The 56285-nt window shown below is 72.7% G+C and carries 50 protein-coding genes and 3 pseudogenes (1 of these 53 cut by a window edge); 29 read left to right on the forward strand and 24 right to left on the reverse strand.

Features of this window, described 5'->3' with window-relative positions:
• Positions 1 to 619 precede the first annotated feature (619 nt).
• Entirely contained in the window at positions 620 to 1501 is an 882-nt protein-coding gene (locus IE185_RS10300) for an SGNH/GDSL hydrolase family protein (protein ID WP_138894794.1), read from the forward strand.
• A gap of 34 nt (positions 1502 to 1535) precedes the next feature.
• Here the strand turns inward: IE185_RS10300 and IE185_RS10305 are convergent, their stop codons facing one another.
• Positions 1536 to 1979 (reverse strand): MarR family winged helix-turn-helix transcriptional regulator, encoded by a 444-nt coding sequence (locus tag IE185_RS10305; RefSeq protein WP_138894793.1) that lies wholly within the window; start codon positions 1977 to 1979, stop codon positions 1536 to 1538.
• Positions 1980 to 2088: 109 nt separating this feature from the next.
• On the opposite strand from IE185_RS10305, the gene IE185_RS10310 reads away from it, so the two are divergent.
• From IE185_RS10310 to IE185_RS10350, 9 genes and pseudogenes are all read left to right on the forward strand, one after another.
• The gene (locus tag IE185_RS10310; protein WP_138894792.1) at positions 2089 to 2649 is read left to right on the forward strand and encodes a quercetin 2,3-dioxygenase; all 561 of its coding nucleotides are present in this window, start codon (positions 2089 to 2091) and stop codon (positions 2647 to 2649) included.
• Between the two features lie 2 nt (positions 2650 to 2651).
• Positions 2652 to 2798: a DUF1427 family protein gene (locus IE185_RS10315; protein ID WP_208766450.1), complete on the forward strand. Its 147-nt coding sequence runs from the start codon at positions 2652 to 2654 to the stop codon at positions 2796 to 2798.
• Positions 2799 to 2845: 47 nt separating this feature from the next.
• The gene (locus tag IE185_RS10320) at positions 2846 to 3067 is read left to right on the forward strand and encodes a XapX domain-containing protein (RefSeq protein ID WP_189715016.1); all 222 of its coding nucleotides are present in this window, start codon (positions 2846 to 2848) and stop codon (positions 3065 to 3067) included.
• 16 nt (positions 3068 to 3083) lie between these two features.
• Positions 3084 to 3995, forward strand: a complete 912-nt coding sequence (locus IE185_RS10325; RefSeq protein WP_189715018.1) for an alpha/beta hydrolase — start codon at positions 3084 to 3086, stop codon at positions 3993 to 3995.
• A gap of 166 nt (positions 3996 to 4161) precedes the next feature.
• Positions 4162 to 4554 (forward strand): annotated as a pseudogene (locus tag IE185_RS10330) (carbohydrate ABC transporter permease); the annotation flags it as partial.
• Between the two features lie 32 nt (positions 4555 to 4586).
• Positions 4587 to 5615: a LacI family DNA-binding transcriptional regulator gene (locus tag IE185_RS10335; RefSeq protein WP_138894959.1), complete on the forward strand. Its 1029-nt coding sequence runs from the start codon at positions 4587 to 4589 to the stop codon at positions 5613 to 5615.
• 61 nt (positions 5616 to 5676) lie between these two features.
• On the forward strand, positions 5677 to 6150 hold the full coding sequence (locus IE185_RS10340; protein WP_138894960.1) for a MarR family winged helix-turn-helix transcriptional regulator: 474 nt from the start codon (positions 5677 to 5679) through the stop codon (positions 6148 to 6150).
• A gap of 72 nt (positions 6151 to 6222) precedes the next feature.
• Positions 6223 to 7812 carry an MFS transporter gene (locus tag IE185_RS10345; RefSeq protein WP_138894961.1) on the forward strand — a complete coding sequence of 530 codons (1590 nt, stop codon included), beginning with the start codon at positions 6223 to 6225 and terminating at the stop codon, positions 7810 to 7812.
• A gap of 187 nt (positions 7813 to 7999) precedes the next feature.
• A complete protein-coding gene (locus IE185_RS10350; RefSeq protein ID WP_138894962.1) occupies positions 8000 to 8482 on the forward strand; it encodes a hypothetical protein in 483 nt (160 codons plus the stop codon).
• Positions 8483 to 8645: 163 nt separating this feature from the next.
• On the opposite strand, the gene IE185_RS10355 is transcribed toward IE185_RS10350, so the two are convergent.
• Positions 8646 to 9176 (reverse strand): SigE family RNA polymerase sigma factor, encoded by a 531-nt coding sequence (locus tag IE185_RS10355; protein ID WP_138894963.1) that lies wholly within the window; start codon positions 9174 to 9176, stop codon positions 8646 to 8648.
• Between the two features lie 268 nt (positions 9177 to 9444).
• On the opposite strand from IE185_RS10355, the gene IE185_RS10360 reads away from it, so the two are divergent.
• Positions 9445 to 10251 carry a pectate lyase gene (locus IE185_RS10360; protein WP_138894964.1) on the forward strand — a complete coding sequence of 269 codons (807 nt, stop codon included), beginning with the start codon at positions 9445 to 9447 and terminating at the stop codon, positions 10249 to 10251.
• A 94-nt stretch (positions 10252 to 10345) separates the two neighbouring features.
• Here IE185_RS10360 and IE185_RS10365 read toward each other — a convergent pair whose 3' ends face one another.
• A complete protein-coding gene (locus IE185_RS10365; protein ID WP_229843436.1) occupies positions 10346 to 11422 on the reverse strand; it encodes a glycoside hydrolase family 43 protein in 1077 nt (358 codons plus the stop codon).
• A gap of 283 nt (positions 11423 to 11705) precedes the next feature.
• Between IE185_RS10365 and IE185_RS10370 the strand changes: the two genes are divergently transcribed.
• From IE185_RS10370 to IE185_RS10425, 12 genes are all read left to right on the forward strand, one after another.
• Positions 11706 to 12350, forward strand: coding sequence for a GntR family transcriptional regulator (locus IE185_RS10370; protein ID WP_138894966.1), 645 nt, complete (start codon positions 11706 to 11708; stop codon positions 12348 to 12350).
• Positions 12347 to 13258, forward strand: a complete 912-nt coding sequence (locus IE185_RS10375; RefSeq protein WP_138894967.1) for a dihydrodipicolinate synthase family protein — start codon at positions 12347 to 12349, stop codon at positions 13256 to 13258. Before IE185_RS10370 ends, IE185_RS10375 begins: the two co-directional genes overlap by 4 nt.
• On the forward strand, positions 13246 to 14973 hold the full coding sequence (araD, locus tag IE185_RS10380) for an L-arabinonate dehydratase (RefSeq protein WP_138894968.1): 1728 nt from the start codon (positions 13246 to 13248) through the stop codon (positions 14971 to 14973). The genes IE185_RS10375 and araD overlap by 13 nt, the downstream gene beginning before the upstream one ends.
• A gap of 114 nt (positions 14974 to 15087) precedes the next feature.
• Positions 15088 to 16014, forward strand: coding sequence for a carbohydrate ABC transporter permease (locus IE185_RS10385; protein WP_138894969.1), 927 nt, complete (start codon positions 15088 to 15090; stop codon positions 16012 to 16014).
• The gene (locus tag IE185_RS10390; RefSeq protein WP_138894970.1) at positions 16011 to 16934 is read left to right on the forward strand and encodes a carbohydrate ABC transporter permease; all 924 of its coding nucleotides are present in this window, start codon (positions 16011 to 16013) and stop codon (positions 16932 to 16934) included. Before IE185_RS10385 ends, IE185_RS10390 begins: the two co-directional genes overlap by 4 nt.
• On the forward strand, positions 16931 to 18082 hold the full coding sequence (locus tag IE185_RS10395) for a Gfo/Idh/MocA family protein (protein ID WP_138894971.1): 1152 nt from the start codon (positions 16931 to 16933) through the stop codon (positions 18080 to 18082). Before IE185_RS10390 ends, IE185_RS10395 begins: the two co-directional genes overlap by 4 nt.
• Entirely contained in the window at positions 18079 to 18927 is an 849-nt protein-coding gene (locus IE185_RS10400; protein WP_138894972.1) for a DUF6807 domain-containing protein, read from the forward strand. Before IE185_RS10395 ends, IE185_RS10400 begins: the two co-directional genes overlap by 4 nt.
• The gene (locus IE185_RS10405; RefSeq protein WP_138894973.1) at positions 18924 to 20456 is read left to right on the forward strand and encodes a glycoside hydrolase family 43 protein; all 1533 of its coding nucleotides are present in this window, start codon (positions 18924 to 18926) and stop codon (positions 20454 to 20456) included. Before IE185_RS10400 ends, IE185_RS10405 begins: the two co-directional genes overlap by 4 nt.
• A 68-nt stretch (positions 20457 to 20524) precedes the next feature.
• Entirely contained in the window at positions 20525 to 21862 is a 1338-nt protein-coding gene (locus tag IE185_RS10410; protein ID WP_138894976.1) for an ABC transporter substrate-binding protein, read from the forward strand.
• Positions 21859 to 22713, forward strand: coding sequence for a rhamnogalacturonan acetylesterase (locus tag IE185_RS10415; RefSeq protein WP_138894974.1), 855 nt, complete (start codon positions 21859 to 21861; stop codon positions 22711 to 22713). The genes IE185_RS10410 and IE185_RS10415 overlap by 4 nt, the downstream gene beginning before the upstream one ends.
• A 1-nt stretch (position 22714) precedes the next feature.
• On the forward strand, positions 22715 to 24010 hold the full coding sequence (locus tag IE185_RS10420; protein WP_189715022.1) for a pectate lyase family protein: 1296 nt from the start codon (positions 22715 to 22717) through the stop codon (positions 24008 to 24010).
• A 186-nt stretch (positions 24011 to 24196) separates the two neighbouring features.
• A complete protein-coding gene (locus IE185_RS10425; RefSeq protein WP_189715024.1) occupies positions 24197 to 25321 on the forward strand; it encodes a pectinesterase family protein in 1125 nt (374 codons plus the stop codon).
• A 40-nt stretch (positions 25322 to 25361) separates the two neighbouring features.
• Here IE185_RS10425 and IE185_RS10430 read toward each other — a convergent pair whose 3' ends face one another.
• A complete protein-coding gene (locus IE185_RS10430; RefSeq protein ID WP_138896689.1) occupies positions 25362 to 26273 on the reverse strand; it encodes an NADP-dependent oxidoreductase in 912 nt (303 codons plus the stop codon).
• Positions 26274 to 26415: 142 nt separating this feature from the next.
• Here IE185_RS10430 and IE185_RS10435 point away from each other — a divergent pair, with 142 nt between their 5' ends.
• Complete coding sequence (locus tag IE185_RS10435) at positions 26416 to 27750, forward strand: helix-turn-helix transcriptional regulator (RefSeq protein ID WP_138896688.1); 1335 nt, start codon at positions 26416 to 26418, stop codon at positions 27748 to 27750.
• A 99-nt stretch (positions 27751 to 27849) separates the two neighbouring features.
• Here the strand turns inward: IE185_RS10435 and IE185_RS10440 are convergent, their stop codons facing one another.
• Positions 27850 to 28749 (reverse strand): S1 family peptidase, encoded by a 900-nt coding sequence (locus IE185_RS10440; RefSeq protein ID WP_138896687.1) that lies wholly within the window; start codon positions 28747 to 28749, stop codon positions 27850 to 27852.
• A gap of 381 nt (positions 28750 to 29130) precedes the next feature.
• Between IE185_RS10440 and IE185_RS10445 the strand changes: the two genes are divergently transcribed.
• Positions 29131 to 31836 carry a SpoIIE family protein phosphatase gene (locus tag IE185_RS10445; protein WP_138896686.1) on the forward strand — a complete coding sequence of 902 codons (2706 nt, stop codon included), beginning with the start codon at positions 29131 to 29133 and terminating at the stop codon, positions 31834 to 31836.
• A 27-nt stretch (positions 31837 to 31863) separates the two neighbouring features.
• Here the strand turns inward: IE185_RS10445 and IE185_RS10450 are convergent, their stop codons facing one another.
• From IE185_RS10450 to IE185_RS10520, 15 genes are all read right to left on the reverse strand, one after another.
• A complete protein-coding gene (locus IE185_RS10450) occupies positions 31864 to 33441 on the reverse strand; it encodes a hypothetical protein (RefSeq protein WP_138896685.1) in 1578 nt (525 codons plus the stop codon).
• A gap of 129 nt (positions 33442 to 33570) precedes the next feature.
• A complete protein-coding gene (locus tag IE185_RS10455) occupies positions 33571 to 33765 on the reverse strand; it encodes a hypothetical protein (RefSeq protein ID WP_138896684.1) in 195 nt (64 codons plus the stop codon).
• Between the two features lie 120 nt (positions 33766 to 33885).
• Positions 33886 to 34755, reverse strand: coding sequence for a phosphatidylinositol-specific phospholipase C/glycerophosphodiester phosphodiesterase family protein (locus IE185_RS10460; protein WP_138905875.1), 870 nt, complete (start codon positions 34753 to 34755; stop codon positions 33886 to 33888).
• 165 nt (positions 34756 to 34920) lie between these two features.
• Entirely contained in the window at positions 34921 to 35580 is a 660-nt protein-coding gene (locus IE185_RS10465) for an ABC transporter ATP-binding protein (RefSeq protein ID WP_138895920.1), read from the reverse strand.
• Positions 35573 to 36478, reverse strand: a complete 906-nt coding sequence (locus IE185_RS10470; RefSeq protein ID WP_138895923.1) for an ABC transporter ATP-binding protein — start codon at positions 36476 to 36478, stop codon at positions 35573 to 35575. The genes IE185_RS10465 and IE185_RS10470 overlap by 8 nt, the downstream gene beginning before the upstream one ends.
• Before the next feature lie 233 nt (positions 36479 to 36711).
• Positions 36712 to 37593 (reverse strand): ABC transporter permease, encoded by an 882-nt coding sequence (locus tag IE185_RS10475; protein WP_138895919.1) that lies wholly within the window; start codon positions 37591 to 37593, stop codon positions 36712 to 36714.
• Entirely contained in the window at positions 37586 to 38551 is a 966-nt protein-coding gene (locus IE185_RS10480; RefSeq protein ID WP_138895922.1) for an ABC transporter permease, read from the reverse strand. Before IE185_RS10480 ends, IE185_RS10475 begins: the two co-directional genes overlap by 8 nt.
• Positions 38552 to 38583: 32 nt before the next feature.
• Positions 38584 to 40179: an ABC transporter substrate-binding protein gene (locus IE185_RS10485; protein WP_138895918.1), complete on the reverse strand. Its 1596-nt coding sequence runs from the start codon at positions 40177 to 40179 to the stop codon at positions 38584 to 38586.
• A gap of 109 nt (positions 40180 to 40288) precedes the next feature.
• Positions 40289 to 41410, reverse strand: a complete 1122-nt coding sequence (locus IE185_RS10490) for an acyl-CoA dehydrogenase family protein (RefSeq protein WP_138895917.1) — start codon at positions 41408 to 41410, stop codon at positions 40289 to 40291.
• Positions 41407 to 42588: an acyl-CoA dehydrogenase family protein gene (locus IE185_RS10495; RefSeq protein WP_138895916.1), complete on the reverse strand. Its 1182-nt coding sequence runs from the start codon at positions 42586 to 42588 to the stop codon at positions 41407 to 41409. The genes IE185_RS10490 and IE185_RS10495 overlap by 4 nt, the downstream gene beginning before the upstream one ends.
• On the reverse strand, positions 42585 to 43553 hold the full coding sequence (locus tag IE185_RS10500; protein WP_138895915.1) for an NADPH:quinone oxidoreductase family protein: 969 nt from the start codon (positions 43551 to 43553) through the stop codon (positions 42585 to 42587). The genes IE185_RS10495 and IE185_RS10500 overlap by 4 nt, the downstream gene beginning before the upstream one ends.
• Before the next feature lie 88 nt (positions 43554 to 43641).
• The gene (locus IE185_RS10505) at positions 43642 to 44226 is read right to left on the reverse strand and encodes a helix-turn-helix domain-containing protein (protein WP_138895914.1); all 585 of its coding nucleotides are present in this window, start codon (positions 44224 to 44226) and stop codon (positions 43642 to 43644) included.
• Positions 44227 to 44274: 48 nt separating this feature from the next.
• Entirely contained in the window at positions 44275 to 45309 is a 1035-nt protein-coding gene (locus IE185_RS10510) for a hemolysin family protein (protein WP_138895913.1), read from the reverse strand.
• Positions 45306 to 46676: a hemolysin family protein gene (locus tag IE185_RS10515; protein WP_138895912.1), complete on the reverse strand. Its 1371-nt coding sequence runs from the start codon at positions 46674 to 46676 to the stop codon at positions 45306 to 45308. The genes IE185_RS10510 and IE185_RS10515 overlap by 4 nt, the downstream gene beginning before the upstream one ends.
• A gap of 255 nt (positions 46677 to 46931) precedes the next feature.
• Positions 46932 to 49589, reverse strand: a complete 2658-nt coding sequence (locus tag IE185_RS10520; protein WP_189715051.1) for a glycoside hydrolase family 84 protein — start codon at positions 49587 to 49589, stop codon at positions 46932 to 46934.
• Between the two features lie 286 nt (positions 49590 to 49875).
• Here IE185_RS10520 and IE185_RS10525 point away from each other — a divergent pair, with 286 nt between their 5' ends.
• A complete protein-coding gene (locus IE185_RS10525; RefSeq protein WP_138898061.1) occupies positions 49876 to 50778 on the forward strand; it encodes an RNA polymerase sigma factor SigF in 903 nt (300 codons plus the stop codon).
• 85 nt (positions 50779 to 50863) lie between these two features.
• Here the strand turns inward: IE185_RS10525 and IE185_RS10530 are convergent, their stop codons facing one another.
• Both IE185_RS10530 and IE185_RS33075 read right to left on the reverse strand, forming a co-directional pair.
• Positions 50864 to 51616, reverse strand: a complete 753-nt coding sequence (locus tag IE185_RS10530; RefSeq protein ID WP_138898062.1) for a PIG-L deacetylase family protein — start codon at positions 51614 to 51616, stop codon at positions 50864 to 50866.
• Between the two features lie 68 nt (positions 51617 to 51684).
• Positions 51685 to 51952: pseudogene (locus IE185_RS33075) on the reverse strand (ABC transporter permease family protein); the annotation flags it as partial.
• A 72-nt stretch (positions 51953 to 52024) separates the two neighbouring features.
• Between IE185_RS33075 and IE185_RS10535 the strand changes: the two are divergent.
• Positions 52025 to 52456: pseudogene (locus IE185_RS10535) on the forward strand (alginate lyase family protein); the annotation flags it as partial.
• A gap of 137 nt (positions 52457 to 52593) precedes the next feature.
• On the forward strand, positions 52594 to 53541 hold the full coding sequence (locus IE185_RS10540) for an SGNH/GDSL hydrolase family protein (protein ID WP_189718869.1): 948 nt from the start codon (positions 52594 to 52596) through the stop codon (positions 53539 to 53541).
• A 37-nt stretch (positions 53542 to 53578) separates the two neighbouring features.
• Here IE185_RS10540 and IE185_RS10545 read toward each other — a convergent pair whose 3' ends face one another.
• Both IE185_RS10545 and IE185_RS10550 read right to left on the reverse strand, forming a co-directional pair.
• Positions 53579 to 55306 (reverse strand): acyl-CoA dehydrogenase family protein, encoded by a 1728-nt coding sequence (locus IE185_RS10545; RefSeq protein ID WP_138899143.1) that lies wholly within the window; start codon positions 55304 to 55306, stop codon positions 53579 to 53581.
• A 60-nt stretch (positions 55307 to 55366) separates the two neighbouring features.
• Positions 55367 to 55924 carry a PadR family transcriptional regulator gene (locus IE185_RS10550; RefSeq protein WP_138898871.1) on the reverse strand — a complete coding sequence of 186 codons (558 nt, stop codon included), beginning with the start codon at positions 55922 to 55924 and terminating at the stop codon, positions 55367 to 55369.
• Positions 55925 to 56106: 182 nt separating this feature from the next.
• Between IE185_RS10550 and IE185_RS10555 the strand changes: the two genes are divergently transcribed.
• Positions 56107 to 56285, forward strand: the 5' end (the start) of a protein-coding gene (locus IE185_RS10555) for a SpoIIE family protein phosphatase (RefSeq protein WP_189715028.1). The gene runs 2536 nt beyond the window's last position; the window shows 179 of its 2715 coding nt (coding positions 1-179); it begins with the start codon at positions 56107 to 56109; its stop codon lies beyond the right edge, outside the window.

The following is a 56285-nucleotide window of genomic DNA, read 5'->3' on the forward strand; positions in this document are numbered from 1 at the left end:
CCCGATGGCGGCCAGGCCCGGCGGTTCGGGCGGGCGGAGAACGCGCCGGCGTTGAAGGAGGCGCCGGGGTCGTCGGTGAGGGCTCCGGACTGCCGGACGCACCGGGCGCCTGACCGCCGTGACGCGCCGGCCACGCCCTGACCTCGTCGTCGCTCTCGGGGCTCCTTGAGCAACACCGCTCGGCGCCCCTTCGCCGTACACGGCTTCCCTCGGCACGGCCGCCGGTGCAGGCGTTCCCCGGCAGCGGCGAACCCCGGGGCCACCTGACGCACCCCGACGCGGCGAACCGTGCCCCGTGGCGTACGCGGCGTGACGTACGCGTCAACTCGGGCTCCAGAGATGCCATTTGGCGTGCCCCTGGCCACCCCCCGCCGGCCCCCCAGCCGAGCAAGGCGCCGATGGGCGCCCGGAACTATTTAACGCCCAACATCTTGACGCCCCGTCAGGCCGGCCACATATTACGAGCCAGTACAACCGACCAGTAACACTGCGCGCAGTGCCCTCGCCCATCCCGGCGGCAGGCGGACGGGACCGCCTGCCGCCGGTCCGGTGCGCCAACCGGCCCTCCCCGGCGGCCGGAAGGTGCCCGATCCCCGCACCCCACACGAGAGGCACCGTCATGCGATCAGTTCCAACGAGCCGTCGCGCGCGTACCGCCGCCGCCGTCACCGCCGTCACCGCCGCCCTGGCCACGGCAGCCGGACTCGGGGCCGGCCCCGCCGCCGCCGCCGACGCCACGGCCGGCCGCTACGTCGCGCTCGGTGATTCGTACGCCTCGGGAGCCGGCGTGCCGGCCCAGGTCGACTCCGCCTGCATGCGGTCCGACGTCAACTACCCCGCTCTGGTGAACGCCGCGCTCAGCCCCGCCGCCCACAAGGACGTCACCTGCGGAGGGGCCACCACGGTGCACATGACGTCGGCCCAGAACACGTCCGCGCCACCGCAGTTCGACGCGCTCAGCGCCGACACCGACCTGGTCACGCTCACCATCGGCGGGAACGACGTCGGCTTCGCCAACATCATCCTGCGCTGCGTGACCCTCGGAGCGTTCAACCTCGGCGGCTCGCCCTGCAAGAGCAGTTACACCTGGACGGGCACCGACCAGCTCGCCGCCACCGTCGACGCCACCGCCCCCAAGATCGCCGCCGCGATCGACGGCATCCGCCAGCGCGCTCCCAAGGCCAGGATCCTCGTCACCGGTTATCCGGCGATCCTTCCCGACAACGGCACCAACTGCCCCTGGGTCGTCACCATCGCCAAGGGCGACGCCCCGTGGCTGCGAGACACCCACAAGCGTCTCAACACCATGATCGCCACCCAGGCCGCCGCGCGCGGAGCCGTCTACGTCGACACGTACACCAAGTCCGTCGGCCGCGACATCTGCAAGCCGGCCGGGACGCGCTGGATGGAACCGCTCGTCACCAACGCGGCGGCGCCGTTCCACCCCAACGCGGCCGGTGAGCGGGCCATGGCCGACGCAGTCCTCGCGGCCGCCCGCTGACCGGAACGCACCGCACGGCACAGGGCCGCGCCGGTCAGGGAGCCTCCACCAACGGGGGCTCCCCCAGCGGGAGGGTCAGTGCCTCGCGCAGGGCGTCGACGGCCGCGGCGCCGATCCGTTCGGCCAGGACGCCCTCGATGACGACGAGGGTGTCCTGGGCCCGCCGGTGGACGCGGGCGCCCTCGGCGGTGGGGCGGATCAGGCGGCTGCGGGCAGAGGCCGGATCGGGCGCCTGCTCCAGCAGCCCCATGCCGATGAGGCCGTGCACGGCCTGGTGAGCGGTCTGCCGGGTGACGCCCGTCCGGCGGGCGAGCTCGGAGACCGTGGTGCCCTCCTCGTCGAGGGCGGCGAACACAGCCGCCTGCCCCACGGTGACCGGCTGTTCGCCCGCGGCCCGCATGCTGGCCAGCAACGCGTCGTCGAACCACCGCTTGGCGTCGCCGAGCAGTCGGGGCAGGTTGCGCGCGGGGCTCGTCATGGCTCCTCGGAGGTACGGGGCTTCGAGCATAGCGACAGCACGGGGGCTGCCCCCGCCGCCAATGTCAGGTACCCTGACATTGATCGCTTCGTCGTGCCGGAGGTTTGCCATGACCATGGAGTTCGCCCGTCCGCACCGCCCGGGGTCGCACATCCCCGCCGAGCCGGGAAGGCCCTACTTCATCGAGAAGGGCCTGGGCGACCGCGCCCACCTGTTCACCGACCTGGTCACCGTCTACGCGGGCGGTGAGCAGACCGAGAACGCCTTCAACTTCTTCACCGTCGAGGGCCCCAGGGGCGACGTCATCCCGGCCCACCTCCACCGCGACACCTACGAGGTCTTCTACATCACCGACGGCGCGGTGCGGCTGTTCGTCGAGGACCTGGAGGGCGAGCAGCACGAGAAGCTGCTGACCGCCGGCGACTTCGGTTTCGTACCGAAGAACTGCCCGCACGCCTACCGCGTCGAGCGCCACCACAGCCGGGTCGTCGGCGTCGCGGCCGGGCCCGGCGGCACCTTCGAGCGGTTCTTCGAGAACCTCGGCACCCCGACCGGAGAACTGGGCCTGCCCCGGGAGCCGTACGTACCGGAGCCGCACGCGTTCGCCACCGTGCCCCAGCGGTACGACGTGCGCTTCCTGCCCGACCACCAGTGGCGCACCGGGAGCTGACCGTGGCGTACGCGCGCATGCTGCTGACCGGGACACTGGTCGGCGTGCTCTACGCGGCGCTGCGGGTGAGGGCCCCCGCTCCCCCGCCCGTCGCGCTGTTCGGCCTGCTCGGGATGATCGTCGGACAGACCGCCCTGAGCGCGCTGTGAAGGCCGTACGCCGCACCCGCCCGCCCCGGTGCGCGCGCCCTGCCGCGGTGTCGTTCGCCGCAGGGGTGGCGATGGGCGGCGTGTGCTGGGCCGTGGGGCTCACCGCGCCCGCACCGACCCTGCTCGGCCTGGCCGGACTGCTGGGCGTCGGCCTCGGCGAGCGCGCGGCCACGGCGCTCGGCGCCCGGCTCTCCCGCCGCCGCGCGCGTCCCCGCCACCCGCTGCCCGCACGCCCGCTGCCCGACCGCCCCCGGAAACCGGCTCCCTAGAAGGAAAGAGGCACCCATGCCGTTGACGCCCGAACTCGCCGCGTTCCTCGCCCCGCCCCCTCCCGCCCGGCTGCCGCTTCCGCCCGCCGCGCACCCCGTCGCCGGTGTGCGGCTGCTGCGCGGTGTCCCGTACGCCGTCCGCACGGGCGTCCGGCCCCTCGAACTCGACCTGTGGCTGCCCGACGGGTCGCCGGGTCCGCTGCCGGTCGTCGTCTACCTCCACGGCGGTGGCTGGCGCGCCGGCACACGTACGGAGATGGGGCCGCGCTTCCGCGGCCGGCGCCCCGACCCCTTCGCCCGTCTCGCGCGGGCCGGTTTCGCCGTCGCCAGCGTCGACTACCGGCTCAGCGGCGAGGCCCGCTATCCGGCGCAGCTCGACGACGCGACAGCGGCTGTGGCCTGGCTCGACGCCCGGGCCGGTGAACTCGGCCTGGACACGCGCCGCACCGTGGCCTGGGGCGAGTCCGCCGGCGGTCACCTCGCCGCCCTGCTCGCCCTCACCGCCCCGGTGAGCGGCTGCGTCGTCTGGTACGGGCCCACCGACCTGACCACCCTGCCGGACCAGTCCGGCCCCGGCGCGTACGACGCCGCCGACCCCACCACCCGGGAGGCCCAGCTGATCGGGGCGGCGATCGCCGACGCACCCGCCCTGGCCCGCGCCGCCAGCCCGGTCACGCACGTCACCGCCGACGCGCCGCCGTTCCTCGTCCTGCACGGCACCGACGACACACTCATTCCGCTCGCCCAGGGCGAACAACTGGCGGCGACGCTGCGCGCGGCGGGCGCCGCCGTCGACTTCCGGGCCGTCCGGGGCGCCGATCACGGCTGGGCGGGGCTGCCCGACGAGGAGGTCGAACGCTGCTTCGCCGCCTCGGTCGACTTCGCCCGCGCCCGCACCGCGGCCCAGCCGCCACCCGCGCGCCCGTGACCCGCGCGCCCGCACGCGTCGGCGGGCCGGAGCCTCGCACCGGCCCGGGGACGGCAGCGGTCAGCGGTGCCGGAACCAGCTCGCGGCGGGGAGCAGTCTGTTGTCGTAGTCGAACAGGGCCTGGTTCTCCCAGCCGTTGCCCGAGGAGGGGTCGGCCGGGTCCCAGCCGTACGGCGTCTACCTCGGCCGGATCTACGCCGAGGCCGCCATTCCCACCGAACTCGTCGAGGCGGGCCGGGTGGACGGCGCGGGCGAGTGGCGCATCTTCCTGCGGATCGCCGTCCCGATGATGTCCCCGGGCCTGGTGACGATCTTCCTCTTCCAGTTCGTGGCGATCTGGAACAACTTCCTGCTGCCGTACATCATGCTCGGCGACGACGAGAAGTTCCCGATGACGGTGGGCCTGTTCACCCTGCTCGCGCAAGGGTCCAACACGCCCGCCCTCTATACGCTGGTGATCACCGGAGCGCTGCTGGCGATCGTCCCGCTCGTCGCCCTGTTCCTCGTCATCCAGCGGTTCTGGAGTCTCGACCTGCTCTCCGGAGCCGTAAAGTCCTGAGCGCCCCAGGACGGGGAAGAGGGGAACAGAACATGAAGCGCGGCACAGAGGGCAAGCGCCGGCCGGTGACGATCCACGACGTGGCGCGCGAGGCGGGAGTCTCGCGCGGCACCGTCTCGCGCGTCCTCAACGGCGGCCACTACGTCAGCCCGGCGGCCCAGACGGCCGTCAACAGCGCGATCCGCAGGACGGGTTACGTCGTCAACCGGCACGCCCGTTCGGTGATCACGGGCAGATCCGACTCGGTGGCGTTCCTGCTGACCGAGCCGCAGGAGCGCTTCTTCGAGGACCCCAACTTCAATGTGCTGCTGCGCTCGTGCACCCAGGCGCTGGCCGCCCAGGACATCCCGCTGCTGCTGATGATCGCGGGCAGCGAGGCCGAACGGCGGCGCAACCTGCGGTACATCGCGGCCGGACACGTGGACGGGGTCCTGCTGGTCTCCAGCCACTCCGGTGATCCCGTGGTCAGCGACCTCCAGGCGGCCGGTGTGCCCGTGGTCGCCTGCGGGAAGCCGCTGGGGCAACGTACGAGGGTCAGTTACGTCGCGGCCGACGACCGGGACGGGGCGCGGGAGATGGTGCGCTACCTGTACGCGTCGGGCCGCCGCAGGATCGCCACGGTGACCGGCCCCGCCGACACCCCCGGTGGCGTCGAGCGTCTCGCCGGGTACCGCGAGACGCTCGCCGAGTGCGGCCTGCCCGCCGACGACGCGCTGATCGCGGCGGGCGACTACAGCCGGGACAGCGGGGAGGCGGCGGCCGAGCTGCTGCTGCGCCGGTCGCCGGACCTGGACGCCGTGTTCGTGGCGTCGGACCTGATGGCGCAGGGGGTGCTCGACGCGCTGGCGCGCGCGGGGCGGCGGGTGCCCGAGGACGTGGCCGTCGGCGGCTTCGACGACTCGCCCGCCGCGCTGTCGACCCGTCCACCACTCACGACGATCCGTCAGCCCTGGGACCGGATCAGCACCGAGATGGTACGGATGCTGCTGGCCATGATCCGGGGGGAGGAGTCGGCGGCCGTGATCCTGCCGACCGAGCTGGTACGGCGCGAGTCGGCCTGAGAGCGGCCGACGAGCAGTAGGTATGTTGACATAGGTATCTGGCCATACTTATATTGCACGTATGGCCACCCCCAGCGCGTCCGAGCAGGACCCCCGCCGCATCGCCTCCGGGCTCGCGGCGGTCCTGCCCGCGCTGCACCGGGCCCTCGACCGCCGCGTCGCCCAGGACTTCCCGTACCCCAAGCCGCCCGAGGGCCACCTGGCCCTCCTGCGGCTCGTCGGGGATCGCGACGGCGTCACGGTGCGCGAGGCCGCCGACGTCCTGCTGATGAAGCCGAACAACGTGAGCGCCCTGGTCACCCAGCTGGCCGGCCAGGGACAGTTGGAGCGCCGGCAGGATCCGGCCGACAAGCGGGTGGCGCACCTGCATCTGACGGCCGAGGCACGGCGCCGGCTGACAGCGGTCGACACCCTCATGGCCGGGTACGTCGCCGAGGCGCTCCACGCGCTCACCGACGGGGATCTCGACGCCATCGGGTCCGCCCTGGGCGCCCTCCAGGGGCTGGCGCGGCACATTCACCCCGCCGCCGGCTGACGGACCCGCGCTCCCGCGCGGAGGTCCGCCGCCGCACACCCCCGTCTCTCCAAACAAGCAAGGCACTCCCCCATGCCCTCCACCGTCGTGGACCACTCCGCCCTGCCCGCACACGCCCCGTCGGCCGCACCGGCCGGACGGCGCGCCAACCCCTGGCTGACGCTCGTCGCCGTCGCCTTCGGCCTGTTCATGGTCGGTCTCGACGGCTCGGTCGTCTCGATCGCCAACCCCGAGATCGGCCGGGACCTGCACGCGTCCACCGCCGATCTGCAATGGGTCACCAACTCCTACCTGCTCGCCCTGGCGGCCGCCCTGATCCTCGGCGGAAAGCTGGGCGACCGTTTCGGCCGGCGCACGTACTACATGATCGGCGTCCTGGGCTTCACCCTCGCGTCCGTCGCCATCGGCCTCGCCGGCTCGATCGAGGGCGTCATCGCCTTCCGCGCCGTGCAGGGCCTGTTCGGCGCGCTGCTGATGCCCAACACACTGGGACTGCTGCGCGCGGTCTTCCCGCCGAAGAAGTTCGGCATGGCGGTGGGCATCTGGGCGATGGTGTCGTCGGTGTCGACCGCGCTCGGCCCCATCGTCGGCGGGCTGCTCGTCGAGCACGTCACCTGGGAGTCGGTCTTCTACATCAACGCCCCGATCGGGATCGTCGCGCTCGTCTTCAGCGCGCTGGTGCTGCCGCAGAGCAGGAACGCCACCGGCCACCACCGTTTCGACGTGCCCGGTGTCGCGCTGCTCGCGCTCGGGCTGCTGGTCGTGGTCTTCGGCGTCGTCAAGGGCGAGACGTGGGGCTGGAGTTCGGGACCGACACTGGGCGCGCTCGCCGCCGGCGTCGTGATCCTGCTGGTCTTCGGCTGGTACGAGACGCGCGTCGAGCACCCGCTGCTGCCCATGCGCCTGTTCCGCAGCCCCGCGCTGACCATCGGCACCATCGTCACGGCGGTCAACTTCTTCGTCCTGCTCGGCGTGATCTTCTTCGTGATGCTCTACCTCCAGAACGTCCGCGGGTTCACCCCCGTCGAGGCCGGTGTGCGCACCCTGCCGCTGAGCCTGGCCTCCGTCGTCGCCTCGCCGCTGGGCGCGAAGCTCACGGAGCGGTTCGGGGCGCGGCTGTCCATGCCGCTCGGCATGGTGCTGCAGGCCGGCGCCGCCTTCGGGATGCTGGCGTGGGGCGTGCACTCGTCGTACGCCGCGATGTGGCCGCCGTTCATCGCACTGGGTCTGGGTGTCGGCATGGTGATGGCCGCGTCCTCCGATGCCATCGTGGGCAGTTCCCCGGTCGGGGACGCGGGCGTGGCGGGCGGCCTGCAGGCCACCGCGCTCCAGGTCGGCGGGGCGCTGGGCACCTCGGTCCTGGTCTCGCTGATCAGCAGCCGGGTCGGCTCGACCCTGACGGGCGAGCTCACCGGCGCCGGGGTGCCGGCGCCCCTGGCCGAGCACCTGCGTGAGGCCGAGGACGCAGTGGCGATGGGGGTCTCCCCCGTCTCCGGCGACATGCCGGCGCAGCTGAGGGCCGCGGTGGTCGAGGGCAGCGGCCAGGCGTTCATCAACGGCGTGCACACGGCCGCGCTCGTCACCGGCGTGCTGTGCGTGGCCGGCGCCGTCGTCGCCGCGCTCGGCGTACGGCGCGCCCCGCAGGCCCCCGCCGACCGCTGAGGGCACCGGACACGGCCCGGCGGAACGCCCGTCCCGCACACCGGACGGGGAGGTTCCGCCGGGCCGCCGGCCTGCGCCGGGGCGGTCACGCGCCCGCGCGGCGGGCCGGTCGGCGGAGCGTTGACCCGCTCTCGGGCGGGCCGTACTGTGAGGGAGCCAACACCGCTAATCGCTCATTGGGCGCATTATGGTCGCTACCTTCCCCACCCGCCGCCGGGCCGCCGTCTTCGCCAGTACGGTGCTGCTGATCACCAGCCTGCCGTTCACGCTGTCGGCGTGCGGCTCCGGTGATCCTCCGACGACACGGCAGGCCGCCGCCGAGCCGGCGCTCGTGCCCCTGGCCTTCGGCTCCTCGCTCACCGACGCGGTGGCGGACCAGGCCACGGCGCAGGACGCGGCGGCCCGCAAGGCCGCCGCCCGCGACGCGGCGTCCGAGCCTCCCGGGTCCGGCGACCGCCGGGTGTGCACCACCGATCCGGCCGACCGCGCGGCCTGTCGCAACCCGGGCGGGACCGTCGACCCCGACGGGGGCGATCTGGACGGCGACGGCGTCTTCGAGCCGCACGAGCCGGTCGGTCCCGGCTACAAGGACCCGCGCGCGTACGACGGCGGCAAGACCTCCGGGGAAACCCAGTGCGAGTGGCTGCGCTCGCAGGGCATCGCCTGCTGAGGCGGCGCGAAGCCGCCGCGCGGGGTTGCCCTCCGGGCGGCGGACGCCGCCGCGGCCGGGCCCGCTGACGCCGCAGCCGTGCAAGCGTCACCGCCCGTGTTCCGCCCGCGGTCGGGCCCGTGCGCGCCCGCCGCTTCGCGCGGCCGCACGCGAAGGCCGCCCCTCAGCGCCTGGCTCCCACGAGTTCCTCGGCGGTGGCCGGGCCCAGCAGCTTCTCCAGTTGCGCCACGCCTTTCGACGTCTGGCTCTTCACCGTGCCGACCGACGTCCCGAGCACCAGGGCGGTGTTCCGCTCGGAGAGGTCGAAGGCGTGGCGCAGCACCACACAGGCGCGTTTGCGGAACGGCAGGGTGCGCAGCGCCTGTTGCACGTCGACGACCGCCGGCACGTCCGGGCCCCGCGTGTGCTCCGCGCGATGCGGCCAGAAGAGCGCGATCCGGCGGCGTTCGCGTACGGCGCCGCGTATCCGGCTGCGCGCGAGGTTGGCGACGACGCCCCGCGCGTACGCCGCGGGGTGTTCGGCGGCCCGTACCCGGTCCCAGCGGTCCCAGACGGCGGCCATCGCCTCGGCGGCCAGGTCGTCGGCGGCGTCCGCGTCACCGGTGAGCAGGTGGGCGAGGCGGGCGAGCCCGGCGTGGTGGCGCTCGAAGAAGTCATGGAACTCCGCAGCGGGATCAGGCGCGCCTGTGTCCACGGGTGGCCTCCCCTCCTGCGCGTCGAACCCCGGTCGAAAGGGCGGCAGTCGGCCGGCCCCGGTGTGTTCGGATGCCCACTTCGTCACGATGGGGTTTCCCGCGCCCGGGGGCCGGAGCCGGCGTTCGGAGATCTCCGCGCGGGCGGCAACCTTCCCGCGACCGGCGGCGACTGACAGGGCACACCGCCCGGGACCGGCGGGACGGCCCCCTCATCCGGCGCCGGCCTTCGACACTCCCGGGGACCCCCACCGAAAGGACGCACCCCCTATGAGTCACCAGCACAGGAACAGCAGGACGCGCGGGCGCGCGCTCGCGGGCGGCGGCGCCGCCCTCGCGCTGACCGCGGGCCTGCTCGGCTTCAGCTCGCTGGCCTCCACCGCCTCCGCCGCGACCTGGCCGACGCCGAACGGCAGCAGGCCGGTGACCGCCACCATCCCCGTCTCCGGCACCGTGGACGGCGCGTACACGAAGTACTACGGCGCGGGCGACCTCGCCGGCGACGGTCAGGACGAGGGCCAGGACCCGATATTCGAACTGGCCGACGGCGCGACCCTCAAGAACGTCGTCATCGGCGCACCCGGCGCGGACGGCATCCACTGCAAGGGCAGTTGCACCCTGCAGAACGTCTGGTGGGAGGACGTCGGCGAGGACGCCGCCACCTTCAAGGGCGGCAGCTCCGCCGTCTACACCGTGACGGGCGGCGGCGCGAAGAAGGCGACGGACAAGGTCTTCCAGCACAACGGCGGCGGCAGGCTGAACGTCTCGAACTTCGCGGTCCAGGACTTCAAGACGCTCTACCGCTCCTGCGGGAACTGCTCGAAGCAGTACAAGCGCACCTCCTCGTTCAGCAATGTCGAGGTGACAGCCCCCGGTTCGCGGCTCGTCGGCATCAACACCAACTACGGCGACAGCGCCTCGCTGCGCAACGTCACCGTCATCGGTGACAGCGGCAGGAAGATCGTGCCGTGCCAGAAGTACATCGGGAACACCACGGGGGCCGAACCCCCGACGAACGGAGCGGGTCCGGACGGCGTCCACTGCCTCTACACCTCCTCGGACATCCTCTACAAGTGACCTGGGCCGACGCGGCGGCGGGACCGGCCGGCAGCCGGTTCCGCCGCCCTTTCGGGGTGAGCGGGCCCGCTCGGCGGCGGGCCCGCTCGGCGCGTCAGTGACGCCCCGCGCCGAGGAGCCGTACCGGACCGTCGGCCACCGGCACGCCGAAGTCCGGCGTGCCGTCGGCCTTCCAGCCCAAGCGCTGGACGCGGGTGTGGCGGTTGGGGTCGTGCAGCGGGTCGCCGGTGATGTCCCGGTACTGGCGGGCGTGGTACACGAGGACGTCGGTGCGCCCGTCCTCGGCGACGGTGAAGGAGTTGTGGCCCGGCCCGTACTGACCGGTCGCCTCGCTGCTGGTGAAGACGGGCCGCGGTGACTTCCGCCAGGTCCCGGGAGCGAGCAGGTCGGCGTCCTCGTCGGCGGTGAGGAGGCCGAGGCAGTAGTTCGCGTCGGTCGCGCTCGCGGAGTACGTCATGAAGAGCCGGCCGTTGCGCCGGACGACCGAAGGTCCCTCGTTGACCTTGAATCCGACGCGCTCCCAGTCGTACTCCGGTGTGGTGAGCCGGATCTGGGGGCCGGTGAGGGTCCACGGGTTCGCCATCCGCGACAGGAAGACGGCGGTGTTGTTGTCCATGCCGGGTTCGTGCTGCGCCCACGCGAGGTAGCGGTCCGAGCGGTGGGTGAAGGTGGTGGCGTCGAGGGAGAAGGTGTCCCAGGCGGTGGTGAGCCGGCCCTTCTCGGTCCAGGTGCCGCGGAAGGGGTCGGCGCTCTTGTTCTCCAGCACCCAGATGCGGATCTGCCACACGTCGTGGGCGGGGGCGGCGGCGAAGTAGACGTACCAGGCGCCGTCGACGTGGTGGATCTCGGGCGCCCAGATGTGTGCGGCCATGTCGCCGGTGGTGTGCCTGCGCCAGATGACGGCCTCGTCGGCGGATCCGAGGCCGGCGAGGGTGCGGGAGCGGCGCAGGATGATCCGGTCGTACTCGGGCGCGGTGGCGGTGAAGTAGTAGCGCCGGTCGGTGTGACGGTGGATGTGGGGGTCGGCGCGCTGCCGGACGAGCGGGTTGGCGAGGGCGACGGAGCCGGTGGGACCGGCCGCGTGGGCGGGTGGCGCGGCGGCCGCGGCGGCGCCGAGGGCCAGGGCGCCCTTGAGCAGGGTCCGGCGGGCGGGTGTCTGACGATGGTTCACCGAGCTCCTCCGATGCAGTGGTTCGACATGCCGAACGGCGTACGGGACTCTGTGCAGCCGAGACGGTAACCGGGCTCCGCCGCACACACCACCCCTGGGACGGTACGGGTCGATTTCCGCGTCCGGCACCTCGAACAGCCGCCCCGCGGCGCTCAACTCGGCGACGGACGACTGAAGTTGTCGTGTCGCAGGCATTGACGCCGCAGGGGCGCGGACTTAGCTTCATCGCGTCGTACTTCGTACGTCATATATGAGACGTGATACGCGAGATATGTGAGTCCCCATGGCTTTCGCTCCGAGTCCGATCCCCTCCCGCACGCAGTACGTGCTGGAAGCGATCAAGCACGCCATCCTCACCGGCGGCCTCAGCCCGGGGCAGCCCCTGGTCGAGACGGAACTCGCCGCCCGGTTCGGCGTGTCCAAGACTCCGGTGCGCGAGGCGCTCAAGACCCTCGCGGGGACCGGCCTGGTCGTGATGAACCAGTACAAGGGCGTCACGGTACGGACGGTCGACGCCGCCATGGCCCGCGAGGTCTACGACGTACGGCTGCTGCTCGAACCGGAGGCCCTGCGCCGCACCATCGCCTCACGGGCCTCCCTCGACGGCGCCCGCGAGGCCCTGATCCGGGCCGAGGAGGCCACCGACCAGGCCGAACGGTCGCTGGCGAACCGGGCGTTCCACCGCGCGCTGTACCTGCCGTGTGGCAATCCGCTGCTCGCCAGGATGCTGGACGAGGTACGCGACCAGGCGGCCCTGGTCTCCACCGTGGCCTGGGCCGCCGTCCCCTCCTGGCAGCGGGAGGCGGCCGAGCACCTCGTGATCCTGCGGCTCGCGCTCGACGGCGACGCGGACGGAGCCGCCCGCGCCCTGCACGCCCACATCGCCGACTTCGTCCAGCGCGCCTTCCCGGAAGGGGACCCCGTATGACCAGCGCCGACTTCTCCGGTCAGCGCCACGCCCTCGCCGACGTCGTGGCGATCCCGGTGACGCCGTTCGCCGCCGACGGCTCGCTCGACACCGCCGCCCACCGCGCCCTGCTCCGCCGGCTGCTGGACGGCGGCGTACGGACCCTGACGCCGAACGGGAACACCGGCGAGTTCTACGCGCTGACCCCCGAGGAGCGCCGCGCGGTCACCGAGCTGACTGTCGAGGAGGCCTCCGGCCGCGCCACTGTCGTCGTCGGCGTGGGGCACGACGTGCCGACGGCCGTCGCCGACGCGGAGCACGCCCGCGACGCGGGGGCCCAGATGCTGATGGTGCATCAGCCGGTGCATCCGTACGTCTCACAGGACGGCTGGGCCGACTACCATCGCGCCGTCGCCGGCGCCGTCCCCGGTCTCGGCGTCGTACCGTACGTCCGCGATCCGCTGCTGAGCGCGCGGAGCCTGGCGGCGCTGGGCGAGTCCTGCCCGAACGTGATCGGGGTGAAGTACGCCGTCCCGGACGCGGCACGCTTCGCCGCCTTCGCCCGGGACGCGGGCCTGGACCGGTTCGTGTGGGTCGCCGGGCTGGCCGAGCTGTACGCACCCGCGTACTTCGCGGTCGGTGCCACCGGCTTCACCTCGGGGCTGGTCAACGTCTCGCCGTCCGTCTCGCTGGGGATGCTCGACGCGCTGCGCGCCGGGGACTACCCCGCCGCCATGAAGACCTGGGAACAGATCCGCGCCTTCGAGGAGTTGCGGGCGGCCCACCGGTCGGCCGACAACGTCTCGGTGGTGAAGGAGGCGCTGGCCTCCCTCGGCCTGTGCCGCCGCGACGTCCGCGCCCCGAGCCGTGTGCTGCCCGGGGAGCGGCGCGGCGCGATCGCGGCGCTGACAGCCGGGTGGTCGGCGTGAGGGACCCCGGGAGTCTGCGCAGCCACCAGTGGTACGGGACCGACGGCCTGAGGTCGTTCAGCCACCGCGCCCGCACCCGCCAGCTCGGGTACCTCCCCGAGGAGCACCTGGGCAAGCCCGTCATCGCGGTTCTCAACACCTGGTCGGACATCAATCCGTGCCATGTCCACCTGCGGGAGCGCGCGCAGGCGGTGAAGCGCGGGGTGTGGCAGGCCGGGGGCTTCCCGCTCGAATTCCCGGTCTCCACCCTCTCCGAGACGTTCCAGAAGCCCACTCCGATGCTCTACCGGAACATGCTGGCCATGGAGACGGAGGAGCTGCTGCGCTCCTACCCCGTCGACGGGGCCGTGCTGCTCGGGGGCTGCGACAAGTCGACGCCCGCCCTGCTGATGGGCGCCGCGTCCGTCGACCTGCCGGCCGTTTTCGTGCCCGCGGGGCCGATGCTGCCGGGCCACTGGCGCGACCAGGTGCTGGGCTCCGGCACGGACATGTGGAAGTACTGGGACGACCGGCGGGCGGGCCTGATCGGCGACGCCGAACTCGCCGAGCTGGAGAACGGCCTCGCCCGCTCCCCCGGCACCTGCATGACCATGGGCACGGCCTCGACCCTGACCGCCGCGGCCGAGGCCCTGGGGGTGACCATGCCGGGGGCCTCCTCGATCCCGGCCGTGGACTCCGGGCACGACCGGATGGCCGCGGCCTCGGGGCGCCGGATCGTCGGCCTCGTCCACCGCGACCTCAGGCTTTCGCGGATCCTGACCCGGCCCGCGTACGAGGATGCTGTCGCTACCGTGCTGGCGCTCGGCGGTTCGACCAACGCCGTGATCCACCTGATCGCGATGGCGGGGCGCTCGGGCGTACCGCTGGCCCTCGACGACTTCGACCGGATCGCGCGCACGGTTCCGGTGCTGGCCGACCTGCGGCCCGGCGGCCAGTACCTGATGGAGGACTTCCACTTCGCGGGCGGGCTTCCGGCGTTCCTGTCGCGGCTGACGGACGTGCTGCATCTGGACCGGCCCACCGTGGCGCACGACTCGCTGCGCGAGCAGCTCGCCGGGGCGCGGGTGCACAACACCGAGGTCATCAGACCGCGTTCGCGGCCGCTCGCGGACGAGGGCGGGGTCGCGGTCCTGCGCGGCAACCTCTGCCCGGACGGGGCGGTGATCAAGCACATCGCCGCCGAGCCGCACCTGCTCCGGCACACCGGGCCCGCCGTCGTGTTCGACGACTACCGGACCATGCAGCGCACCATCAACGACCCCGGTCTCGGCATCACCGCCGACACGGTGCTCGTCCTGCGCAACGCGGGCCCCAAGGGCGGCCCCGGGATGCCCGAGTACGGGATGCTGCCGATCCCCGACCACCTGCTCAAGGAGGGCGTGCGGGACATGGTGCGGATCTCCGACGCCCGGATGAGCGGCACCAGTTACGGCACCTGCGTGCTGCACGTGGCGCCCGAGTCGTACGTCGGCGGGCCGCTCGCCCTCGTACGGACCGGGGACACGATCAGTCTCGACGTGCCCGCCCGGTCCCTGCGCCTCGACGTGCCGGACGACGAGCTGGAGCGCCGCCGGGCCGCGTGGTCACCGCCGCCGGCGAAGTACGAGCGGGGCTACGGCGCGCTGTACGGCGAGCAGATCACGCAGGCCGACACCGGGTGCGACTTCGCGTTCCTGTCACGGCCGGGCGCAGTGCCCGACCCCTACGCGGGCTGACCGGCCCTCGCCTCTTCACCTCCTTCCCCCTGTCCGAGATCCCGAACACCGTCTGGAAAGCGCTTCACTTCCGTACGGCACCGCACGAGCACGCACGAGAACGGAGAAGCAGTCATGGCCTCAGCCGTGGCCAGAGCGCCCAGGGCGCCGGGTCGCCGCGCGGGAGCACCGCCGCGCCGCCTCCCGTACCTGCTCATCGCCCCCGCCGGCCTGCTGATGCTGGGTTTCATCGCCTATCCGGTCATCAGCGTCTTCTACTACAGCCTGCGGAACTACAACGTCACCAAGCCGTGGCGCGACGGCTTCGCCGGCTTCGACAACTTCGTACGGATCTTCACCGACGACCCGCAGTTCTGGACCACCCTCGGCTTCAGCGCCCGCTGGGTCGTCGTCCAGGTGAGCCTGCAACTCGCCCTCGGGCTTGTCCTGGCGCTGCTGGTCAACCAGACCTTCGTCGGGCGCGGCGTGGCGCGGGCGATGGTCTTCTCGCCGTGGGCCGTGTCCGGGGTGCTGACCACCACCATCTGGATGCTGCTCTACAACCCGTCCACCGGCATCAGCCGCTATCTGGCCGACGCGGGCATCGGCTCGTACGGCACCTCGGTCCTCTCCGACACCGGCACCGTCTTCTGGGCCGCGGTGCTGGCCGAGCTCTGGCGCGGTGTCCCCTTCTTCGCGATCCTCATCCTCGCCGATCTGCAGTCCGTTCCGAAGGAGCTGTACGAGGCCGCCTCCGTCGACGGGGCCGGCCGGGCACGGCAGTTCCTCCACATCACGCTGCCGCACCTGCGGGACGCGATCGTCCTGGCCACGCTGCTGCGCGGGGTGTGGGAGTTCAACAACGTCGACCTGCTCTACACCCTCACGGGCGGCGGACCGGCCGGTGTCACGACCACGCTGCCCCTGTACGTCGCCAACACCGGCATCGAGGGCCACGACTTCGGCTACGCCTCCGCGCTGACCACGGTCGCCTTCGTGATCCTCCTCTTCTGCTCGATCCTCTATCTGCGCCTGAGCAAGTTCGGAGGCGACTCCAAGTGACCGCAGCACTCGCGGAGAAGGACTCCGTCGCCGCGCCGCCGCCCGCTACCGGCGCCCCCGCCCCGCCGGGCCGGGGAACTCGGACCCGCCGCTTCCGGCGGGAGCGGGCCTTCGACGACGTACCCCGCTGGCAGATCTACCTGCCCCTGACCCTCTACCTGCTCTTCACGCTCGTCCCGTTCTACTGGATGCTGCTCTTCGCGCTGCGGCCCGCCGGGTCCACCGCGCTGGTGCCCTGGCCGCTGACAGGCGAGCACTTCGGGAAGGTCTGGCACGAGCGCAGCTTCGGGATGTTCTTCCAGAACAGCATGACCGTCGGCGTCGCGACGCTGGTGATGACGACCGGGATCGCCCTGGCGGGCGGTTACGCGCTGGCGCGGTTCGAGTTCCGGATCAAGAACGCCTTCATGCTGGCCCTGCTGTGCTCGCAGTTCATCCCGGGCGCGCTGATGCTCGTACCGCTCTTCGAGATCTTCAGGAACCTCCAGCTGATCAACTCGCTGGGCAGCGTGATCATCGCGGAGACCGTCTTCCAGCTCCCGCTGTCCATCATCCTGATCAGCGGTTTCATCAAGAACGTGCCGGTCTCCCTCGAAGAGGCCGCCTGGGTGGACGGCTGCTCGCGCTTCCGGGCGTTCTGCGCCGTGGTGCTGCCGCTGCTGCGGCCGGGCCTGATCGCCGTCGGCTCCTTCGCGTTCGTGCACAGCTGGAACCACTTCCTGTTCGCCCTGATGTTCCTCAGCGAGCAGGACAAACAGACGATCCCGGTCGGGCTCAACACGCTGATCGGCGCGGACAGTGTCGACCTGGGGGCGCTGGCCGCCGGCGGGGTCATCGCCGCCGTACCGGTCGTGATCGTCTTCGCCTTCATCCAGAAGTGGCTGATCACCGGCTTCAGCGCGGGGGCGGTGAAGGGATGACCCTGCCCGTCGTACTGGCCGGCGCGCGCGGACACGGCCGCTCCCATCTGCACAACGTCCGGCGTCTCGAACAGCTGGGGCTCGCCCGGCTCGCCGGGATCTGCGAACTGCGGCCGTTGGACGCCGAAGAGCTGGAAGGTTTCGGCCGGCCGCCGCAGTCGGCGGACTTCGGCGCCCTGCTGGACGCCACGGGCGCCCGCGTCGCGATCATCTGCACGCCGATCCACACGCACACCGACCTGGCGCTGACGGCCGCCGCGCGCGGGGTGCACCTGCTGCTGGAGAAGCCGCCCGCGCCGTCGTTCGCTCAGTTCGAGCGGCTGACGGAAGGGGTACGGGCGGCCGGCGCCGTCTGCCAGGTCGGCTTCCAGTCCCTCGGCTCGCACGCCCTCCCCGCGATCCGCGCCCTGATCGCCGAGGGCGCCATCGGCGACCTGCGCGGCGTCGGCGCCGCCGGGGGCTGGGTGCGGGACAGCGCGTACTTCGCCCGTGCCCCCTGGTCGGGCCGCCGCCGCATCGGGGCGGTCGACGTGGTGGACGGGGCGCTGACCAACCCCCTGGCGCACGCGGTCGCCACCGCCCTCGCCGTGGTGGGCGGTTCGCGGGCCGGTGACGTGGCGGGCATCGAGACGGAGCTGTTCCGCGCCCATGACATCGAGTCCGACGACACCTCCTGTGTACGGATCACGACGGCCGGCGGTGTCCCCGTCACCGTCGCCGCGACTCTCTGCGCCGAGCGGACCGCCGAGCCGTACGTCGTCGCCCACGGCGCGTTGGGGCGGATCACCTTCTGGTACCGGCAGGACCGGGTGCTGGTGCAGCGCTCCGGCCACGGTCCGCGCGAGGAGGTGCACGGCAGGACGGATCTGCTGGAGAACCTGATCCGCCACCTGTCCGGGCACAGCCCGCTCCTGGTGCCGCCGGAACTCACCGGCGCGTTCATGCGGGTCGTCGAAGCGGTCCGGCTCGCTCCCGACCCGGTGGCGCTCCCCGAATCCGCCTGGCGCGCCGCGCCCGGGGACGCGCAGGCGCCGCGCCGGATCGTGTCCGGCGTGGACGACGTGGTCGCCGCGAGCGCCGAGACCTTGACCCTCTTCTCCGAACTGGGCGTCCCCTGGGCGCCCGCCACCGAGGTGAGTACCCCGTGAACTCCACACTGACCCTGCGCTGTTCGGGACGTTCCGTCGGCCGCTACACCTTCGCTCCGGCCCTCGGCGCCGGACTCCCGGCGCGCCCGTACCTGCATCCCGTCTCGACGCTCGGCGGCGTGCCGGTCACCGAGGAGATGCCCGCCGACCACCTCCATCACCTGGGGGCGGGGATCGCCGTGCCCGACGTGGCGGGCGCCAACTTCTGGGGCGGGCGGACCTACGTACGCGACCGGGGGCCCGTGGAGCTCGACAACCACGGCGTCCAGGCGCACCGGGGGTGGAAGCTGCGCGACCCGGACGGCTTCGTGGAGGAGCTGAGCTGGCGGGCCGGCCCGGACGGCGCGGCCGAACTGCTGCGCGAGCACCGCACGGTCGCCGCCGTCGCGCTGGACACCACCGCCTGGGCACTGGACTTCACGTTCTCGCTCACCAACACCTCGGGCGGAGACCTGTCGATCGGCAGCCCGGCCACCAACGGCCGGGCGGGCGCGGGGTACGGCGGCTTCTTCTGGCGGGCTCCCCGGCAGGCCACGGCGCCGCTCGCGTTCACCGCTGCGGAGAGGGGCGAGGCGGCGGTGCACGGCCGTACGGCCGACTGGCTCGGCCTGACCGGCGACGGCTGGACGCTGGTCTTCGCCGGGGCGACCGCGCGGACCCGGTGCGACCCCTGGTTCGTACGGACCGGAGCGTATCCGGGGGTGGGCTCGGCGCTCGCCTGGGAGCGGCGGCTGCCCCTCGCGGCCGGGGAGACGGTCGTACGGCGCCTGGTGACGGTCGTCGCCGACGGCGCCCTGGGCCGGGGCGCGGCGGCGGCGTACGTGCGCAGGGCGGTGGGCGCGTGAGCCGGGCCTGGACCGCGGACCTCGGGGACGGCACGTACCGCAATCCGGTGCTCGCCGGCGACTGGTCCGATCCGGACGTGGTGCGGGTGGGCGAGGACTACTACCTCACCGCGTCCAGCTTCGGCCGGAGGCCCGGGCTGCCGCTGCTGCACTCGCGCGATCTCGTGAACTGGTCGCTGATCGGCCACGCCCTGCACCACCCGGCGACCGACGGCGAGCCGGCGGCGCCCCGGCACGACGGCGGGGTGTGGGCGCCGTCGCTGCGGCACAGCGGCGGCCGGTTCTGGATCTTCTGGGGCGACCCGGACCAGGGCGTCCACCAGATCAGCGCGCCGGACATCCGGGGACCGTGGACGCGGCCGCACCTGCTCAAAGCGGGAAAGGGGCTGATCGACCCGTGTCCGCTGTGGGACGGGGAGAGCGGCGAGGCGTACCTCGTGCACGCCTGGGCCAAGTCCCGCTCCGGGGTGAAGAACCGGTTGACCGGCCATCGGATGAGTCCGGACGGACGCACCCTGCTCGACGGGGGCAAGGTGATCGTCGACGGGGATCTGATCCCCGGCTGGTTCACCCTGGAGGGCCCGAAGCTGTACCGGCACGACGGCTGGTTCTGGGTCTTCGCGCCGGCCGGCGGGGTCGAGACCGGCTGGCAGGGGGCGCTGCGGTCGCGGGAGTTCTTCGGCCCGTACGAGGAGAAGGTGGTCCTGCGGCAGGGCGAGACCGACGTCAACGGGCCGCACCAGGGCGGCTGGGTGCGGACGCCGGCCGGGCAGGACTGGTTCCTGCACTTCCAGGCACGTGGGGCGTACGGGCGGGTGGTGCACCTTCAGCCGATGCGCTGGGACGACGCCGGATGGCCGGTGATCGGTGACGCGGGCGAGCCCGTGTCGGTACACCCCAAGCCGGACCTTCCGCCGCAGCCCGTCACGGCCCCGGTCGCCGACGACCGTTTCCCCGGCGGCCGCCACGGGCGGCAGTGGCAGTGGACGGCCGGCCCCGGAACCGGATGGACCGTGCCGCACTCCGGGGACGGGCTGCTGGCGACCTGTGTACGGACCGGCCACGCCCACGACCTGCGCACCGTGGCGAACGTGCTGGTCCAGCGGTTCGCGGCCCCGGGGTTCACCGCGACCGTCGGCCTGGCGCTCAGGAGCCGGGCGTCCGGGGCGAAGGCCGGGTTCGCCGTGCTGGGCGACGCCTTCTCCTGGATCGGCCTGGAACGGAAGGCCGACGGCGGCGTACGGCTGGTGCACCGGTACGCCGAGGAGGCGGCCGAGAGGGAACGCGACGCGGCGTACAGCCGGCCGGTGCCCGGCACGGGCCGGGTACGGCTGCGGATCGAGGTCTCGGCAGGGGCGCGCTGCCGGTTCTCCGCCGACACGGGGGACGGTTTCCGCCCCTCCGGGGAGGTCTTCGCGGCCGTGCCGTGGCGCTGGGTGGGGGCGCAGCTCGCGCTGTTCGCCACCGCGCCGCCCGGGGCGCGGCCGGCCGGCACGGCCCTGTTCAGCGACTTCCGTATCAACGCCTGACCCGAGCCCCACCCGACCCATGCCGAGGAGAGAGCCGCATGACACACACCGAGAGAGAAGAGCAGCACATGAGGACTTCCACCGGGCGCCGACGGGGGCGTACCGCCGCCGCGGCCGTCATGGCCGGCGTGCTGGCGCTGACCGCCGCGGCCTGCGGGGACGACGGCAGCGGCAGCACGGGTGACGAGGGGTCGGGCAAGGGCGAGATCACCTTCTGGGACAACAACGGCGGGCCCCGTACCGCCGTGTGGAAGGAGATCATCGAGGACTTCGAGGCGGCGAACAAGGACATCGAGGTCACGTACGTTCCGATTCCGATCACCGACGTGCAGTCGAAGTACGACACGGCGATCGCGGGCGGCGGTCTGCCGGACGTGGGCGGCGTGGGCACCGCGTACCTCGCCGGCATCGTCGCGCAGAACGCGCTGGAGCCGGTCGGGGAGCGGATCGGGGATTCCGCGCTGAAGGGCAGGCTCGTCGAGTCGATGGTCGAGGGCGTCAAGGCCGCCGGCGGGCGCGGGGACGAGATGTACGCGGTGCCGACGTCCGCGAACAACGGCACGCTCTGGTACCGGACGGACCTGTTCGAGGCGGCGGGGCTGGCGGCGCCGACGACGTGGGACGCGTTCTACACGGCGGCCGGGAAGCTGACCGACGCCGAGAAGAACGCGTTCGGGTACACGATCCGCGGCGGGGCCGGTTCGGTCGCGCAGGCGCTGGACGCGATGTACGGGCAGTCCGGGATCACCGCGTTCTGGAAGGGCGACCGGACCACGGTGAACGACCCGGCGAACGTCGCGGCGCTGGAGAAGTACGTCCGGCTGTACAAGAAGGCGACGCCCGAGGCCGACGTCAACAACGACTTCGCCAAGATGGTCGCCCAGTGGGACTCCGGCACGATCGGGATGCTGAGCCACAACCTGGGCTCGTACCAGGACCATGTGAAGGCGCTGGGCGAGGAGAAGTTCGCCGGAATACCGAACCCGACCGGCCCCGGCGGCGTGCGCGTCCAGGTGTCCAATCCGGTGGACGGTCTCGGCCTGTTCAAGGCGAGCAGGAACAAGGCGGCGGCGTGGAAGTTCATCGAGTTCGCGGCGTCGCACGCGTCGAACAGCAAGTGGAACGAGGCGGCCGGCGCGATCCCGGCGAACACCGAGGCGGCCAAGGACGCCTGGATCAACGAGTCGGAGCCGACGAAGCTCGCCGCGCGGTCCCTCACCGACGGCAGCACGAAGATCGTGCAGCTGCCGTACTACCTGCCCGACTGGAACTCCGTCACCAAGGCCGACAACGAGCCCGAGTTCCAGAAGGTGCTCCTCGGCAGGACGACGCCGAAGGCGTTCCTGGACCAGCTCGCCGACGACCTGAACGAGGCCCAGGCCGAGTGGAAGCAGCAGAACAAGTGATCAGCCGTCGGCGCGCCCTGGCGGCGACCGCCGCCGCGCTGCCGCTCGCCGCGGCCGGCGTCCCGCCGGCCGCGGCGCTCGCCCAGGAACCCCCGGGGAGCCGAGGGCCGCACGGTGCGCGCACCGTCTTCGTCGCCGGGGACTCCACCGCCGCCGGCAAGTCCGTCCCGGCCGCGCCCGAGACGGGGTGGGGCATGGCGCTCCCCTTCTTCCTGCACGAGCGCCTGGAGGTCGCCAACCACGCGGTGAACGGCCGCAGTTCCAAGAGCTTCATCGACGAGGGGCGGCTCGCGCCGATTCTGGCGGCGATCCGCCCGGGCGATCTCCTGCTCGTCCAGTTCGGCCACAACGACCAGAAGCGTGCGGACCCCGCCCGCTTCACCGAACCGTGGACGAGCTACCAGGAGCATCTGCTCCGGTACGTCACCGGGGCGCGGGCGTGTGGCGCGCGCCCGGTGCTGCTGACGTCCGTGGAGCGCCGGCGGTTCGACGCGGCCGGTACGGCTGTGGCCACGCACGGCACGTATCCGGCGGCCGTGCGGGCGCTGGCGGCGGAACACGGCGTACCGCTGCTGGACATGGCGGCGCTCTCGCTCGCCCGGTGGCAGGAGCTGGGGCCCGAGCCGAGCAAGGAGTACTTCCACTGGCTGGCGCCGGGCGAGTCGCCCAACTACCCCGACGGCGTGTCGGACAACACCCACTTCTGTCCGCGCGGCGCCATCGAGGTGGCGCGGATGACGGTGCGTGCGCTGAGAAGCGAACAGGTGCTCGGCGCGCACGCGACGCGGCGCCTGGGCGCGCACATTCCCGAGACCTGGCTGACCTGGCTGACCTGGCACGAGGAGCCGTGACATGCGCAGACCCCCATCCCCCGCACGCCTGATGGCCCTGGCCGCCGCCGCGCTGACGCCCGGCCTGCTCGCCGCCGCGCCGGCCGCTCCCCCACACGCCCCCGTACGCCCCGCCCATGTCCTCCCCGCGCACGACGGCTGGGCGGCGGCCGACGGCGGCACCACGGGGGGCGCCGGTGCCGACGCGGCGCACACGTACACCGTCACCACCTGGAACGCGTTCAGGCAGGCCCTCGCGGACGGCGGGGACGCCCCCAAGGTCATCAGGGTGCGGGGCACGCTCGACGGCATGGGCGGCCGGAGCTGCGAGGACTTCGCCACCGGTGGTTACGCCCTGGACGCCTATCTGGCGGCGTACGACCCGGCGACCTGGGGCAAGGCCCCGCCCTCCGGCCCGCAGGAGGAGGCCCGTGCCGCCTCGGCCGGCGCGCAGGCGCAGCAGATCAAGGCGTACGTCCCGTCGAACACGACGATCGTGGGCCTGGGCGGGGGCGCGCGGGTGCTCGGCGGCTCGCTCCAGATCCAGAACGCCGACAACGTCGTGGTCCGCGGGCTCACGTTCGAGGACGCCTTCGACTGCTTCCCGCAGTGGGATCCCACGGACGGGGAGGGCGGCGCGTGGAACTCCGCGTACGACAACCTCGTCGTGCACGGCTCGACGCACGTGTGGATCGACCACAACACGTTCACCGACGGCCGCCGCCCGGACAGCGAACAGCCGCTGTACTACGGCCGGTTGTACCAGCAGCACGACGGCGAGCTGGACATCGTCCGGGGCGCCGACCTCGTCACCGTCTCCTGGAACGTCTTCGCCGACCACGACAAGACCCTGATGATCGGCAACAGTGACGGCGCCGGCGCGACCGACCGGGGCAGGCTGCGGGTCACACTCCACCACAACCTCTTCCACCACGTCGTCGAGCGTGCGCCGCGTGTGCGTTTCGGCCGGGTCGACGCGTACAACAACCACTTCGTGGTGGCGGCGCGGGGGTACGGGTACACCTTCGGCATCGGTCTGGAATCGCGACTGGTGGCGGAGAAGAACACGTTCGCACTGCCGGAGGGTGTGAACGCGGGGAAGATCCTGAAGAAGTGGAAAGACGCCCCGGTGACCGCCGAGGGCAACCGGGTCAACGGCGTCGCGGTGGACCTGGTGGCCGCGCACAACGCGGCCAACCCGGGTGACCGGCTGCGCGAGGGGGCGGGCTGGACTCCGGTCCTGCGCACCCGGGTCGACGCGCCGCGCCACGTCCCGGCGCTGGTGACACGGCGGGCGGGCGCGCACCACCTGAGGTGATGCGCCGTCATCGGCCGATCCGGGCGCGTCCGTTCGGCTCGTGCCCCGCCCGGGCGGCCCCGGCAGCCGGGCGGGCCGCGCCCGTACGCGTGATCCCCCGCTCGTAGTCCAGGTCATACCGCCCGGCTCGTCCCACCCGCTCATGAACCCGCGCTCGTCGTCCCGTGCCCATGAAGGAGCTTCCGCATGCCCGTGCCCCGCCCCACCCGACGCGCCGCGCTCCGTGCCGCCACCGTCGCGGCGCTCGCCCTCGGCGGCACCCGGACGGCTGCCGCCGCCGCCCCGCCCGCGCGCCCGTTCGGCCGCTACGGGTCCCCCGCCCGGCGGCTCGGCCCCCGCACCCTGTACGTCGACCCGTACGGCCGGGGCGACCACACCACCGTGTCCGCCGCCGTCACGGCGACCCCCGGCGACGGTTGGACCCTCGTGCTCGCGCCGGCGACGTACCGCGAGACGGTGACCGTGCCCGCCGACCGCACGGGACTCACTCTCCTCGGGGCCGCGAGCGACCCGCGCGAGACGGTCGTCGTGTACGACAACGCCGCGGGCACGCTCAAACCGGACGGGACGGTGTACGGGACCGGCGGTTCGGCCACGACGCTCGTCCGGGCCGACGGTTTCTCCGCCCGCCGGATCACGTTCGCCAACGACTGGCTGCGGGCCGAGCACCCCGACATCACGTCGGGCACGCAGGCGGTCGCGATCCGCGTGCTGGGCGACCGCAGCGCGTTCCACCGCTGCCGTTTCCTCGGCCACCAGGACACCCTGTACGCGGACACGCGCTCGCTCGACGCCGTGGCCCGCCAGTACTACGCCCACTGTCACATCGAGGGCGACGTGGACTTCGTCTTCGGCCGGGCCACCGCCGTCTTCGACCACTGCCGCCTGCACACCCTGGACCGGGACGTCGACTTCACCCCGTACGGCTTCGTCTTCGCCCCCTCGACGGCGAGGGCCACCGCGCGCGGGTACCTCGCCGTCCACTGCCGCGTCACCAGCGCGGCGCCCGGCCGGGCGTACAAGCTCGCCCGCCCCTGGGTGCCGACCTCCGATCCCAGCGCGTGGCCGTCCCTGGTCGTACGGGACACCTGGCTCGGGCCCGGCATCGACGCCGACGCCCCGTACGCCACCATGCGTGACGCCCACCCGTGGCAGGACCAGCGCTTCGCGGAGTACCGCAACACCGGTCCCGGCGCCCGGGTCACCGTTCCCGCCGAGCGGCCGCGGCTGACCGCCGGGGAGGCTCGCGCGCACACCCGCGCGGCCTACCTCGGCGACTGGACGCCCGAGCCCTCGGGGGGCGACCGCTGAGGAGCAGCTGTCAGCGGCGGCGGTCCCGCGCCGGGCCCCGTCAGGGCCTGATGATCAGCTTGCCCCGGGCGTGCCCCGCCTCGCTCAGCTCGTGCGCCTTGGCCGCGTCGGCGAGCGGGAAGACCTCGGCGATCCGGACGTCCAGCAGACCTTCGGCGGCGAGGCGGGCGTGCTCCGCCAGTCCGGTGCGGACGGCCCGGGGTTCCGTGCCGCCCGCCGAGAAGACCACGCCGTGGTCGGCGGCGTTCGGGTCGGCGATGGTGACGACGCGTTCGGCGCCGCCGAGCAGTTCGATCGAGAGCGGCAGTACGCCCTGGCCGGCCGCGTCGAGGACCGCGTCGACGCCCCGGGGGGCGGCCTGCCGCACCCGCTCGGCCAGGCCGTCGCCGTAGCGGACGGGGGTCGCGCCGAGGGCCCGCAGATGGCCGTGGTTGGCCTCGGACGCCGTGCCGACGACCGTGACACCCGCGGCCACGGCGAGTTGCACGGCGACCGAGCCGACCACGCCCGCCGCGCCGTGCACCAGCAGCGTCTCGCCGGACTTCACCCGCAGCAGGTCCAGGACCCGCTGGGCCGTCTCGCCCGCCACCGGGAGGGACGCCGCCCGCTCCCAGGACAGGCCGGCGGGCTTGGCGGCGATGTCACCGGCCAGGGCGTACTCGGCGTACGCGCCGGTCGTGGTCCAGCCGAGCACCTCGGCGCCGGCCCCGGTGTGGGTCACGCCCTCGCCGACCGCGTCCACGACGCCGGCGAACTCCAGGCCCGGGACCGCCGGCAGCGTCGTCGGGTAGAACGCGTCCATCCACCCGTACCGGATCTTGTAGTCGACCGGGTTCACCCCCGCCGCCATCACCTTGACCCGGACCTGGCCCGGGCCCGGCTCCGGCTTCCCGACCCTGCTGTGACGCAGGACTTCCGGACCGCCGAACGTCTCGTACACGATCGCTTCCACGACTGACTCCCCGCTGCTGACGCCGATCTGCTGACGTCCACAGCCTGCGTCCCCGGAAGGGCCTGACGGACAGGCCTTCGGGACAGTGAGACCTGGCCGAAAGACCAGCCGTGCCGGCCGCGCTCCTGGCTAGGGTGACGGGATGGAGCTGACACCGACCGGGTCCGTGACCTTCCTGCCCACGGCGGGCACCAACGCCGCGGCGCGGCCCCTCACGCCCGACGCCACCGCGCTCGCCGCCCTGGCCGCCGGTCACGACGTCGTCCGGCAGCCGCTGGGCGAGATCCTGCCGCGGCTGTCGGCGGTCCTGGCCGTGCTAATCCCACACCTGGCGGCCGCCGAACTGTCCACCCACTGCGCACACTCGCCGTTCAAGGTGTCCGGTGACACGGCCCCGGCCGCGCGGATCGGCGCGGCGGACCTGGAACCGCTGTTCCTCGCCGGTGTTCCCGGGGAGCCCTGGCAGGGGACGGCGTGGATCGCCGGGGCCGAGCGGCCGGTGGTCGCCGTGATGACCGACGCGACCCCGAGGGGCGCGCTCCTGGTGCTCGTGCGCGAGGACGGCGCCGCGCCGGTGGACGCCGGCGCACTCGCTGTCACGCAGGCCCTCTGGTCGCTGGTGACCAGCCACTTCGACCGGTTGGCGACGGAGGCGACACCCGGCGCCCTGGCCCGTTCCCGCGCCGCCGCCGACACCCGGGCCCGGGTGATCGCGGAGCTGGGCGAGACCCACTCGGCCGCGCTGACGGGGCTGCTGGGCGTGCTGCGCAGCCGTCGCCTCGACGACACGGCCGCGCGGGCGACGGCCACGGAACTGGCCGTGTCGGCGCTCATCGAGCTGCGGGCCGAGGCCGACCGGGACAAGGCCGTCGCGGAGGAGCGGGCCGACGATGCCTTCGGCCGGCTCGCGGACGCGCTGCGCGCCCTGGTGCGCCACAGCTCCGTCCGGCTCGAACTGGCACCTCCGGAGTCCGTGCGCCACGTGGCCGCCGACGTGGCCCACGCGGCGCGGGCGATCGTACGCGCGGTGGTGCTGACCGTGCTGGAGCAGGAGACGACGACCCGGGTACGGGTGGGCTGGCAGATCACCGAGCAGGAGCTGCGCGCCACCGTGCGCGACGACGGGCCGGGCGCGCTGTCCTTGTGCGATCTGGGCTCCGCGCGCGTCGCGGACCGGCTGGACGTCCTGGGCGGACGGCTGGAGGTGGACGCGGTGCCGGGCTGGGGAACGACGGTCACGGCGGTCGTCCCCCTGGCGACGCCCGAGGCCCCCGCCTCCGCCGATCCCCTGCGGGCACTGGGGCCGCGCGAACTCCAGGTGCTGGCGCGGCTCGCGCTCGGGCACCGCAACCGGGTGATCGCGCAGGAACTGCACATCAGCGAGTCGACGGTGAAGTTCCACGTCGCGAAGATCCTGACCAAGCTGGGGGTCGCCTCGCGGGGCGAGGCGGCGGCCCTGTTCCACGCGGCGGCCTGAGCGGCCCGGTGCCGCCCGGCCCCGAGGGTGGCGGGGCCGGGCGGCGAACGGGCCGGCAGGTCGGCGTGCCGTCAGGTCAGCGGGTCAGCTGTCAGCCGGTCAGCGCCCGAGCAGCCGCTTGACCTTCTTGCCCTTGGCGGACTCGTCCAGCGTCTTCCACAGCTTGGCGGAGCCGGTGTACGCGTAGACTCCCGGAGCTCCCTGCTCCGCGCAGCCGTCGCCGTACGACACGATGCCGATCTGGTAGACGCCCTGACGGCCGGGCAGTTTGCGGAACAGCGGACCGCCGCTGTCGCCCTGGCAGGAGTCCTTGCCCTCGACGCCGGCGCAGACATTGACCCCCTTGTCGTAGCCGGGATAGGCGGCCCTGCACTCGATGTGCGACAGCACGGGCACGTTCACCGCGCGCAGCCGGTCGGGGAACGACGGGATCTCGGTGTTGGTGTTGCCCCAGCCCGCGACCGTGGCCGAGGCGCCCGGCCGGATCAGGGCATCGGTGCCGAGGGTCGGCAGGAGCACCGGAGCCGTGCCCCGCACCGGCTTGTCCAGCATCAGGAACGCCATGTCGTACGCCTCCTGCCCCTTGGCGTACCGGGGGTGGACGACGATGTCGGTCACGTTGCGCAGGGAACCCTGCTTCTTGTTCGACAGCACGGTGCGGCCGACGGTGACCTCGACGGTCTTGGCCTTGGTGCCCTCGACGCAGTGCGCGGCGGTGAGCACGACGTTCGTGGTCAGCAGGCTGCCGCCGCAGAACTGCCGGTCCACGGCGCTGCCCCTGCCCTTGTTCAGCAGGGCGCTCATGAAGGGGTACGAGCCGTTGGCCTTCTCGACGCCGCCGATGATGTAGGCGCTGGGCCGGTCCCCGTCCTTCGCCACCGGCGCCGAGGCCGCCTGCGCGGGACTCGCGGCCGATATGAAAAGGGTGAGAGCGGCGCCGGCCGCCAGACCCGCGGCGGACGTCCGCCCCAAGTGGCGGCGGAAGAATGGAATGTGCATGGGGGGTTTTCTCCGATTCGGTGAAATGACACCACGGCGGAGCACAGGTTTATGAAGAGCCAACGGCTCGTCAAAAAGCCTGCGCAGGCGCGGTGTTATGACGCCGGCTTACATTAGAAGCCCCGCTGTGAGCACGTCAAAGAAGGGGAACGGAATTCCACTGACGGCGACTTCCGCTCCGCTTCCCCCGCATGCTTCCTGCTTCTCTCAGACGAGAAAAGGCCGGGCCGGGTTCACTCCCGTCGCCAGAGTTTTCTTCCGCCCTCTGTCCCCCGCGCATCCGCACAGGTATGAATGTGACCCCTGAACGGATCGGCCGGCCGCCGTCGCCCTCGCGGCGCGCGGCTCGCCCGGCGTATGCGGGAGGTGTAGAAAGAGGTCATGGCCGGACGCAACGGCCGCCCGCGCTCGGTCTCGCCGATGCGAACTGTCGCTGGTCAGGTCTTCCTCCTCCAGGTGGCGATCGTCGTGCTGCTCGTGGCCAGCGCCATGGCGGTGCTGGTGTTGCAGTCCCGGTCCGACAGCGAGCGGGAGGCCCGCAACCGCTCGGTCGCCGTGGCCGAGACCTTCGCCGGCGCACCCGGCGTCGAGGAGGCCCTGGAGAGCCCCGACCCGACCGCCGAACTGCAGGGGCCGGCCGAAGAGGCCCGAAAACGCTCCGGCGTCGATTTCATCGTCGTACTGAACACCGACGGCATCCGCTACACCCACCCGCTGCCCGACCGGATCGGGAAGAAGTTCGTGGGCGATCTGGAACCGGCGCTGGAGGGCCGGGTCGTCACCGAGAAGATCACCGGGACCATCGGCCCCCTCGTGCAGGCCCAGGTGCCGGTCACCGGCCGTGACGGCTCGGTCATCGGTGTCGTGTCCGCCGGCATCACCATCGAGAAGGTCAGCGGTGTGGTCGAGGAGCAGATCCCGCTGCTCTTCGGGGCCGCGGCGGTGGTGCTGCTCCTCGCGACGGGTGGGACGGCCCTGGTGAGCCGGCGGCTGCGCCGCCAGACGCGCGGCCTCGGTCCGGCCGAGATGACCCGGATGTACGAACATCACGACGCGGTCCTGCACGCCGTACGGGAGGGCGTGCTCATCGTCGGGGGCGACGGCCGGCTGCTGCTCGCCAACGACGAGGCGCGCCGGCTGCTCGGCCTGCCGAACGAGGTCGAGGGACTGCACGTCACCGAACTGGGGCTCGACCCGCGGACCGCCGCGCTGCTGGCGTCGGGCCAGGACGTCACGGACGAGGTGCATCCGGTCGGCGACCGTCTGCTCGCCGTCAACCAGCGCACCACGGACCAGCACGGCGGCCCGGCCGGCAGCGTCACGACGCTGCGGGACACCACCGAGCTCCAGGCGCTGTCCGGCAGGGCGGACGTGGCGCGGGCCCGTCTGAAGCTGCTGTACGACGCCGGAACGGAGATCGGCACCACCCTCGACGTGGTGCGCACGTGCGAGGAGCTGACGGAGTTCGCCGCGGCCCGGTTCGCCGACTACGCCACGGTCGATCTGGTGGAGGCCGTGCTGCGCAGCGAGGAGCCGACCGCGACCGGCACGGGCACAGGCGTGGACCTGCGCCGGGTGGCATTCCACGGCCTCGGCGCGGACACGTCGCTCTATCCGCTCGGCAAGACGATCCGCTTCGTACCGTCCACACCGGTCGGCTTCAGTCTCGGCAAGGGCGAGGCGGTCCTCCAGGCGCATCTGGGCAGCTTCACCGGCTGGCAGGAGCAGGACCCGGACCGGGCCCGCCGGCTCGTCGAGCACGGCATCCACTCGATGATCGCCGTGCCGCTGCGCGCCCGCGGCGTCATCCTCGGCCTGGCCATCTTCTGGCGCTCGGAGAAGCCGGAGCCCTTCGAGGAGGAGGACCTCTCCGTCGCCGAGGAACTGGTGGCCCGCGCCGCGGTGAGCGTGGACAACGCCCGCCGCTACACGCGCGAGCACACCATGGCGGTGACGCTGCAACGCAGCCTGCTGCCCCGGGGCCTGCCGGAGCAGAACGCCGTCGACGTCGCCTACCGGTACCTGCCCGCGCAGGCGGGACTCGGCGGGCTCGGCGGCGTCGGCGGCGACTGGTTCGACATCATCCCGCTGCCCGGCGCCCGGGTGGCACTCGTGGTGGGCGACGTCGTGGGCCACGGGCTCCACGCAGCCGCCACGATGGGGCGGCTGCGCACGGCGGTGCACAACTTCTCCACCCTGGACCTGCCGCCCGACGAGCTCCTGTGGCACCTCGACGAGCTGGTCGCCCGCATCGACCAGGACGAGTCCGGTGACGACGCCGACGCGGGGGTCACCGGGGCCACCTGCCTGTACGCGATCTACGATCCGGTGACCGGGCACTGCACCATGGCGCGGGCCGGTCACCTCCAGCCGGCGATCGTCCGCCCGGACGGCACCACGGTCCTGGCGGATGTGCCCGGGGGCCCGCCGCTCGGGCTGGGCGGGCTGCCGTTCGAGACGCTCGACGTTCGGCTGCCGGAGAACAGCCGGCTGGTCCTGTACACGGACGGGCTCGTCGAGGACCGGGACCGGGACATCGACGACGGCCTGGCGCTCCTGCTCCGCACGCTCGCCGACCACGCCGACCTGACGCCGGAGGAGACCTGCGAGGAGGTGCTCGGCGCGCTGCTGCCGACGCGCCAGCGGGACGACATCGCGCTGCTCGTCAGCCGTACCCGCGTACTGGACTCCGGCCGGGTGGCCGAGTGGGACGTGCCGCACGATCCGTCGGCGGTGGCGGAGGTCCGGGCCTCGGTGACCGGCAAGCTGGCCGAGTGGGGGCTGGCCGAGGAGGCGTTCACCACCGAGCTGATCCTGAGCGAGCTGGTCACCAACGCCATCCGCTACGCGGCCGGTCCCATCCGCGTCCGGCTGATCCGCGACCGGAGCCTGATCTGCGAGGTGGCGGACGGCAGCAGCACCTCCCCGCACCTGCGACAGGCGGCGAACACGGACGAGGGAGGGCGCGGGCTCTTCCTCGTCGCGCAGTTCGCCGACCGCTGGGGCACCAGGTACACCGGGGACGGCAAGGTCATCTGGACGGAGCAGCCGCTGCCGGACGGCGACGCGCCGCCGGGCCCGCTGTGAGGCGCGGGGCGCGGCGCCCGCGCCGGATCAGTCCCGGTCGCGCACCGCGACGATGCCGTTGAAGACGCCGGCGTACGCGGTGCCGTCCGGGCCGATGGTGAGCGGCGCCCAGTTGTTGTCGTACGCCGGGCCCGTTCCGGTGAGCTGCCGCCAGCGGATCTTTCCCGTACGGAAGTCGACCGCCGTCAGGTACCAGGCGTCGATGCCGAGCCTGTTCGGTTCCTTGGCGTAGAAGTAGAGCAGTCCGTTGGCGGTGGAGAGCTTCGGGACGGTGGACGGCGACCGTACGTCGCTCTCCCAGACGGTGTCGCAGCCGCTGCCGTTCTCGCGCACGTCGATGCGGGTGGCGCCGCCCGTGACGCTGCGTCCCAGGAGCAGCGACGACGGGTTCTCGTAGCCGTAGTTGTTCTCCACGACCAGGCTGTTGCCCCAGCTGATGAGGGAATTGTCCGTGGTGGACCGTCCGGAGGTGAAGACGGGCACCTCGCAGACGAGCCGGTCGTTCCCGGGAACGTTCGTTCCGCGCCGGTAGACGAGGACGTTCATCCGGTCGTCGGCGTTGTCGGTGATCGCCACGTAGCCGTCGCCGAACAGGTCGGGGGTGGTGCCCGATCCCTGGTTGACGGAGCCGGGCTTGGTGCCCGTTCCCCGGTCGTACGTCTGGCGCCACTGGACGCGGGGGGTGCCGTCGGGGTCCGCGCGGAAGCTGTAGAGGGCGTGGTCGGAGACGATCGAGACGCCGTCCTCGGCGACCGAGAAGGAGTTCTGGATCTCCTCCCCTGCCAGGCGGATCGCGCGGATCGCGGACGTCCGCGGGTCGACCGTGCCGACGCGGCCGAGCCGGGTCACCCACCAGACGCGCCCCTGCCAGTCGGGCATCACGGACGTCACGGGGTCGCAGGTGCCGCTCGGGTTCAGGTTGGTCCAGGTCACGCAGTCGTGCGGGACGTGCGCGGTGAGATCCCAGTCGTCCTCGACGACGAAGCGCCAGCTGCCGTCCGCCGTGCGCTCGTGCGCGATGCGCAGGACGTGCTGGCGGGAGTCGGCGAGCACCACCCGGTCCTCGTTGTCGAGGTAGAAGTACGCGCCCCCGGAGGTGTCCTTGAAGATCTTCTCGAAGTCGAGGCGGGTGACGGCCTCGACGGTCGAGGAGCGCTGCGGCAGCTTGTACTCGGCGAGGGTGGCCAGGGTGCGCGGGTGCAGCAGTTTGAGGCGGAATCCCTGGAAGGTGCCGCAGACGGTGATCAGGCGGCCCGCCGCGTCGAAGGTGGCGGTCGCGCACTCGCCGCCCAGGGCCGCGATGCGCTCGCTGGTGACCTGCGGGTCGCGTCCCAGCGGTCCCGGGTACGGGTGGGTGCCGCTGCCCGCCGCGTCCGCGTGCATGCCGCTGCGACCGTTCGGGGCGAGGAACGGGTGCTGAGGGGGCGCTTCGCCGGGGACCGGCCGCGCGGTGGCCGGCTCGCCCTCGTACGCGCTGACGAGCCGGTGGCCGGGCGCCTTGGGTATCTCCTCGGCGCGCACGACCCCCGACGGCAGGACGGCGGGGACGACGAGGGCGAGGGCGAGGGCCAGCGCGCGGGCGTACGCTCTGCGGGTCCTGGGCATCGGGCTCCTTGAGGGGGGACGGTCGCGCCGCCGCCCGACGCTAGGGCCGACTCCTTGAAGTGTCCATGGAAACCCGCACGGTTTCATCGCCCTGCCATCCGCGCGCAACACCCCGCGCGCGGTCCCCCGTCACGGCCTGAGGTCGCCCACCACGTCCGCCGTGGCGGCGATCCCGTTCTGGATGGTCGGCCCCATGCTCGTACCGGCCAGGAAGAAGCCGAGCAGGGCGCAGACCACCGCGTGCGAGACCTTCAGTCCTCCGTTGCGCAGGAAGATCACCGCGAGAATCAGCAGGAGCAGCACCAACGAGATCGAAATGGCCATGGTCAACCTCCTCCGCCGCGCGTGAATCGCGGCATTCGGCCGTCAGTCTGGCGCAGCGCGGGGGCCGTCCGGGCGGAAGACGTGTCCGCCGTACGGGTGTTGACTGATGGTGAGGGGCGGCTACGCGTCGTGCTTCCGCAGGAAACGCTCCAGACCGGCCAGGTCGTCGGTGTTGATGTGGTCCACGCCCGCGGCGAGCAGCTCGGTCCAGACGGCCTCCCGCGCCGGTCCCGGCAGGTCGGGCGTGGCCCAGAAGCGGACGCGCCGGCCGCCGCGGTGCGCGTCCGTGACGATGGCGCGCAGTCTCGCCCGCTCGGCCGGGGGGAACGGTCCGGCGCCCTGCCAGGTGAAGCTGTGCGTCCAGTTGCTGCTGATCAGCGGGATGAGGGAGGCGGGAGCCGGGGAGGGCGCGGCGAGGTCGTCGAGCCGCCCGTCGTAGAAGGCGTGGCGCACCCGCTGCGCCTCCAGGGGGACGCGGGCGGCCCGGTCGCCGGAGACGACGGCGGTCACCGCGCCGGGGCGCACGTGGCCGTGGGTGTACGTGCTCAGCATGCGGCGGTGACGGCGCAGTTGGCGGTGGAGTTCGAGGTAGGCGGCCGCGCCGTCGTTCTTGATGTCGACGAGCAGCTGCACGGGGCGGCGGTACCCCCGGTACACGTGGCCGTGGTTGGCCCTGATCCGGGCCGCCAGGGGGGCCAGGTAGAGCGATTCGAGGGTGCGGGAGGGGTCGAGGTCGACCGGGTCGTGGGCGACGAGGAGCTGCCCCTCGACGAGGAAGATGTCCGCCTCGACACTCGTGAAGCCGTGGGAGAGGGCGTCGTGCAGGGGGCGCTCGTGCGCGTAGTCGTTGTGCGCGTGCGCGCGGCGCAGCGGGCTCGGCCCGGGCTTCCGCTCGGCGGCCTGGGCGTACGCGGGAACGGCGACAGCTCCCGCGAACGCGGCGGCGAAGGTGGTGACGACTCTGCGGCGGGTGGGCGCGGCGACGGCCATGGTGCCTCCGGAGGTGTACGGGGCGTTCGGGGACTCCGGCGAGTATCGGCTCCGCGGCGCATCGATGGGCAGGGTCACGACAAGAGTTCCGCCACCCGTCGCCGGCGGTTCAGGCCCGGCACCAAGACGTCAGGCGGGGTTCCTGCAGGGCGTGTTGTCGCGCGCTCAGGCCGCCGCGACCTCGTCCCAGCGCAGCGTACGGTCGCACCAGCGCTCCAGGAGGACACGGTCGTGGCCCACGGCGAGCAGGCCCGCGCCGCTCTCGCGCCGGTACGTCTCGACCACCGCGACCAGGGCCGCCGTGGTCGACGCGTCCAGCATGGCCGTCATCTCGTCGCACACCAGCCAGCGGGGGCGCAGCACCAGGGCGCGGGCCAGGCAGGCGCGTTGCAGCTGGCCGTCGCTCACCTCGTGCGGGCGGCGGCCGAGGAGGTCGTCGCCCAGTCCTGTCGCCCGGGACAGCTCCCGCACCGTGGCGGCCGCCTCGTCGCGCCGTCCGGTGGCGCGCAGCGGCTCGGCGATCAGGTCGCGCAGGCTCAGCCGGGGGTCGGCGGACAGCCGCGGCTGCTGGAAGACGACGCCGATCGCCGTGCGCTGGCCGCGCGGGGCGCGGTGGCGCCAGCCGGTGACGCGGCTGCCGTCGAGGGTGACGGTCCCGGCGTCGGGGCGGTGCAGCAGGGCGGCGACCCTGGCGAGGGTCGACTTGCCGCAGCCGCTCGGCCCGAGCAGGCCGACCGCCTCACCGGCCGCGACGGTGAGGTGCGCGTCCCGGACGACCGGAGCCCCGCGCTCGTAACCTGCGGTGATCGCGTCGAGCTCAAGCACGGGCGGGCTCCTCGGCCGGCGGGTGGTGGCAGGCGACGCCGTCCGTGAAGGCCGGGCGCACGGCGCAGGCGTCGGTGGCGTACGTGCAGCGGGCTTCGAAGGCGCACCCCGGGGGCAGGTCGCCCAGTTCGGGCGGCATGCCGGGGATCGGCGTGAAAGCGCGCTCGGGAAGGGCGTTCAGCAGGCCCCTGGCGTACGGGTGCCGGGGTCCGGGCGTACCGAAGAAGCGAGCGGTGTCGGCGAGTTCGACGATTCTTCCCGCGTACATCACCGCGACGCGGTCGGCGACGCGCTCGGCGGCGGCGAGGTCGTGGGTGATCATCAGCAGGGCGTGGCCCTCGTCGACGTGGCGGCGCAGTTCGTCGACGGTACGGTCGACGAGGTCGCGGTCGAGGCCGGTGGTCGGCTCGTCGGCGAGCAGCAGGGGCGCGTCGCCGACGAGCGCGAGGGCGGTCGCGGCGCGCTGCGCGAGTCCGCCGGACAGCTCGTGCGGGTAGCGGTCGAGGTGGTCCGCGGGGAACGCCGCCCGCTCGGCCGCCGTACGAGCCGCCGCGCGCAGGTCCTGCTTGCGCGTGCCGGTCAGCGCGCGCAGCGTCTCGGCGAGCTGCGCCCCGACGGTCCGTACGGGCGTGAGGTGCGCGGCGGGACTCTGCGGTACGAGGCCGACGCGGCGCCCCCGTACGGTACGCGCCAGGGTGCGCTCGTCGGCGGTGAGCAGATCGACGTCACCCAGGAGCGCGGAACCGGCCGTCTGCGCGTTGCCCGGGAGCAGCCCGAGCAGCGCTGAGGCGAGCACGGACTTGCCGCACCCGCTCTCGCCGACCAGGGCGAGGCACTCTCCCGGCGCCAGGTCGAAGTCGGCGTCGGCGACAGCGGCGATGTGCCGCCCGCCCCGCATCCGGAACCGCACGGACAGCCCGCGCACCGACAGCAGTGGCGTTTGGAGGCTGCCTTCCGACGCGGAACGGCCGACGGCGGAGGGGGCGTTACGAGCGTTCCCGGGAACGGCCGCGGAGGGCTCCCGGGAACGCTCCGAAGACGCGTGGTGAGCGTTCCCGGGAACGGCGCCGGGCGTCACACGGGAACGCCCCGTCGTCGCGGAGGCGGCCCGGTCGGTGTTCTGGGGCGTCGTCACAGCATCAGCTCCGATCGGCGGCGCGGGTTGATCCGTTCCCGCCAGGCGCCCGCGAGGCCCGCGATGGCGAGGGTCGGGACGATCAGGAGGAGGCCGGGGAAGAGGGTGGGCCACCAGTCGCCGGCGAGCAGCGAACCGCGCGCCGACTGCACGAGGTTGCCGAGGCTCGCCTGGTGCGTGGGCAGGCCGAGGCCGAGGAAGGAGAGCGCCGACTCGTGCCACATGGCGTGCGGGACCATCAGTACGGCCGCGAGTCCCGCCTGTGGCAGCACCCCGGGCAGCAGGTGCCGTACGGCGACCCGCCACCGTGAAGCGCCGCCCGAGACCGCCGCGTCGATGTACGGCCGCGAGCGCAGCGACAGCACCTCCGAGCGCACGATGCGCGCCGTGGACAGCCAATGGGTCAGTGCCACCGACACGATCACCGGCCACACTCCGGGCCGGAACATCGCGACGACGAAGATGCCGAGCAGCAGGTGCGGGACGGACGAGAAGGTGTCGACGAGCCGCATCACCACACGGTCCGTCCAGCCGCCGAACGCCGCTGCCGCCGCCCCCACCGCCGTACCGATGATCGTGGCGGCCAGCGCCGCCACCAGCCCGACCAGGAGGGAGACGCGCAGCCCGTACACGCAGCGCAGGAGCAGGTCGCGGCCGACGTCGTCCGTGCCGAAGGGGTGCGCCAAGGACGGCGGCCGTAGCTTCATCGACAGGTCGACGGCCTGTTGGTCGAGGTTGGCCAGGGGCGGTACGACGAGGACCGCGAGGAGCACCGCCGCGACGACGACGGCCGAGGTGCGGACGCGGACCGTGCGCGTCGAGCGGCGCGTGCGGCCGTGGGATCGCCACCCGGCGGTCTTCGGAGCGAGTTCAGCCATCGAAGCCCACCCTCGGGTCGGCCAGTCCGTACAGCAGGTCGGAGAGGAGGTTTCCGGCGAGGACCGCCGCGGTGGCGAGCACCGTGAGGGCCGCGAGCAGCGGGAAGTCCACCGAAGTCGCCGCCTGTACGGTCGCCGCCGCGATGCCCGGCCAGCTGAAGACCGTCTCGACGAGCAGCGCTCCGGTGATGAGTTCGGGCACGCGCGAGCCGACGAGGGTGAGCATCGGGAGCATCCCGGAACGCAGGGCGTGTCCGAGGAGCACGGTGCGTTCGTCGAGCCCACGCGCGCGTGCGCCGCGTACGGGGTCCTCCTCCAGCGCGTCGGCGACGCCCTGGCGCACGTAGAGGAAGAACCAGGGAAGTTGCGAGACGCCGAGAACGGCCGCCGGCAGCACCAGGTGCGTGGCGACCTGCCCGAACGTCACCACCTCGCTGTCGGTGTCGGTCAGACCGCCCGCGGGCAGGACCCCCAGCCGCAGCGCGAAGAACCACATGGCGAGCAGGCCGAGCCAGAAGGCGGGCGCGGCTTCCAGGGTGTACGCCGCCGAGCTGACCGCCCGGTCCAGCCAGCCGCCCTGCCGGCGCGCGGCCAGTACGCCCAGCGACGTGCCGAGCAGGATCGCGACGAGGAACGCGGTGACGGCGAGCAGCACCGACCAGCCGAGGCGTTCGGTGATGACGTCGGTGACGGGCTGCCGCATGACGCTGGAGTCGCCGAGGTCCCCGGCGACGGCGGAGGTCAGCCAGTTCCACCAGCGTTCGACGAGCGGCTGGTCGACGCCGAGGTTGACCCGGAGCTGGTCGAGGTTCTCCTGCGACGCGGTGAGGCCCGCGGTGCCCGCGTATGCCTTGACGGGGTCGAAGGGCGAGGCGGCGGCGACGGCGAACACGCCGAACGTCACCACCAGCAGGACGGGGGCGGCGAACAGGGTCCGCCGCCCGGCCATCCTCGCCATCGGCCCCCAGGGGAGCTTCCGGCCGGGGTGTGTCACTTCTTCGGTGTCCAGTCCTCGACGTTCCACCACGGTCCGGAGGCCAGGCCGTGGTCGTGCGGCTCGGTCTGCGTGGTGAGCCCGGACCACTTGTCGTCGACGACGTACAGGTGGTCGATGTGGGTGAGGAAGGTGTAGCCGGGGTCCTTCACGAGCTCGCGCTGGACGGTGTCGTACGCGGCCCTGCGATCGGCCGTCTCGCCGCTCTCACGGCCCTTCTTGAGCGCCTTGTCGACGGCGGGGTTGTCGTACCACGCCATGTTGTTGAAGGCGTCGCCCGCGAGGGAGGACTGGAGCAGCGTGTACTGGTCGAAGTCGGGGTCGCCGGGCGCGCCGCCGCCCGCGAGCACCGCGTCGTGCTTCATGCGCGGCATGATGACCTCCCAGGTGCCGGCCTGGGTCTTGATGTCGATGCCGGCCTTCTTCGCGTCGGACGCGTAGGCGAGGGCGTGATCCTGGCGGAGCTTGTCCCCGGAGAGGTACCAGAGGGGGAACTGCGCGCGTACGCCGTCCTTGACGCGGATGCCGTCGGCGCCCGGCTTCCACCCGGCCTCGTCGAGGATCTTCTTCGCCTTGGCGAGGTCGTGCGTGCGCTCGGTGCCCTTGGCGAACCACGGGCTGTCGGTCGGCACGGGACCGTAGGCCGGCTTGCCGGCGCCTTCCAGGATCTTGTCGACCATGGCGCGGCGGTCGACGGCGACGTCGAGAGCCCGCCGTACGTCCGTGTCGCCCGCGACCTTGTTGTGCGTCGGCAGGGTCACGGTGCGGTAGTCGAAGGACCTGGCGGCGTACGTCGTCCTGCCGTCGTCGTCCTTGAAGGTCTTGGCGAGGTTGGGCGGCAGGATGGCGCCGTCGAGGTCGCCGGTGCGCAGCCGTGTGGCGCGCACGTCGTCGTCCTTGATGATCGCCATGGTGAACTTCTTCACCTTGGGCTCGCCGCCCCAGTAACCGGGGTTGGCCTTGAAGCTGAGCTTCTCGCCCTTGGACCAGCCGGTGAGGATGTACGGCCCGGTGCCGACCGGCTTCGTCGTGAAGGAACCGCTGTTGACGTCCTGCTCGCCGGCGACGTGCTCCGGAGCGATCGGAAGGACCGTGCGCTCGGCGAACGGCGCGTACGGGTACTTGAGCGTGAAGACGACCTTGTGGTCGCCCTCGGCCCTGACGTCCTCGACGGCGTCGAGCTCCGTCTTGGAGGCGTTGTTCGTCTTCTTGTCGAGGATGGTCCGGTAGGTGAAGACCACGTCCTTCGACGTGAAGGGCTTGCCGTCGCTGAACTTCACGCCCTGACGCAGCGTGTAGGTGTACGTGCGGCCGTCGTCGGCGACTTCGGGCAGCTCGGCGGCGAGGGCCGGCTTGAGCTTCATGTCCTTGTCGAAGGTGAGCAGTCCGTCGAAGATCTTGGAGTTGCCGTCCTTGCCGTAGCCGAGGAGCGGGCTGAGCGTCTCGGGCTCGTACGCGATGCCGACGACCGCGGAGTCCCCGGCGCCGTGTCCGGCCGCGCTCTCGCCCGGCTTCGAGCAGGCCGCCGCGCTGATGGCCAGGGTTCCGGCCAGCGTCGCGGCGGCCGCCCCACGTATCGATCGGGACAGCATGGCTCTCCACACCCCTAAACAAGATCAACAGTTATTGCGAACCGGTCGCAATTAAACCTCACGTAAAGGGGTGCTAGATCCACTGCCCCTTACCGGGGCAGGTCAGCGCCTATTGGGGCGCCGGCAGGCCGACGAGCTCCGCCACCGCCTGCGTGTGGCGGCCCGGCGCGCCGAAGGCGATCGCGTCGGACTTGGCGCGCTTGAGGTAGAGGTGCGCGGGGTGCTCCCAGGTCATGCCGATGCCGCCGTGCAGCTGTACGCACTCCTCGGCCGCGTGCACCGCGACCCGGGAGCAGTACGTCTGCGCGACCGCGACCGCGAGGGGCGCGTCCGGGCTGCCGGTGGCCAGGGCGTCGGCGGCGTTGCGGGCGGCGGCCCGCGCCGAGACGACTTCCAGCCACAGCTGCGCCATGCGGTGCTTGAGCGCCTGGAAGGACCCGACCGGGCGGTTGAACTGCTTGCGGTCGCGGGTGTACCGGACGGTCTCCTCCAGGCACCACTCGGCGAGCCCCAGTTGCTCCGAGGCGAGCAGTCCGGCCCCGGCGAGCAGCCCGCGCCGTACGGGAGCGTCCGCCGAGCCGGCGAGCCGGCGGCCGCGCGCCCCGTCGAGGACGACGGTGGCGAGCGGCCGGGTCAGGTCGAGCGGCGTGAGCGACTCGACGGTGACGCCGGGCGTCCCGGTCTCCACCGCGTACAGCCCGTCCTCGGCCGGTACGAGCAGCACCTTGGCGGCGGCCGCGTCCGCGACGGCGGTGACCCGTCCGCTGAGCGAGCCGTCGGCCGCCCGGACCGCGCGCGGCACGTGGGCCCCGGGGGCGGCGGACAGCGGAACGGCGAGCGCCACCACCGTACGGCCGTCCGCGAGCGCCCCGAGCAGCTCCGCGACCGCCGCGGCCTCGGGGCTCGCGGGGTTCTCGGCGTGGCAGCCCAGCAGCGTCTCGGCGGCGACGACCGCCCCGGTGAGGTACGGGGTCGGGGCGACGCTGCGTCCCAGCTCCTCCAGCACCACCGCCGCCTCGCGGTGGGTGGCGCCCTGGCCGCCGAGCTTCTCGGGCACGAGGAGCCCCGCCAGGCCCATGTCGGTGGCCAGCGAGGCCCAGAGGCCCGGGTCGTACGGGGTGTCGGACTCCGCGCGGGTCAGGACGGCCGCCGCGTCGCAGCGGGCGGCGAGGAGGGAGCGTACGGCCGCGCGCAGGTCGTCCTCGGCCTCGGAGTACAGCAGATCAGTCATCGGGCGAGGTCCTTCCAGGCGATGTCCTTGTCGCTGCGCGGCTCGGACGGGAGGCCGAGTACGCGCTCGGCGACGATGTTGAGCAGCACCTCGCTCGTACCGCCCTCGATGCTGTTGCCCTTGGAGCGCAGGTAGCGGTAGCCGGCGTCGCGGCCGGTGAAGTCGACGAGTTCGGGACGGCGCATGGTCCAGTCGTCGTACAACAGTCCTTCCTCGCCGCGCAGTTCCACCTCCAGGCCGCTGATCTCCTGGTTGAGGCGGGCGAAGGCCAGCTTCATGCCCGAGCCCTCGGGGCCGGGCTGGCCGGCGACGAGCTGCTGGCGCAGCCGTTCGCCCGCGAGGCGGGCGACCTCGGCCTCGACCCACAGGTCCAGGAGTCGCTGGTGCAGGTCGTGGGTGCGCAGTTCGGGACGTTCGCGCCAGGTCCGGGCGACCGGGCCGATCATGCCGCCCTCGCGCGGGATGCGGGAGCCGCCGATCGACACGCGTTCGTTCATGAGGGTGGTCTGGGCGACCTTCCAGCCCTCGCCGACCGGGCCGAGGCGCCGGCTGTCGGGGATGCGCACGCCGGTGAGGAAGACCTCGTTGAACTCGGCCTCGCCGGTGATCTGGCGCAGCGGCCTGACCTCGACCCCGGGGTCGGTCATGTCGCACACGAAGTAGGTGATGCCCTGGTGCTTGGGCAGGCCGGGGTCCGTACGGGCGATGAGGATCGCCCAGCGCGCCACGTGGGCGCTGGAGGTCCACACCTTCTGCCCGTCGACGACCCAGTCGTCGCCGTCGCGCACCGCGCGCGTGCCCAGCGCCGCGAGGTCGGAGCCCGCGCCGGGCTCGCTGAACAGCTGGCACCACACCTCCTCGCCGACCCACAGGGGCCGCAGCAGGCTCTGCTTCTGCTCGTCCGTCCCGAAGCGCAGGATGGTCGGCGCGGCCATACCTAGGCCGATGCCGATGCGCCGCGGGTCGTTGTCGGGCGCACCGGCCGCCGCCAGCTCGGCGTCGACGACGGCCTGCAGGGAGCGGGGCGCCCCGAGGCCGCCGAGACCCGCCGGGTAGTGCACCCAGGCGAGTCCGGCGTCGAAGCGCGCCCTGAGGAAGTCCGTGCGGTCCGTGGTGGCCGGCGGATGGGCCGCCAGCAGCTCCTGGGTCAGTGCCCGTACTTCTGCCGCGTCGGTCATCGGGCCGCCCCCTCGGGTACGACGACCACGCGGCCGGTGGTCGTGCCGTCGGCGACGCGCTGGACGGCGTCCGCCGCGTCCTTCATGGCCACGCGCTCGCTGACCAGCGGCTTGACGGCGCCTTCGGCGGCCAGCTTGGTCAGCTCCTCGTGGCAGGCGAGGATCGCGGCCGGGTCCTTGGTGTTGTAGAGGCCCCAATGGAGGCCGAGGATCGCGTAGTTCTTCACCAGGGCGTGGTTGAGTCCCGGGGAGGGGATCTCGCCGCTCGCGAAGCCGACCACGACGATGCGGCCCTCGAAGGCGACGCACTTGACCGACTTGGCGTACGCGTCGCCGCCCACCGGGTCGTAGACGACGTCCGCGCCCCGCCCGCCGGTGGCTTCCTTGACCGTGGCGACGATGTCCTCGGTACGCCGGTCGATCACCAGATCGCAGCCCAGCTCCCGCGCGACGCGGGCCTTGTCGGGGCCGCCGACGACGCCGATGACGGTGGCGCCCGCCGCCTTGCCGAGCTGTACGGCGGCGCTGCCGACGCCGCCCGCCGCCGCGTGCACCAGCAGGGTCTCCCCCGCCCGGAGGCGCGCCCGGCGGTGCAGGCCGAACCAGCCCGTCTGGTAACCGATGTGCAGGGCCGCCGCCTCGGCGTCGTCGAGCGACTCGGGCGCGGGCAGCACGGTGGCCGCGTCCACGACGACGTACTCGGCGAACCCTCCGTGCGGCAGCGCCGGGGTGGCGATCACGCGGCGGCCGTCCTGCGTCTCGCCGCAGATCTCCACGCCCGGGGTGAACGGCAGCGGGGGGCGGACCTGGTACTGGCCTCGGCACAGCAGGGCGTCGGGGAAGTTGATGTTCGCGGCGCGCACCCTCAGGAGGAGCTGCCCGTCGCCCGGCGTGGGCCTTTCGACCTCGTCGAGCCGCATCACCTCGCCGGGCTCGCCGTTCTCGTGCACTCGCCATGCCTGCATCCGAGACCCTCCACAACACCGTAGGCAGTACCACGCTCGCCCGCATACTAAGCGGTCGCTTGCCTCGATGGGAACAGTCTTGGCCACATCAGCCGGACTTCGGCCTGGCCCGCACGTGCATCCGCTCCCCCTGCGGCCCGAACAGGCTCAGGAACTCCGCGGGCGCCTCCCCCACCGGCCCGAACCAGTGGGGCACCCGCGTGTCGAACTCCACCGCCTCGCCGGGCCCGATCTCCAGATCGTGCGGGCCCAGCACCACCCGCAGCCTGCCCGACAGGACGTACAGCCACTCATAGCCCTCGTGCGTGCGGGGCTCCGGCTCCTCGCCGGACCGCCGGGAGATCACCTTGAACGCCTGCAGCCCGCCGGGCTGGCGGGTCAGCGGAAGGTACGTCTGCCCGCCCCGCTCGATCGGCTTCGTCCGCACCCGCGGATCGCCGACCGGCGGCGCGCCCACCAGTTCGTCGAGCGGCACCTGGTGGGCGCGGGCGATCGGCAGCAGCAGTTCCAGGGTCGGCCTGCGCCCGCCGGACTCCAGCCGGGAGAGGGTGCTCACCGAGATCCCCGTCGCCTCGGAGAGGGCGGCGAGCGTGGCCCCGCGCTCCTTGCGCAGCTTGCGCAGACGCGGGCCCACGCCGTTCAGTACACCGTCGAGATCCGGTTCTTCGTCCATGGGGACATTGCAGGATCGGCAAAGGTGTTTGTCAATCCCGCGCCCGGCTCAGACCGGCAGGGCGCCGCCCTTCGCCGCCGGACCGACGAGCTCCTCCAGTACGTCCTCCATGGTGACGAAGCCGATGACCGTGCCCTTGCCGCCGGTGACGGCGGCCAGGTGCGTGCCCGCGGCGCGCATGGCGGTCATGGTGTCGTCCAGCGGTGTGTCGATCTCCACGCGGATCACCGGGTGCAGCGCGGCACGCGGGAACGGCCGGGTGCGCTCGACGACACCGAGGGCGTCCTTGATGTGCAGGTAGCCCAGCACCTCGTCACCCGGACCGGTCACCGGCAGCCGGGAGAATCCCCAGGTGGCCGCCGCCCGCTCCAGCTCCTGCGGCGTGGTGGTGTGGTCGACGGTGACGATCCGGCCGAGCGGCACCATGACCTCGCCCACCGGGCGGTTGCCCAGCTCCAGGGCGTCGCGCAGCCGCTCGCCGTCGGCCGGCGCGAGCAGGCCGGCCTCGCTGGAGTCCTTGACGAGGCGGGCCAGCTCGTCGTCGGTGTAGACGGACGCCACCTCGTTCTTCGGTTCGACGCCGAGCATCCGCAGCAGGAGGTTGGCGAACGCGTTGATGCCGAAGACGACCGGCCGCAGGGCGCGGGTCAGGGCCACCAGCGCCGGCGCCAGTGCCAGCGCGGTGGGCGCCGGAGCGGCGAGCGCGATGTTCTTCGGGATCATCTCGCCGACGAGCATGTGCAGGTACGTCGCCAGCGTCAGCGCGATCACGAACGCGATCGGGTGGATCAGCGCCTCCGGTACGCCGACCGCGTGGAACGGCGGTTCCAGCAGGTGGGCGATGGCCGGTTCGGCGACCGCGCCCAGGACGAGCGAGGAGATCGTGATGCCGAGCTGGGCGGTGGCCATCACGGCGGACAGGTGCTCCAGGCCCCACAGGGCGCTCTTGGCGCGGCGGCTGCCCCGGAGGGCCTCCGGCTCGATCTGACTGCGCCGTACGGAGATGAGGGCGAACTCGGCGCCGACGAAGAACGCGTTGGTGAGCAGGGTGAGCGCGCCCACGGCGAGCTGGAAGGCGGTCATCGGACTTCCTCCGCGATCTTCACCGTGGATGCCGGTGCGGGTGCGGGAACGGGTGCCGGCGCGTGCGCGGGCCCGGTGATGCGGACCCGGTCGGCCCGGTGGTGCGCCACGTCCAGGACGGTGATCTTCCAGTCGTCCACGTCGAGCCGGTCGGCGGGTTCGGGAATGCGTTCCAGGCGGGTGGCGACGAGCCCGGCGAGCGTCTCGTACGGCCCGTCCGGAGCGGTGAAGCCGATCTCCAGGAGCTGGTCCAGGCGTACGCTGCCGTCCGCCTCCCACACCGCGCGGCCCTCGGCCGACGGGGCGCCCGCCTCCAGGCCGGGGCGCTCGTGCGGGTCGTGCTCGTCGCGCACCTCTCCGACGACCTCCTCGACGACGTCCTCGACCGTGGCGACGCCCGCCGTACCGCCGTACTCGTCGATGACCACGGCCATGGTCCGGCTGTGGCGCAACTGCTGGAGCATCCGGTCCACCGGGAGGGAGTCCGGGACCAGCAGGGGCTCGGTGGCCAGCTCGGTCACCGGCGTCCGGGCCCGCTTCGTCTCGTCCAGGGCCAGCACGTCGCGGATGTGCACGGTGCCGATCACCTCGTCCAGGGTCCCGCGGTAGACGGGGAACCGGGACAGCCCCGTGGCCAGCGTGAGGTTGGCGGCGTCGGCGGCGGTGGCGCGGGCCTCCAGGGCCTGGACGTCCACGCGCGGCGTCATGACGTTCTCGGCGGTCAGCTCGCCCAGGTGCAGGGTGCGGACGAACAGCTCGGCCGAGTCCTGCTCGATCGCGCCCTCACGCGCGGAGTGCCGCGCCAGGGCGACCAGTTCCTGCGGGGTACGGGCGGACGCCAGTTCCTCGGCGGGTTCCAGGCCGAAGCGGCGCACCACGCGGTTGGCGGTGTTGTTGAGGTGGTGGATCAGGGGCCCGAAGGCCGCCGTGAACCCGCGCTGGGGGCCGGCCACGACCTTGGCGACGGCCAGCGGACTGGAGATCGCCCAGTTCTTCGGCACGAGCTCGCCGACCACCATCAGCACCACGGTGGACACGGCCACCCCGAGCAGCGTCGCGACGGTGGACACGGCTCCGGCGGGCAGCCCCGCCGCCTCCAGGGGGCCGCGCAGCAGCACGGCCAGGGAGGGCTCGGCGAGCATGCCGATGACCAGTGAGGTCACGGTGATGCCGAGCTGGGCGCCGGAGAGCTGGAAGGTGAGGCGCTTGGCCGCCTTCAGGGCGCTCGCGGCGCCCCGCTCACCGGCCTGCGCGGCCCGCTCCAGTTCACCGCGCTCGATCGTGGTCAGCGAGAACTCGGCCGCGACGAACAACGCGCACGCCAGAGTGAGTGCGAGTGCGAGGAGCAGGAGGAGAACTTCGGTCACCGTGCCACCTCCGTCCCACTGTTCGACGGGACGGACGTGGCACGGCTCGTACTGGGAGGCTCACCCATTGCGGGACCGCAGCTCCTTCTTCGTTCAGGTGTGGTGGTTCACATGTGGCGGCAGGGTCCAGGACCCTGCCCACCCATAGTAAAGGGGGCGCAAAGCGGCTCCCGGTGACGGCGATCACAGCCGGGCGCGGCGCGGCCCCCGGGCCGATCGCCCGGGAGCCGCGCCGCGCGCCGTGGCGGAGAGCCGCTACCGCACGACGACCTCCGCGATCTGCGGCGCGGACCCGCCCTCGCTCCAGAGCAGGCGTACGGCCGACACCGCGTCACCGCCCACCGTGAACTGCCGGTAGGCGCCGGCGAGCTCGCCGACCGTACGCCAGTCGCCGTCCGTCGCGCGGACCTGCACGTCGGCGTGCGCCGTGCTGCCCTTCGGGCGCAGGACGGTCACGGACAGCACCTCGCGTGCCCCTCCGAGGTCGACCTGGAGCGCCTCGTCCGGTTCGGGGGCGCGCGCCGCGCGGTAGACGCTCGTCACGTCTCCGTCGGCCGCGGCGCGCAGGCCACTGCCCGCCGCCGGCGGTGGTCCGCCCGTCACGGACGCGTCCTTCGTCTCGACGGCGAACTCCCGCACGACGAGCCAGTTCGTCTGCCCCGCCGTGGCGCGCGCCCGTACGTACCGCGCCTCGGTGCCCGCCGGGGCCGTCGCCGTCACGACGGGCTTTCCGGAGAACGTCGCGAGCTGTTCCCAGGAAGAGCCGTCCGTCGAGTACTCCAGCACGCCCTGGCGCATGTAGTCGTTCACACTTCCCGGCTTGCCCATGGCGAGCGAGATGCGGCCGATCTCGCGCTCCTTGCGCAGGTCGACCGTCACGTGGTCGCCGGTGGCGGTGGCGCGGTTGCTCCAGAAGAACGTGCTGTCGTCGCCGTCGAGCATCCGCGCGACGGTGTTGCCCTGGTACGTGGGCAGGTTCGTGAGGCCCTTGACGGCTCCGGTGACGCCGAGCACCCGGTCGTGCTCGGCGGCCGCGTCCTCGGTGAACTTGTCCAGGACCCCCTCGCCCACGACGACCGGGATCTTGCGCCCCTCCAGGTCCGTGTACGTGAAGGACTTCGCCGCGGCGACGAGAGCGGGCAGCCGCTGCCGCTGGTCCCACGCCGCCGCGCCCTCTCCGTCGCGGGCCAGCCCGACCAGCCGCAGCGCGGCGCGCGTCGCCACGCCCCACGCCTCGGCGGCGTCGAGCCAGGGGGCGCTGTCGGTGACGAACTCCTGCTCGGCGAGCCGCTCGCGCAGGACGTCCGGCGCCTGCTGGAGCCCCTTCAGCGCACTGTCCAGCGCGGCCGCGTCCGCGGACTCCCCGGCGTCCCAGAACCGGGCGATCTCCCCGGCGAGGTCCGGCGCCTGCTGGGCGTTGATGCGGGAGCTGTAGTTGACGTCGGAGAACGTCCGCAGGGCCTTCTCGGCCCTCGCGTCGCCGTCCGCGTACAGGGAGATCGCCGTCCGCCACGAGGTGCGCGGATCGTAGACCGCGTCGTTCCACATGTAGTCGGCGACCGTCATCAGCGGGAGCTTCGAGGCGTACGCCTGGTTCATGGGGTTGGCGGTGACCCCGGAGCCGAGTTCGGCCGGCATCCCCTTCTGCCGGCCGTTGTACGGACCGAGCAGCAGCCGGTTGGTGACGTAGTCGTTCACCGGGTAGTTGTCCCAGAGCAGGATCGGGTGCGCGAAGACGTCACGCGCGGCCTTCGCCTGCGCCACCGTTATCACCGGCGCGATGACCCCGACACCGGTCCACTCGACCACCACGTCCTCGTCCAGTTGTTCGGCGAGGGCCTTCTTGTACGGCGACGGGGTGACGTTGTAGTACTCCGTCGGCACCATCTGGAGCGGGGCGGCGCCCGGATGGGTGGCGATGAAGTCCCGGTTGACCCGGTTGAGGAGGTACGCCTGGGCCGCGCCGGCGGCTGCGGCGCCCGTGCCCCACTTGTCCTGGTCGGCCTGGCAGTTCCACTTGGTGTAGCTGATGTCGTCGAGCGGTACGGCGTAGGTGCGGATGCCGAGGTCCCAGACCGTCTCGAACTTGTCGGTCAGCGCCTTGATGTCGGCCTCGGAGCTGTAGCAGACGCTCAGCCCCGGCGAGAGCGCGTAGGTGAACTCCACGTGCCGGGCGCGGGCCCGCTCGACCAGTTCCCGCATCTTCGCGAGCTGGGCCGACGGGTACGGCTCGCGCCACCGCTCGCGCAGGTACGGGTCGTCCTTGGGCGAGTACACGTAGATGTTCATCTTGTGCTCGCCGTAGAAGTCGAGCTGGTCGAGGCGGGCCGCGTGGGTCCACGGGATGCCGTAGAAGCCCTCGATGACACCGCGGATCGAGGTGGTGGGCCAGTCGCGGATCTCGGCCCCCGCCACCTTCCCACCGGGCCCCTTGCGCTCGGGCAGCAGTTGGCGCAGCGACTGGGCGGCGTAGTACGTACCGGCCGTGTCCTTGCCGGACAGGGCGATACGGCGCTCACCGACGCCCAGGACGTACCCCTCGGGGGGAAGTTGTCCGGGGCCTTCGATGCCGAGGTCGCTGAGCGCGCCGGCGGTCTGCGGGGTCTCCCCCGGGCCGCCGACGTAGACGGTCAGCCGGCCGGAGACGGGCTTCTCGCCGCGTACGACCTGGTGCGCGCCGGCGTCGAGGAGGGCCTGCTGGGTCACCTTCAGGGCGCCGGCGTCGGCTTTGGCGCCGGCGACGAGTGTCACCGTCGGGGAGACGGTGACACGGTCGTCGCGCGTACGGATGTCCTGCGGGGTCGGGGTGATGACGGGCGCTGGTCTCAGGCCCCTGCCTGCCGGCGCGTCGGCGGCCGAGCCGACGGCCGGGGCACCGAGTACGAGGGCGAGAGCGGAAGCGCAGGCGAGCATGGCGAGCGGGCGCGGGCGGAGCGTCACACGTCCTCCAGGGGTCCCGGCGAGAGCTGTGGGCAGTCGCGCATCACAACGCCACAGAATCCTCCAGGGGCCTGACAGGCTGTCAATGGCGCGCACGTCTGATCAAGACGTTTCCGCACCACGGGCACCTCCAGTCAACTTTCGGCCGGATAGCCGTACCCGTGGGAGCACTCCCGTCCGCCATTCGGCGGCGGGAGACATACAACGCGGATGTCTGGGCAGTCGGAAGGAACGGAGCGATCAGGAGAGAGGCGGGAACATGACGACAACGCCGGTGCGTGATTCGGAGGTTCCGCGGACGCGGGTCGCGACGGGCTCTCGTACCGGGGCTGCCCCCGGCACGAGCGAGCTGCCGTGGATCGAGGACGCGGGAAAGGTGGCCCCGAAGGACGCCCGCAGTCTGTCGAAGGTCTTCTTCGACCAGATCCAGGTTCTGGAGGAGGGCACTGCGGAGCACCAGTACGCCCGTAACACCCTGATCGAGATGAACCTCTCCCTGGTGCGGTTCGCGGCGGGGCGCTTCCGCAACCGCGGCAGCGGTGACATGGAGGACATCGTCCAGGTCGGCACGATCGGTCTGATCAAGGCCATCGACCGGTTCGACCTGTCCCGTGAGGTGGAGTTCGCGACGTTCGCCGTCCCCTACATCGTCGGGGAGATCAAGCGGTTCTTCCGCGACACGACCTGGGCCGTCCATGTTCCCCGCCGACTCCAGGAGCTGCGGGTCGAGCTGGCCAAGGCCAAGGAGGAACTCGGCACCGCGCTGGACCGGGATCCGACGGTCAAGGAACTCGCCGACCACCTGAAGCTCAGCGAGGACGAGATCGTGGAAGGCCTCGTGGCCTCCAACGGTTACACCGCAGGCTCCCTCGACATGCCGAGCGACCCCGGCGAGGACGGCCGCGCCGCCGCCTCGCGCACCTTCGCCGACGTGCTGGGCGAGTCCGACCCCGCCATGGAGACGGTCGAGGACCTGCACACGCTGGCGCCGCTGCTCGGCGAGCTCGACGACCGCGAGCGGCACATCATCGAGATGCGCTTCGGCCAGGAGATGACGCAGTCCGAGATCGGCGCCGAGCTGGGCATCTCGCAGATGCACGTCTCGCGCCTCCTGTCGCGCACCCTCGGCAAGCTCCGCACCGGGATGCTCTGCGAGACCTGAGCGGGCTCGCCGGCGCGGCCGGGCCGGGGCCCCGCGCCCGGTGGCCGCGTCCCCGGCCACCGAGCTCCGCGGCCTCAGCGGCTCCTCAGCGGCTGAAGACCTCGAAGGTGACAGCCGGCTTCCCGCCGAAACGCTCCGCCGACCGCTGCGCGTTCTGGCCGAGGAAGGTGCGGCAGTACGTCTCGGGGTCCTCGTCCGTCAAGGCCTCGATGTAGGCGCGGTGTTCGAGCAGCGACTGTACGGACCGCTCCATGCCCGGCGTCGCGTCCACCGCGTGCGTGGGCGTCGAGGACCCCGCCACGGCGACCCAGCGCACGCCGTCCCAGGGGGCGAGCCCCCGCGCCGCCAGCTCGGGGAAGATCCAGCGGTTCCCGGCGTCGCCCGCCGCGTCCAGGGTGGCCCGGCCGACCGCCCGGTGGTCGGGCGTGTTCCACGCCATGCCGCCCCAGGTGTCGCGGTGGTTGAGGGTGATGACCAGTTCGGGACGGTGCTTGCGGATGGCGGCCGCGATGTCCCGGCGCAGTGCGGTCCCGTACTCGATCACGCCGTCCCGGTGGTCGAGGAACTCGACCGTCGTGACCCCCACGACCGCCGCACTGGCCCGCTGCTCCCGCTCGCGCAGCGGGCCGCACGTGTCGGGCTCCAGGCCGTCGATCCCGGCCTCGCCGCGTGTGGCGAGCAGGTACGCCACTTCGCGGCCGCCGTCGGTCCATCCGGCGACGGCTCCGGCGCACCCGTACTCGAGATCGTCCGGGTGGGCCACCACGGCAAGGGCGCGCTGCCAGTCGGTGGGCATCGGCTGCAGTTGCTGGGGCTGTTGCGTCGGCTCGCTCGTCATGCGCGCAGAATAAGCGGCGAACCAATCGTTCCGGTTCCGCGCCCGAGGGACGGACGTGGCCGCCGCCGGGTGACGAGGGAGACGGCGGACACGGTGGCGATGCGCAGGCCGGCCGTCGCGGCAGGGAGCGCGAGGGGCAGTTCGACGGCGGGCAGCGGCCCGACCGTCCCGTCCCCACGCCCCGCGCCGCCTGGCGGGTCTCCTCGGCACCGCGTGCAGTCCGGCGAGCAGGTCGCGTACGAGCAGCATGAGTGAGGAGAGGACGAGCCCCGCGACGACCGGCCGGGCGGAGAGCCCGTACACCGGCAGCAGGAGCAAGACCATCGCCGCGCGCGGGTGGACTGTTCGGGGCGTCGCCTCCGCACCGCGCATGCCGCCTCACACGTGCCGTCTCCCGCAGGAGCCTGATCCGGCCTCGACACGCGGGACGAGATCGTCAGGTACTGGCAGGGCCAGACCACCTTCGTCAACGGCCTCACCCAGGAGACCTGCCGCGACTTCACCCACACCGGTTACGGCCTCTCCGCGATCGGCCACATCGCCGAGACGAGCCGCATCCAGGGCCAGGACCTCTCCCCCGAGGTGGCGGAGCGCCTGCGCCACGCCCTCGGCCTCCAGGCGAAGTACGAACTCGGCGAGGCGCCTCCGTCCTGGCTGTGCGGCGGCACGCTGCACCGGGGCCTCGGCCCCGTCACCGAGGTCGGCCTCAACGCCCTGAGCGACCGCATGGGTTACCCGATGAGCAACACACGGACGCTCACCGAGCGCGGCCGGCCGGCCGGTTCGAACGACCTGTTCGTCGCCTGGGAGACCCTCACCCACGCCGCCAACCCGAGCTGACCGCAGCGCGATGTGGCGCGTACGCCGTCTGGACCTCTGCCGCTCCCGGGTCCAGTGTGGTGCCTCGTCACCGGGGTCACCAGGGCCACCGGGGTCACTCGGCGGGAGGGGTGCGCGTGAGGTGCCGACGATTGGCGGTGTTCGCCGTGCTGGCGCTGGCCTGGGCGACCGGATGCTCGGACCCCTCGGACGCCACCACCGCCGCCGCTCCCCCGCCGAGCGTCCCAGGCCCGCGGGGCGACGCCCGGCCGGGGACGCAACCGCCCGCCCCGGCCCCGGGCACCTCGCCGAAGGAGCAGCCGCCCCGCGAGCGGGCGGGCGTGCTGTACCTCGGGGACTCGCTGGCCATGGAGAGCCGGCGGGTCCTGGCCGACCGGGTCTTCGCCGGCGGGCGGGCGACCGTGCACAGCAGGCCGTACTCCGGTACGACGCTGTGCGACTACCTGGAGGGGACGGCGCGCGACTCCCTCGTACCACCGGGGCACAAGGCTGCCGCCCTGGTCAGGTCGGAGCGGCCGCAGGTCGTCGTCCTCCAGTTCTGGGGCAACTCCTGGGCGTACACGCCCTGCATGGACGGGATCCCGCAGGGCGGCGGCGCGCGCTACTACACGCGGTACGCCGCCGACGCGAAGAAACTCACGGCGCAGATCGCGGCGGCGGCGCGCGGCGCCGGGATCCCCCGGCCGACGATCGTCTGGGTGCTGCAGGCTCCCGACGCCTTCTCGCCGGACCGGTCCCGCCGGGTCAACACCATCTACCGCGAGCAGGCGGACGCCGGGCAGGACGCCGTGGCCGACGCCGGCCGGGAGGTGAGCCCGGCGGGCGGCCGCTACACCTGGGCGCAGCGGCTGCCGTGCACCGACGCCGAGCGGGCCCGCCCCGGCGACTGCCGCGACGGGCTCGCCCCGCTGCACCGGGACGACGACCACCTGCACTTCTGCCTCGCGCCGACGACGAAGACGCCGCGCCCGTGCCCGGTGCGCTCACCGGGCATCGTGCGCTACAGCGGGGCGATCGCCGAGGCGGTCGACGCCGTGCTGCGCCGGCCGTCTCCCCCGTCGGGCGGGGCCGGCTCCGGCGGGTGACCGGTCGCCGGGCGTCCCGGTGCGCGCCCGGCCGCTGTTACGGCGCCATCTCGTACGCCCCGGCCAGCGCCTCCACGCGCTCCCAGACCCGGGCCGCGCGGGCCTCGTCGACGACCGGGCGCCGGACCGCGTCGAGCGCCCAGCGCTGCTGCTGCTCGGTGGCGGAGTCCTTGCCGTGCAGCTCGACGGCGTGTCCGGAGAAGTCGCGTACGAGGACGGAGAACAGCTCGTCGAGGACGGACTCGTCCAGATCCGTCAGGCGGGCCTGCTCCAGGATCAGCTGCCCGTGCACCACCAGGGCGAACAGCTGGCCCACGGAGAGGAGGAAGTCGAGGTCGCGGCTCTGCTCCTCGTCGGGGGCGACGGTGGCCACGAAGTCGCACAGCGCGTCGGCCTGTTCGCGGAAGCGGGCGACGTTCGCCACGGCGGCGTAGGCGTCGTAGGCGGGGCGCCAGTCGTGGAACCGTACGCTGCCCAGGCCGCGTGCCGGGCCCTGGCGGAACAGGAAGTCGTCGTCCGCCGCGTCGAGGCGCGTCGGCACGGGCGCGTACTCGGCCGGGTCCAGCAGGTGGTTGCGCATGAACTTGAGGATCAGCGCCAGGTTGACGTGGACCGTCCCCTCCAGCTTGGGCAGCCCGCGGATCTCGACGGCCGCCTGGGCGAAGTAGGTGTCCTTCTCGAACCCCTTGGCGGCGATGACGTCCCACATCAGGTCGATGACCTTCTCGCCCTCCGTGGTCACCTTCATCTTCGTCATCGGGTTGAAGAGGAGGTAGCGGCGGTCGTCGGGCCCGGCGGAGCGGAAGTAGTCGACGGCGCGGTCGCTGAACAGCTTCATGCCGACGAGCCGGACGTACGCGTCGGCCAGCTCACGGCGCACGTGCGGGAAGGCGGTGACGGGGCGGCCGTAGAGGATGCGGTTGCTCGCGTGGGTGACGGCCTCGTACATCGCGTGCTCGCAGATGCCGATGGAGGCGGTGCACAGGTTGAACTTGCCGACGTTGACGGTGTTGAGGGCCGCGTCGAAGGCGGCGCGTCCGGTGTGCAGGACGTCTTCGGGGGCGACCGGGTAGCCGTCGAGGCGGAACTCGCTGACGTACTTCGAGGAGTCGACGACGTTCTTCACCAGGTGGTACGCCGGGTGGCGGCTGTCGGCGGCGAAGAAGACGTACCCGTCCGGGCCCTCGACGTCGGTGCGGCGGCCGAAGACGGAGACGAGCCCCGCGGCGTTGCCGTTGCCGATGTAGTACTTCGAGCCGCTGGCGCGGAACCCTCCGGCACCGTCAGTGTCCGGCTCCAGCAGCATGTCGGTGGAGTAGATGTCCGCGCCGTGCGACTTCTCGGACAGTCCGAAGGCGAACACCTCGCCCTGGCCGAGGAGCTCGGCCGCGCGGGCGCGGGCGGCCGCGTTGTCGCTCTGCCAGACCGGGCCGAGACCGAGGACCGTGACCTGCCACGCGTACCAGTAGTCGAGCCCGTAGAAGCCGAATATCTCGTTGAGGGCGGCGATCCGGGCGGTGTCCCAGCGCTTGTCCCGCTGGCCCTCGGCGGCGGCGGAGGGGGTGAGGAAGGTGGCGAAGAGACCTTCCTTGGCGGAGAACGCGAGGAAGTCCGCCAGCCAGGCGCGGGAGCGGTAGTCCTCGATCAGCCTGCGCTTGCCGCGGTCCTCGAACCAGTCGACGGTGGCGCGCAGCAGCCTGCGGGTCTCCGGGTCGAAGTGCGCCGGGTCGTAGGTGCGCGGGTTGAACAGCAGCGGGTCGGCCATGGGTGTTCGCCTTTCCGGCTTGAGGGGTGGGGTGGGTGCGGGACTGCTCGCCGGCGCCGCTCAGCGGTCGGCGGCGAGCCGGTGGAGGGTGGCGAGCACGTCGTCGAGCCAGGCGAGCATCATCCGCTCGTACGCGATACCGCCGCGCAGGACGACGTGCTGGAGCTCGCGGCCCGGGTCCGGTGGCCCGGGCGACTCGGGGCCGGTGAAATCACGCCGCTCCCCTGCCAGGTAGTGCGCGAGCCGGTCGGTGTGGGCCTGGTGGTGCCGCTCGACCTCGCTGATCAGCGCGGCCGGCTCGTCGAAGGCCGCGCCGCGGATCTTCACGGCGAGGTCGTGCCGGACGCTCTCGGGTTCGATCGGCTCGTTCAGCCACCCGCGGAGCGCGGCCCGGCCGGCGGCGGCGACGGAGTACTCCTTCTTGTCCGGCCGTGCCTGCTGCGGCACTTCGCGGACGTCGACCCAGCCGTCGCTCTCCATCCGCTTGAGGACGCGGTAGATCTGCTGGTGGGTGGCGTTCCAGAAGTACCCGATGGACCGCTCGAACCGCCGGGCCAGCTCGTAGCCGGAGCCCGGCTTCTCCAGCAGGGAGACGAGAATCGCGTGTTCGAGCGCCATGCCCCGATCCTTCTATGCAACTCGTTGCATAGACAAGCGGCACGGCCCGGGTGAGACACGGCTCACCCGCCGCGCGAGCGCCTCGGCGTACCCCCGCGTCCGCGCACTGCCTGGTTGCCGGAGCGACGCGGGGGTACAAATGAGACTGTGGTCGATCGTTTCACCTCGTGCCGGGCGGGTCGGTGCGGTCACTGACCAGGAAGCGCCCGCGAAGCGTCGCCGGGCAGGTCTTCGTCCTCCAGGTGGCGGTCGTGCTGCTGCTCGCCGCCGGTGCCGTGCTGGCCCTCGTGCTCCAGTCGCGCCACGACGGCGAACGTGAGGCCCGCAACCGGTCGGTCGCGGTCGCCGAGACGTTCGGCCG

It is taken from the genome of Streptomyces chryseus (assembly GCF_014650755.1).
GTDB lineage: Bacteria > Actinomycetota > Actinomycetes > Streptomycetales > Streptomycetaceae > Streptomyces > Streptomyces chryseus.

What these genes read in the sequence shown, in the direction of transcription:
- IE185_RS10550 (WP_138898871.1), bottom strand. Translation starts at nt 55,924, where the DNA reads ATGGCGCTCGAACACGCGATTCTCGTCTCCCTGCTGGAGAAGCCGGGC.
- IE185_RS10435 (WP_138896688.1), top strand. Translation starts at nt 26,416, where the DNA reads ATGGAGCTGACACCGACCGGGTCCGTGACCTTCCTGCCCACGGCGGGC.
- IE185_RS10460 (WP_138905875.1), bottom strand. Translation starts at nt 34,755, where the DNA reads ATGGCCGTCGCCGCGCCCACCCGCCGCAGAGTCGTCACCACCTTCGCC.
- IE185_RS10395 (WP_138894971.1), top strand. Translation starts at nt 16,931, where the DNA reads ATGACCCTGCCCGTCGTACTGGCCGGCGCGCGCGGACACGGCCGCTCC.
- IE185_RS10420 (WP_189715022.1), top strand. Translation starts at nt 22,715, where the DNA reads ATGCGCAGACCCCCATCCCCCGCACGCCTGATGGCCCTGGCCGCCGCC.
- IE185_RS10440 (WP_138896687.1), bottom strand. Translation starts at nt 28,749, where the DNA reads ATGCACATTCCATTCTTCCGCCGCCACTTGGGGCGGACGTCCGCCGCG.
- IE185_RS10490 (WP_138895917.1), bottom strand. Translation starts at nt 41,410, where the DNA reads ATGACTGATCTGCTGTACTCCGAGGCCGAGGACGACCTGCGCGCGGCC.
- IE185_RS10370 (WP_138894966.1), top strand. Translation starts at nt 11,706, where the DNA reads ATGGCTTTCGCTCCGAGTCCGATCCCCTCCCGCACGCAGTACGTGCTG.
- IE185_RS10305 (WP_138894793.1), bottom strand. Translation starts at nt 1,979, where the DNA reads ATGACGAGCCCCGCGCGCAACCTGCCCCGACTGCTCGGCGACGCCAAG.
- IE185_RS10510 (WP_138895913.1), bottom strand. Translation starts at nt 45,309, where the DNA reads ATGACCGCCTTCCAGCTCGCCGTGGGCGCGCTCACCCTGCTCACCAAC.
- IE185_RS10500 (WP_138895915.1), bottom strand. Translation starts at nt 43,553, where the DNA reads ATGCAGGCATGGCGAGTGCACGAGAACGGCGAGCCCGGCGAGGTGATG.
- IE185_RS10545 (WP_138899143.1), bottom strand. Translation starts at nt 55,306, where the DNA reads ATGGCCGACCCGCTGCTGTTCAACCCGCGCACCTACGACCCGGCGCAC.
- IE185_RS10425 (WP_189715024.1), top strand. Translation starts at nt 24,197, where the DNA reads ATGCCCGTGCCCCGCCCCACCCGACGCGCCGCGCTCCGTGCCGCCACC.
- IE185_RS10340 (WP_138894960.1), top strand. Translation starts at nt 5,677, where the DNA reads ATGGCCACCCCCAGCGCGTCCGAGCAGGACCCCCGCCGCATCGCCTCC.
- IE185_RS10375 (WP_138894967.1), top strand. Translation starts at nt 12,347, where the DNA reads ATGACCAGCGCCGACTTCTCCGGTCAGCGCCACGCCCTCGCCGACGTC.
- IE185_RS10385 (WP_138894969.1), top strand. Translation starts at nt 15,088, where the DNA reads ATGGCCTCAGCCGTGGCCAGAGCGCCCAGGGCGCCGGGTCGCCGCGCG.
- IE185_RS10495 (WP_138895916.1), bottom strand. Translation starts at nt 42,588, where the DNA reads ATGACCGACGCGGCAGAAGTACGGGCACTGACCCAGGAGCTGCTGGCG.
- IE185_RS10475 (WP_138895919.1), bottom strand. Translation starts at nt 37,593, where the DNA reads ATGGCTGAACTCGCTCCGAAGACCGCCGGGTGGCGATCCCACGGCCGC.
- IE185_RS10485 (WP_138895918.1), bottom strand. Translation starts at nt 40,179, where the DNA reads ATGCTGTCCCGATCGATACGTGGGGCGGCCGCCGCGACGCTGGCCGGA.
- IE185_RS10520 (WP_189715051.1), bottom strand. Translation starts at nt 49,589, where the DNA reads ATGCTCGCCTGCGCTTCCGCTCTCGCCCTCGTACTCGGTGCCCCGGCC.
- IE185_RS10530 (WP_138898062.1), bottom strand. Translation starts at nt 51,616, where the DNA reads ATGACGAGCGAGCCGACGCAACAGCCCCAGCAACTGCAGCCGATGCCC.
- IE185_RS10350 (WP_138894962.1), top strand. Translation starts at nt 8,000, where the DNA reads ATGGTCGCTACCTTCCCCACCCGCCGCCGGGCCGCCGTCTTCGCCAGT.
- IE185_RS10300 (WP_138894794.1), top strand. Translation starts at nt 620, where the DNA reads ATGCGATCAGTTCCAACGAGCCGTCGCGCGCGTACCGCCGCCGCCGTC.
- IE185_RS10525 (WP_138898061.1), top strand. Translation starts at nt 49,876, where the DNA reads ATGACGACAACGCCGGTGCGTGATTCGGAGGTTCCGCGGACGCGGGTC.
- IE185_RS10325 (WP_189715018.1), top strand. Translation starts at nt 3,084, where the DNA reads ATGCCGTTGACGCCCGAACTCGCCGCGTTCCTCGCCCCGCCCCCTCCC.
- IE185_RS10445 (WP_138896686.1), top strand. Translation starts at nt 29,131, where the DNA reads ATGGCCGGACGCAACGGCCGCCCGCGCTCGGTCTCGCCGATGCGAACT.
- IE185_RS10450 (WP_138896685.1), bottom strand. Translation starts at nt 33,441, where the DNA reads ATGCCCAGGACCCGCAGAGCGTACGCCCGCGCGCTGGCCCTCGCCCTC.
- IE185_RS10410 (WP_138894976.1), top strand. Translation starts at nt 20,525, where the DNA reads ATGAGGACTTCCACCGGGCGCCGACGGGGGCGTACCGCCGCCGCGGCC.
- IE185_RS10310 (WP_138894792.1), top strand. Translation starts at nt 2,089, where the DNA reads ATGACCATGGAGTTCGCCCGTCCGCACCGCCCGGGGTCGCACATCCCC.
- IE185_RS10335 (WP_138894959.1), top strand. Translation starts at nt 4,587, where the DNA reads ATGAAGCGCGGCACAGAGGGCAAGCGCCGGCCGGTGACGATCCACGAC.
- IE185_RS10360 (WP_138894964.1), top strand. Translation starts at nt 9,445, where the DNA reads ATGAGTCACCAGCACAGGAACAGCAGGACGCGCGGGCGCGCGCTCGCG.
- IE185_RS10345 (WP_138894961.1), top strand. Translation starts at nt 6,223, where the DNA reads ATGCCCTCCACCGTCGTGGACCACTCCGCCCTGCCCGCACACGCCCCG.
- IE185_RS10470 (WP_138895923.1), bottom strand. Translation starts at nt 36,478, where the DNA reads ATGCGGGGCGGGCGGCACATCGCCGCTGTCGCCGACGCCGACTTCGAC.
- IE185_RS10455 (WP_138896684.1), bottom strand. Translation starts at nt 33,765, where the DNA reads ATGGCCATTTCGATCTCGTTGGTGCTGCTCCTGCTGATTCTCGCGGTG.
- IE185_RS10505 (WP_138895914.1), bottom strand. Translation starts at nt 44,226, where the DNA reads ATGGACGAAGAACCGGATCTCGACGGTGTACTGAACGGCGTGGGCCCG.
- IE185_RS10480 (WP_138895922.1), bottom strand. Translation starts at nt 38,551, where the DNA reads ATGGCGAGGATGGCCGGGCGGCGGACCCTGTTCGCCGCCCCCGTCCTG.